Here is a 57,208-nt window from a genome sequence, read left to right as displayed (position 1 = left end):
TCCTGAAGAATATATCAGCAATGTGCTTGTAGGAAAATTGGGTACTAAAAAGATTGTTATCGGATATGACCATCATTTTGGAAAAGATCGCAAAGGCTCACTAGGCGATTTGGAACAATTTGCTTCGATATTTGATTATAGTGTGGACGAAATCCCAGAACAGGATATCAATGATATTGCCGTCTCTTCCACCCGAGTGCGTGAAGCACTCATTAAAGGTGATATCAAAACGGCCAACCTATATTTAGGTTATCCTTTTGAATTGACAGGAACTGTGATCCGAGGGGATCAAATCGGGCGTACCATTGGATTTCCGACAGCCAATCTACAGGTGCACGAACCTCATAAACTCATCCCTGCCTACGGTATTTATGCCGTTGAGGTCTATATATACAATCATATCCAAAACATCACTACAGGGGAGTATAAAGAAGAGAATCCTGTTTCAATTGCTAAAGGTATGGGATATATTGGCACAAGGCCTACGGTTGACGGAATGAATCGTGCGATTGAAATCAGTCTATTTGATTTTGATCAGGATATTTATGGCAAAACACTACGCGTCAAATTCCTTCACTTTATCCGCCACGATGAACGTTTTGACTCACTGGAGGAAATGAAAGCGCAGATCAAAGCAGATGAAATAGAAATAAGAAATCTTATTGCATAATATACCTTAAAAAAAAGAAAAGCGGGAATTCCCGCTTTTCTTTTTTTATTAATTACCCCTCACATTCTGATTGTACTAAAATACTTTTTTTCAGAAGTAGCCAAGCTAATTTTCAACGCGTTTCATGATACCTACAGCATTGCTGACGAGAACTAAACTAAGCTTTACCAATAAGTTTTTAAATTAACAGGGCTTCGATGCCAAGCCGGTAACTATCCAATCCGAAACCACAAATCACTCCCCTACAATTTTTAGCCAAGAAAGAGTGATGACGAAATTCCTCCCGTTGATGTACATTACTGATGTGAACTTCAATGACCGGTGTCTGAACGGCGGCAATAGCATCACCAATAGCAACAGAGGTATGCGTATATGCGCCAGCATTCATTACGATTCCATCGTACTCAAAGCCAACCTCGTGAATTTTATCAATTAATATCCCTTCGGAATTGCTCTGAAAATATTCCAGTTGAATCGTTGAAAAGCGTTTTTTCAATTCCTCGAAATAACTCAGGAAATCCTGACTTCCATAGATTGACTTTTCCCTAACACCCAATAGATTTAAATTTGGGCCATTTAACACAAGGATTTTTTTCATCCGTATTTAATAATTTAGACAATATTAGCGATTCGGTCCATGCCGGCTACCTTTGGTAGATGTAGCAGAACTTCAAAGGCTATAAAACAGTTTTATTAAACAAGAAACATCATAATTATACATTCCATATAAGGCTTGAATAATCATGATGTTTTCATAAGCTCAATAATGTGCTTCAAATATATAAAAACTTCCTATAAATCATTATAAATTGCTCTAAAGCTCGAACGAAGTCCAAATGTTACCACGCCCGATTTATTCACAATAGGTGTTTCATATTGTGCTTTCGCGTAGCGTTGCATATACCCCAGTTCTAAACGAAGATTATACTTAGGATTGAGTACATACGCTGCTTTCGCATCCGCATAATAGATATTATTCTTGATCCCTTGCGCGATATGGTTTCCATACATATTTGGAATAGTATTATACGATTGAAAAATATTTCCACCCATATTACTTCCATCAGGCAGATCCAATCCATTTTGCGTATACATTCCTTGTAAAGAAAAGTCCCATCTGTCCCAGGCATAGTTTATGAGACCAACCAATTCTCTAAAGTTAGCTCCTTTTGGATGCGCCAATGGCTCCGCGTTGTTACTATAATTAGAGAAAGATTTAAAGTGCGCGTAGGTATAAGGCCTAGCGGTATTATATTCCGCTAGGAAGTTTAGGTTTTTGACTCCAAACATGTCATAGCCTCTTAAGCCCAACTGTGCTCCCCATTTGTTATGTGCATAACCATTACCCGCAAAAAATTCTTTGGCTGTAAATTCGCCCAACAAAAACTGACCGTACACTGTCAAATTATAAGGTAATTTATACTTTGAAGTCGCCCCTAAAAACATCTTATCTGGCGATCTACTGTTGTTACTTTCTACAGGTCGTATAAAAATAATCGGACTTATGTAACTAAAATCAAACCCTCTCTTACCCCCCTCATCCTGAGCAGCCCAAACCACGGATTGGAAAAAACCAACAGACAACCGATTGGTTACATTCCAATCTAAATATTGAAATGCTCCCCACTTCTTACCATCTCCTAGGCGTCTATCTATGGTTCCCTCTACTGGATAAATTCCCGTTAGATCTTGTCTCGGATGCGTTGGATCATTCATATAAGCCCAGATGGAAGTATACTGTACATTCCCGATCGTACCGGTCAGTTTCAGATGCGCATAATTAGATGAAAAGTCAGAAAGCAACATCGAACGATATCCGTCTCCAATAAAATTCTTGTCGTAAGCGATGGTCGCTTGGATATATTTGTGGGCATCGTAGGTCATGCTTGCGGTCGCATACATCCAGTCCATTTTATTTTTCGACTGAAATTTGGTATTTCCCTGACCGGGAATTACTTTATTAGCCACGATATAATCGTCCAGATATTTTGGAAAAACCGCTTGGCTTTCAAATGCAGATGAGTTAAATGTGAATTTACTTCCCACATTCAGTCCTACCTGAAATCCCCTTCCGTTCATCCATGTCCGACGTTTGTCACCCTGCATATCTTTTCCGATATACATATCCGGCAAAAAGTCGGCATAGAACGTATAATCGTCTTTTTCTACTTGAACCAGATGTTCATTAAAGATTTTCCGCATGAACCAATTTGACGAAGAAACCGGTTTATTGGATTGTATCGAGTCAAATTTGGCCAGTAACAAAGAATCTTTGATGACAAATGGTTTAGCTGTTGTGTGCATTCTCGTCTCTGTAGAATACACAACATCGTTCATTTTCTGATAGAAATGATACGAATAAGGCTGACTTTTAATTTGCCCAAACCCTGCGAAGGAGGCACTTACCCCGATGCCAGCCAGCACAATTCGAAGTAAATTACTTTTTTTTGATATATTAAGCCCCATAAAATTATTTCAAAGATTATTTCTTCTAGCAAAATGCATTCCTAACTGCAAATTAACCGAATAAAAATGACTTTATTCACATTTGAAGTCAATATTATAATGCTAAATCGTATTTGCTGTTCGTTATATTCAAAAATATTTATATCTTGCATCTTAGTAAATAACCTTGTATAACAAAAAATCAGCCCTAATAAGCATGAAACGCAGAACATTTATCCAAAACGCAACCTTATTGACAGCAGGCGCATTTGCAAGCAAATTTTCTTTTGCTCAGGAACATTCTTTTCCTACCGTGCGTACGCCTAAAGAAAAACGACTTTTTTCCAGCAAAGTAGTCGAAGATGCAATCGCAGAATTTCAAAAAAATACAAAAAATAAGGAGTTAGCTTGGTTATTTAATAATTGCTTTCCGAATACATTGGACACCACAGTATTCCCTTATGTTCAGAATGGAAGAAACTATACCTATGTCATCACGGGAGATATTGACGCCATGTGGCTTCGTGACAGCAGTGCTCAGGTGTGGCCCTATCTTCCTTTCATGAAAAAAGATAAAAAATTACAGGATCTAATCGTTGGTTTAATTCAAAAACAGAGTAAATGCATTAACATCGATCCCTATGCCAATGCTTTTTACAATGATCCAACTAAAAAGGGAGAATGGTTTAGTGACCATACCAGCATGAAACCCGGAATCCATGAAAGGAAGTGGGAAATCGACTCGCTATGTTATCCGATTCGACTGGCTTATCATTATTGGAAAGAAACAAATGACAGTAGCCCATTTAACGAAGAATGGTTGGAAGCACAACATAAAATTTATCAGACTTTTGTTGAACAGCAACGTAAAGATAATTTAGGCCCTTATAAATTTGAACGGACAACATCCAGAGGATCTGACACCTTACAGATTGATGGCTATGGATATCCCGTCAACCCCGTGGGTTTGATCTGTTCAAGCTTTAGACCTTCGGATGATTCAACTATTTTCTCGTTTTTGATTCCTTCCAACTTATTTGCTATTGTTAGCTTGAGACAAGCTGCTGAAATTCTTAAAAAGGTTAAAAACGAGCAGTCACTTGCATCAAAAATGGAAGCGCTCGCCAAGGAAGTAGAAGCAGCCGTAAATAAATATGGAATTATCGATCACCCGACACTGGGAAAGATCTATGCTTTTGAAGTAGACGGTTATTCAAGTCACTTAATGATGGATGATGCCAATATCCCCAGTTTATTGGCTCTGCCTTATTTAGGCGCCGTCGACATCCATGATGAAGTCTATCAGCGCACACGTAATTTTGTGCTGTCTGAAAAGAACCCCTTCTTCTTTAAAGGTACCGCAGCCGAAGGCATTGGTGGTCCGCACATCGGTCGTGACATGATTTGGCCGATGTCCATTATTATGCGCGCACAGACGTCGACAAATGATGAGGAGATCCGCAACTGTATCAAAACGTTGGTGAGTACACACGGCGGAACAGGATTTATGCATGAATCCTTCCATAAAAACGATCCAAAAAAATTCACCAGACATTGGTTTGCCTGGACCAATACATTATTTGGCGAATTAATTTGGAAAATATATAAAGAGAAACCATCTTTGCTTCAGTAAAACTGAATCTTATAACGCAATGTTATAAGTGGATGTACTTATAGCATTGCGTTATGGATAATACTCTGACTTCTGGTCCTATTGGAATTTTCGACTCCGGCTATGGCGGCTTGTCGGTATTCAAGGAAATTCAACAGCTTTTGCCCCAATATGACTATATTTATTTAGGCGACAATGCACGTGTCCCCTACGGTACGCGCTCGTTTGAGACCGTATATACCTACACCAAACAATGTGTATTTAAACTATTTGATCTAGGCTGCAATCTCGTTATTTTAGCCTGTAATACTGCTTCGGCGAAGGCGTTACGAACAATCCAGCAAAACGATCTTCCACCGGGGAAAAAAGTTCTTGGCGTCATCAGGCCAACAACAGAAATCATCCATAATTATACGAAGACAAATAAAATCGGTATCCTTGCCACAACAGGAACTGTAAAATCAGAATCCTATAAAATAGAGGTCCATAAGTTCAATCCGGAAATTGAAGTATTTCAACACGACTGTCCTTTTTGGGTTCCTTTGGTTGAAAACAACGAAATTAATACGGAAGGAGCACACTATTTTGTTCAAAAGGATATCCATGAGCTATTGCAGCAATGTGATCAAATTGACACCATTGTTTTAGCATGTACACATTATCCACTACTATTGCCTGTCATCGAGAAATATGTCCCAAAAAATGTCAATATTATTTCCCAAGGGCCGATTGTTGCTAACAGCCTACAGGATTATCTGCACCGACATGTCGAAATAGAGGCGTGCTGTTCCAAAAACAGTCAATTGGCCTTCTACACTACGGATGACCCCAGGGATTTTGAAACCAAAGCAAAAATATTCTTTGGAAAAGAGGTGGATGCAAGCCATATCAGCGTTTAAAAATAAAAAGCGATGAATTTTTAAAACTATTGTCGTTTACTTTTCGTTATTCCTGATAAAGGAGCGTACAATGAAAAAGAATTTTATAACCATCGCATATAATCAGGAAACACAACATTGTGAATCCAAAGAGTTTTCAACTTTCCAGGAAAGCGCGGACTATTTTAAAACTTTTGAGACTTCTGCTCAGCCAAACTATGTTCCTGTATGCATCTACAATTTAAGCACCAGTGCAACATTAGAAGTGAGCGATTATTTTGTCAACAAAGAAAATGAGCTGCAAAAGATATTGACACACTGTTTGAATATGCCTTAGGCTAGACACCGACACAGTTAACGGAACGGGCGAAGTTTTTATCTTTCTCATTTTTAATGATGTTGTGATAAATGTCGATAAATTTATTACATGATATCAGAAAGCATTTCATTAATTTTTAATATCTTCAACTGAACAATAAGACAAAAAAATAAGTCATCAACAATGAAAACCAAACTGACAATAAGCCTTTTAACGATATCACTAGGCCTGACTGCCTGTAATTCCAATCATGCAAATTCAAATTCCGGTTCAGATAGCACATCAAATCCGGGTACGGATACAACAAGCTATCCTCCAGTAGAAACGCAAAAAGCAAATACGGATTACAAACCTGCTTTTGCCGGGCAAACCAGAATCGCAGGAGCGAAAACAACCTCCGCCTTTGAAGGCAAAGTTATTGCCGAAGGATTAAAGTCCCCCTGGGGCATTGCAGCGCTACCGGATGGTAGATTATTGATCACAGAAAAAGAAGGTGATATGCGTATCGCAGCCGCCGACGGGAAATTAAGCGAGCCAATTAAAGGTCTTCCTGCGGTGAATAGCAGCGGCCAGGGCGGATTGCTCGGATTGGGACTCGATCCGGATTTTACGACAAACCGAATGGTATATTGGGTATTTTCGGACAATACGCCTGCAGGAACATTAACGGCTGTTGCCAAAGGTAAGCTTTCTGCTGACGAGAAATCATTCGAGGACGCGAAGGTTATCTACCAGGCAACTCCAGCACATAAAGGCAACCTGCACTATGGTGGACGGATCGTATTTGATAAAGAAGGAAACATTATTTTTAGTACGGGCGAACGTTCTGATCTGGTCACCAGACCACTTGCTCAGGATTTGAATGCGGCTTTGGGTAAGATTTTACGCATTACAAAAGATGGACAACCCGCACCTGGCAATCCATTTATAGGAAAAGCAAATGCACGGCCAGAGATATACAGCTATGGACACCGTAATCCGCAGGGACTTGCGTTTCATCCTGAAACCGGCGATTTATGGGAAACTGAATTTGGCCCTCGCGGTGGAGATGAACTCAATAAGATCCAAGCTGGTAAAAATTATGGTTGGCCTACCATTACCTATGGAATAGAATATAAGGGCGATAAAGTTGGCGCAGGTATACAGCAAAAAGATGGGCTTGAGCAACCTATTTATTATTGGGACCCTGTCCTCTCCCCAAGCGGAATTACATTTTATACCGGACAGAACATCCCCGAATGGAAGAATAATCTTTTTATTTGCGGTCTGAGCAGTACCCATATCGCCCGGATTATCTTAAAAGACAATAAAGTGGTTGGCGAAGAGCGCTTGCTCGGCAGTGAAGGGCAACGATTCAGAGATATTACGCAAGGAAAGGATGGTGCATTATATGCCATTACTGATCTCGGCAGATTATATAAAATAGACAAAAAGTAAATTTAATAAAGATAAGTAGTCCCAATGTGGGGCTACTTATTAAGCTTTTGCGCCCTCTCCTCTCCTATTCTTCCAATTTTATTTTATCAGATATCGATATCAGCTGATCAGATCACGAAAGGCAATTTGGCATAAAGCTAAAGTTTGGCGTGATTATTGACAATATTTAGTCGAAACAATAAAATATTATATGGTAAAAAAAGAAAAAATGAAAAAATTATTAGAAATTAACCCCTTATCGTTCTATGTGACCAACTGGGGTTTTGTAAACAACACCGAACCAAAAAGAACGCGCAAAACTGGCCAACCTTCTCCAAAAAATTAGGCGTTCTTCTCTAAACATTTCAATCAAATTTATTAAAATCATCTGCTGATATCCTCCATACGGATATTAAGTAAGAGATTTATTCTTTTACTCCTACCGTAATTAGAGGATATCAAATTATGCAAAGTAAATTGCCAATAAAATAACAATAACGATACATGCTATCATAATGTATTTATTCAATTGGCTATTTTTCTCTCCTTCATCACTTTTATAGTGATAATCACGTTTGTTCGGCAAATTCATAAGTCTGTTTTTATTAATGATGAAGTTACGGACTTTTTTCCATATTATTCATGATGATAAGGTTCACCTTTCATAATAGAAAAAGCCCGATAAAGCTGTTCCGTAAAGAACAAACGGATCATTTGATGCGAAAAAGTCATCTTTGACAAAGACATTTTGGAATTTGCACGATCATAGATTTTTTGATCAAAACCATAAGGACCACCGATAATAAACACCATATGCTGTACACTATTGACCATCATTTTCTCCAAATATGCGGAAAAATCCAAGGAACGGAACTCCTTGCCAAATTCATCCAGTAAAATGACCATATCCTGCGGCTGCAATTGTTTTAAAATCAATCCAGCTTCCTTGTCCTTTTGCTGCTCCTCAGAGAGACTTTTGCTATTTTTAATATCCGGTATTACCGTGATTGTAAAGTTTACATAGAACTTTAGTCTTTTGATGTATTTGTCGATTCCTTCGATCAAGTATTTATCATCCGTTTTTCCAATACAAAGCAAGGTTATTTTCATAGTATCTAATAAGTTCCAAAGTTCCAATTTTATTTAAAATATCCGTAAACAAAAAGCTATAAAACAATAAACAATATTATTCGTTTAGTTATAGAACAATTATTTTCGCAATAATGCACAAAACCCAAATTTTTAGTATGAAAAAAATTAAATCGATCTTTCTTATTGCAGTATGTTTATTCGGCTTTCGAAGTTATAGTCAGCAAGCTCTTCCAGACACCAGTAAAATATGGACGATCAAAGGTGAAAATACCTTTTTGATTAACCAGAGTTCATTCTCCAATTGGGCTGCAGGTGGTGTCAATTCATTTTCCGGAAATCTCACCCTAAATTATGATTTCAATTATAAAAAAGATAAATGGTCTTGGGATAATAAAGTTTTAGCGGCCTACGGACTAACTTTCCAAAAAGAATCGGATTGGCGTAAAAATGATGATAGATTGGTATTGAACAGCTTACTGGGCCATCAAGCCTCGCAACATTGGTTATATACTTTTTTCCTAAATTTTAATACACAGTTTGCCGATGGATTTGATTATACAAAAACTCCGAAAGAACGTATATCAAGATTTCTGGCTCCGGCATATTTAAGCTTTGGACCCGGTTTTGCCTACAAAAAATCCGATAACCTGAGGTTCAATCTGTCCCCAGCAGCAGTAAGATTCGTGTTCGTCAGCGACACGCTTCTTTCGACACGATATGGTCTGGATCCGGGTAAAAAAGTGAGAACCGAGTTCGGTGCCTCTTTTGACGCATACTACAAAGTTAACCTGATGGAGAATGTTTCCTTTGAAAATATTTTAAAACTCTATTCAAATTACCTAGACAAGCCGCAGAATGTTGATATAGACTACACCGCAAATCTATTCATGAAGGTCAATAAGTTTATTACCGTAAACGCCGGCGTACAAATGATCTATGACGACAACACCGCCATTCCGATTATTGAAGAAGGAAAAGAAGTCGGAAAAAGAAACTCGGCATTGCAGATCAGACAAATTGTTGGAGCTGGAGTAACCTATAAATTTTAGTTGCAATAATCAATTCCACATCGAAAAAAGAACAAAAATGCATTGAATAGAACTAAAAAAAGCCGAAATGTACTATTTCGGCTTTCTCATTTATGGATACTCGTGTAAAATTACCTATTAAAATGGTGCATCGTCAGGCATATCGTTCATCCGTGAAGGCATGGTAATGCCACCACTAAAACCCGCTCCACCAAAGTCATCACCAAAATTTGGAGAAGGATTCAATGCAGATACAGAGAATGTGTCTGGCGCATCACCAAAACCATCTCCCCCACCCATTCCGGAAAACTCATCTTCAAGATCGACAAATTTAACAAATTTACCAACGAAACGAAGCGGCACGATCCCTGTTTCACCATTACGGTGCTTGGCAATAATAACTTCACCCACACCTGCCGTCGGACGCCCTTCCTCATCTTCTGTCAAACCATAATATTCTGGCCTGTATAAGAAAAGTACCATATCGGCATCCTGCTCAATAGACCCCGACTCACGCAAATCGGATAACATTGGCCGTTTACTATTTCCAGGTCTGGATTCCACTGCACGACTCAATTGCGACAAGGCCAAAACTGGAATATTCAACTCTTTTGCGACAGATTTCAGCGCACGGGAAATACTACCGATTTCTTGTTCCCGGTTTCCTCCGCCTTTGCCTTCTGCTTTACCGTGCATCAATTGCAAATAATCGACAATTACCATTTGAATATCATATTGTGCTTTTAGACGACGGCATTTTGCCCTAAATTCAAATACGTTCAGCGCAGGCGTATCATCAATGATAATTGGAGCGTCTGTCAGTCGCCCGATACGAGAGTGCAATTGCTGCCATTCGTGATCTGCCAGGTTACCTTTTTTTAGTTTTTCCTGTTCAATTTCAGTTTCCCCAGCGATCAGACGATTAACCAACTGAACCGATGACATCTCCAGCGAAAATACCGCAACAGCTTTACCGTGTTCGACCGCCGCATTTCGTGCGACAGACAATACAAATGCCGTTTTACCCATCGCTGGACGTGCAGCAATAATCACCAGATCCGAAGGCTGCCAGCCAGAAGTCATACGATCAAGCGCGGTTAGACCTGACGGCACACCGGTCAGACCGTCCGTGCGATCACGTAACATCTCAAGGTTCGAGATGGCTTCACGCATAATATCGTCCATCTTGCGGGAATCTCTTCTCAAGTTATTTTGTGCAATATCAAACAAGCTCTTTTCGGCATGGTCCAGGAGATCGAAAATATCGGAGGTCTCGTCGTAAGAGCTATTGATAATTTCAGTCGAAACTTTGATCAGTTCCCTTTGAATATATTTTTGAGAAATAATCCGTGCATGGTATTCAATATTAGCTGCTGAAACTACCCTGTCGGTCAGTTGCGTAATATAATAAGCTCCGCCAACCATTTCCAGCGCGCCCATTCTCCGTAACTCGGATGTAACCGTCAAAATATCAATCGGCGAGGTCTTTTGGAACAAACCAAATATCGCTTCAAAAATCTTCTGATGCGATTCCTTATAGAAAGACTCAGGTTTTAAAATATCAATAATCTCGCTCAGTGCATTTTTCTCAAGCATCAATGCGCCCAAAACAGCTTCTTCAAGATCTACTGCCTGTGGCGGTAGCTTCCCTAAGCCGCTTACCATGTTGTTTAATTTGGTACGGCGCTCACCATAATTACCTCTTTTGTTATTATCCGTATTATTCGCCTCAAAATTGCTCTCGTTCATCATGATATTATATCCGAAATATAGCTTCCCAGCTCTTAAATTTAAGATGGGATAACAAATGTATAAAAAATAAAATTCACCACGATGATGAATTACAAACAGCAGATTTAGTTGTTCAGCCATCAACTGTCAAAACGCTTTGAAGGACACAGTTTTACCACTCCACTTATTAACACAACCTGTGGAAAACATGTTGAAAATAAAAAACGCATCCTTAAAATCAATACATTAAAAAATGTTGATAACTTAAACCATTGTGAATAACCAAAATTCCCTAAATTCAAAATGATAGCATTTATTTCCCGTCAAAGACTGTCATAACATCTCCGTGACCAGACAGGAAAAATCTCCGCTTTAAATCGAAAAACAAATCCCATTTTAAGCATTAAAAATATACTTATATTGTATATTTGTAAAATGACGCACGACTCTTCAACATTAAAGCCCTATAAAGACGCCAACGATGGCAAGAAAAAACAGGTCGCGGATATGTTCAACAATATTTCCCATTCCTACGATTTCTTAAACCACTTCATGTCTTTGGGGATTGATATCATATGGCGCAAGAAAGCCATCAATGCCCTAAAATCCATCAAACCTCAACTGATGCTGGATGTTGCAACCGGAACAGGGGATTTTGCATTGGAGTCCATTAAAATATTGAATCCAAAAAAAATCATTGGGGTTGATATCTCGCAGGGTATGCTTGATGTCGCTAAAAAGAAAATCGCAAACAAAGGGTTGGAAAATCAATTTGAAGTACAATTAGGTGATTCGGAGAGGCTTAAATTTGATGACAATACTTTTGACGCCGTAACCGTTGCATTTGGTGTCCGTAATTTTGAGAACTTAGAAAAAGGACTGTCTGATATCTACCGAGTATTGAAACCGGGCGGTAAAGCCGTTATTTTGGAGTTTTCAAATCCAAAAAAATTCCCAATAAAACAACTCTATAATTTTTACTTCAAATATGTAACACCGACTATTGGAAAATTCTTTTCAAAAGATGCCAGTGCTTACGAATATTTACCGGAATCTGTTGCTCAGTTTCCCGATGGACAGAAATTTGTTGCTATAAATAAAAAGGCCGGCTTTGACCAAACGATTGTAAAACCCCAGACGTTCGGTATCTGTACAATTTATATCGCTACAAAATAAGTCAGTAACGATTCCTCGGCTACAATTTAGCATTAAAAGACGGTCAATATCGAGTTTTAATATTTCAACCAGTAACATATATGAGAAAGACAGTTTTCATCACAGGAGCAAGTTCAGGTATTGGCCAGGCCTGTGCTGAAGTATTGGCGAAGGAAGGCTACAATCTTTTACTTTGTGCACGCAGACTAAATCGTTTGGATGAATTGAAGGAAAAACTGAGCTCAACCTATCCCGATATCAAAATTCATACCTTTGAATTAGACGTCAGAGATTCAGAACAGGTCCAGAATCAAATAGATGGTTTGCCCTATGAATGGAAAAAAATCCATGTGTTGATTAATAATGCCGGACTTAGTCAAGGACTGGATCCTATTCAGGACGGCGATATCGGTGACTGGGACAGAATGATCGATACCAACGTCAAGGGCTTGCTTTATGTGAGCAAAGCAGCTATCCCACTAATGGATACTGAAAATGGGGCACATATTGTCAATTTAGGATCTATAGCCGGAAAAGAGGTTTATCCGAATGGGAATGTATACTGCGCGACAAAACATGCCGTCGACGCATTAACAAAAGCAATGCGTATCGACCTGCTTTCCAAGGGCATAAAAGTGAGTTCCATTGATCCCGGTATGGTCGAGACAGAGTTCTCCGAAGTGCGTTTTCATGGCGACAAGGAACGGGCAAAAAATGTCTATGCAGGCGTGCAGCCCCTAACCGGAACCGACATCGCTGAAACAATACTTTTTGTCATCACCAGACCAGCGCATGTGAATATCAACGATCTATTAATAATGCCCACGGCTCAGGCTACGGGCACGATTGTCAATCGAAAATAATTAAAACATCATGTCATTAGAAACACAAATAAATCAAGACATTAAAGCGGCAATGATCGCAAAAGACACAGCAACATTGCGTGGATTACGTGCCATTAAAGCGGCTATTCTTCTTGCTAAAACTGAAAAAGGCCATACTGAAGAGCTAAATCAGGAAGCTGAAATCAAAGTTTTACAAAAACTGGTAAAACAACGCCGTGAATCAGCTGAAATCTATAAGAATCAAAACCGTGAAGATCTTTATCAAATTGAGGTGGAAGAAGAAAAAGTGATCGAAGCTTACCTTCCTAAACAAATGAGCAAAGAGGAAGTAGAATCTGTTATCAAAGCAATCATCGCAGAGACCGGCGCGTCATCCATTAAGGAAATGGGAAAAGTAATGGGTGCTGCCAATCAAAAATTAGCCGGGCAAGCCGACGGGAAGACAATCTCTGAGGTCGTAAAAAGCCTATTGGCATAATCACCCCATTAAGATAACATCAATCGGGTTACCGACCCCACCAGTCGCTGCTATTGATAGGGTCGGTAACTTAACTTACCCCTCTTCATTAACCATCATGGATTATAATTGGAAACTTAAGAATTTTGACGAACTGACGAACCGGGAATTGTACCGCCTTTTGAAAATGCGTACGGAGGTTTTTGTACTGGAACAAGCGTGTTTATATCCCGAACTGGATGATAAAGATTATGTCTGCCTACATTTTTGGGCGGAAAAGGATGGGGAAATTGTAGCATATACCCGTTTGGTTCCGCCTGGAATTTCATACCCACAAGCTTCCATAGGGCGTGTAATTGTTGTGAAAGAGGCGCGAGGAACAGGCTTAAGCCAACTGCTGATGCGTAAATCCATCGAGGCTACTCTAGAAGCCTTCGGACCGCAGGATATTCAAATCGGTGCCCAATTTCACTTAAAGTCATTCTATGAGAAATTAGGGTTTGAACAAAATTCCGAACCTTATCCTGACTACGGGATTCTCCACATAGACATGACTAAATCAGTTCTTAAATAAATTATATTTATGAATCACATTGTAATCATTACCGCTGCATTATTAGGCGCTTTGGCCATTATATTAGGTGCATTTGGCGCACATGCATTCAAAAAAATTCTATCGGCTGAAAAGCTGGATTCGTTCGAAGTAGGTGTTAGATATCAAATGTATACAGCCATCACCCTATTGGTTCTCGGACTAAACCTATCCTTTGACTATCAGTCCGAGCGGGTAGCCTATTACCTAATTACCTCGGGCACATTATTGTTTTCAGGAAGTATTTATTTTCTTTCCTTTGCGGAGTATTGGAAAAAAAATCTGAAGTTTCTTGGTCCTATCACTCCTTTAGGAGGATTACTCATGATAATGGGCTGGATTGCAATTATCATTCGTTTTTTATAACTTTGCAACACATAGTGGCAATGATGTCTGCCTTGAACCGCCTTAATAAGCTGATGACGTCTACTTTTAGTATAAAAACAACAAATTTTATATAAGTAGACTTATGGCTATAAAAATTTCAAATCAAACACCGCGTAACAAGTTTTATTTTATTTCCAAATGGCTGATTATCTGCTGTATGGTAGGCTTTTGCGTTGGTTCAATCTGCGCATTCTTTCTTTTTTCGCTGAATTGGGTTACCGCATATAGAGAAAACAATTCCTGGATCATCTACGGATTACCTCTTGCGGGGCTGATCATTGCCTTATCCTATCAGCGCTGGGGTAATCCCTCTGGTAAAGGGAACAACCTGCTGATTGAAGAATACCTTTATCCGCAGCGCCGGATACCGCTCGTTATGGCACCTCTTGTGCTATTCGGAACTTTGCTCACCCATCTGTTTGGGGGATCAGCCGGACGTGAGGGAACGGCGGTCCAGATTGGCGGAGCAATAGCCGACCAACTCAACCGTTGGTTTAATTTCGACAAAACCGAACGTCGTATCCTGATATCTCTCGGTATTACAGCAGGTTTTGCGGCCGTCTTTGGCACCCCGCTTGCCGGAGCCGTATTTGGCCTTGAAGTCCTGCTTATTGGCAAAAAAAGATATTTTGGGTTGCTCCCCTGCTTTCTCACAGCCTATATCGCAAATTTTAGCTGTCAATTATGGCATGTACCGCACACACATTACCCAATACATGAAATGATCCCTGCGCTTTCTTTAAGCAATATTGGGTTTAGTTTGATTGCTGGAATTTTATTTGGCTTGGCAGCCTGGTTGTTCACCCTTACCGGAGACTTCTTCAGTGCTCAATTTAAAAAGATCAAATCTCCTCTACTCAGACCTATTATCGGCGGTATCATCATCGTGATTACGGTGGTATTGCTAAAAAGCACAAAATATATCGGCTTGGGTATTCCAATGATTCAGGAGGCTTTCAATAATCCCTCGGATTATTATGATTTCTTAATCAAATTGGTCTTAACCACTTTTACCCTTTCTGCCGGTTTTAAAGGCGGGGAAGTGACCCCATTATTTTTTATTGGGGCTACTCTTGGCAGTACACTCAGCGGCTTTATCCCACTCCCGCTTGGATTATTGGCTGCGATGGGCTTTGTTGCCGTATTCTCTGGCGCTACAAATACACCCTTAGCTTGCATTATTATGGGCTATGAACTTTTTGGCTTCCAGCCTGTTGTTTTTATAGCAATTGCTTGTATAGCCGCATTTATATTCTCCGGAAAAAAAGGAATTTATGTTGCCCAGAAAGGTGGAATTAAAGAAAAATTGTATCGAAAATTGAATTTGTAATTCAGTCCATAAAAAAAGCATAAAACCAAGCTGTGGCTTTATGCTTTTTTCTATATTTTTTTGAAAGGCTTACAACAATTTACCTTGCAAGAAGAATGCTGCAACGGTAAAATAAATAATCAATCCCGAAACGTCCACTAACGTTGCTACGAAGGGCGCTGATGCCGTGGCTGGATCCAATCCAAATCGACGCAAGATAAATGGAATAAATGAACCAGACAGCGTTCCCCACAACACGATAAACACCAAAGACACTGCTACTGTAAGACCTATGGCAATCCAATAAGGACCATAGTCATATAAACCAAGAAAATGCCAGGCCAATATCCTAAGAAAACCAATGGCACCTAATATACTGCCCAAAATCAATCCCGAAGAAACTTCTCTTTTCATGACATACCACCAATCCTTGAGTTTCAATTCACCCAAGGCCATGGCACGAATAATAAGTGACGCAGCCTGCGAGCCCGAATTTCCACCACTGGAAATAATCAAGGGAACAAACAGCGCCAATACAACGGCCTTCTCCAACTCCCCTTCAAAGAAACCCATGGCAGAAGCGGTAAGCATCTCACTGAAAAATAATATAATAAGCCATCCGGCCCGTTTTTGTACTAACTGAAGTAATGGCGTCTTTGTATAAGCCAGATCCAGTTCTTCCATCCCTCCAAATCGTTGGATATCTTCTGTATCACGGTCTTCGATCCGGTCCAGCACATCATCAAATGTCACAATCCCAACCAATACCCCGGCTTCAGTAACAATAGGTAAGGCACTTCGGTCGTATTTCTGGAAGATTTCGAAGGCCTCCTCCATGGGAGTTGAGGCTTTAATTGCTGCAAAATTATAGTCAATGAGATCCGAAATCTTTGTGGAACCATCAGACAGTAGTAATTGGCCAATCTTCAAATCATCAATTAAGACATTTTTTTCGTCAACAACATAGATGAAATTCAGCGTCTCGGCTTTTCTTCCAAAAACTTTAATATGCCGAAAAACATCATCCACCGTATAATAAGGGCGTACCTGCACGTACATTGGTGTCATTAATCGGGCGATACTATCCTCTTTATATCCGATCAGCTCCAGTGCCATCTGCTTTTCACGTTCGTTCAAGAGATTGATTAAATATTTGATCAGATCATCCGGTAGCTCAGAAAGCAACTCGTTTCGTGTATCCGGCTTCAGGTTATTCAGCAATTCGGACAATTCCTGCTCGGTCATTGATTTAATCAATGTGTATTGGACATCTACTTCCAAAAATGAAAAGATTTCCAATCTATCCTCTAAAGGATAGTCCATAAAATGTTGATGTTGCTCACCTTTAATTAGACGCGATATTTCTTCCGCAATATCGGCTGGGTGCAATGCTGAATTTTGTTCCATTGGAAGAATATTTTAATGGATTTAGCGCAAAAGTAGCTTATTTTGTATGATATCCAATCATCTACAAAAGTATTTTTTAAGACGGAAAGGCACCATTCTATCTAAAATAGGCTGCTGACCGCTTTGGATTTAATGTTAGGCTACGAAAACCATGCAGATTTTACAAAATCTTAAAAATTTATTAATCCGGGAGCAAGTTCCACAGCTTCCCTTTCCGGTCTGAATAATCGGGCTGTCAACGACCCTTCCAATTTTATTTCTCCTTGATTTACTTTTAACCAACTACCTTCCCGAAGTCCGATTACGGGTTGTGAATTAAATTGATGAAATTCCTGGATACGGGTTTCCCGTGTTTCTCCTTTATGGGTCGAATTCATGTCCGGATCCAGAAAATGTGGATTAATATTAAAAGGTAGAAATCCCAACGCGTCAAAACTCGGCGGATAAACAATAGGCATATCGTTTGTTGTACCAATGGTCAATCCGGTCAAATTAGATCCGGCGGAAGTACCTACATAAGGAGTTCCTTTGCTTACCTGTACGCGCAATTGATGTACAAGATCCAAATCATACAATGTCTTCAACAACAAGAATGTATTACCGCCACCGACAAAGATTGCTTTTGCTTCCTGAATGGCCTTTTTCTTGTTCTGAAACTCATGCAATCCGGTAACTTTTATATTTTGATCATCCAAAGCATCCTGAACCTTGGCCGTATACGCATCAAAAGATATTCCGGATGGTCTGGCAAAGGGAATAAACAGCAACTCATCGGAAGCGATAAATTTCACAAAATCTTCTTTAATGTAATCGAGAAATCCGCTGCCATGGACAGTACTTGTGCTTACGACCAATAATTTATAGATTGGATTGATCACCATATCTTACTTCTTAAAATTATATAAAAAAATGTACCTTTTACTTCGTTTGAAGCGAAGCCAAAGGTACATTTTTACTTTCTGATTCTTTATTTTTTATCAGCAGACTTTTTCTCCGAACTCAATCTTCTATTTTCTTGCAGCGCTTTATGTAAAAGATATTCGATCTGCCCGTTAACACTCCTAAACTCATCTGCAGCCCATTTTTCCAATGCTTTATACATTTGATCATCAAGCCGCAACATAAAGTTCTTTTTATCTGCCATTTCATTCAGTTTATTGGTACAAAGTACCGGTATTTACAATTGGTGTCGCGGCTTTTTCTCCACAAAGTACCACCATTAGATTGCTCACCATAGCCGCTTTTTTCTCGTTGTCCAGTTCAACAATATCTTTTTCGGACAGTTTCTTTAGTGCCATCTCAACCATACCTACAGCACCATCCACGATCTTTGAACGAGCAGCAACAATGGCAGCAGCTTGTTGTCGTTGTAGCATCGCACCGGCAATTTCGGATGCATAAGCCAGATGGCTGATTCTCGCCTCTTTAATAATCACCCCTGCAGGTGCAAGACGATCGGCGAGTTCCTGCTCAAGGATATGATTCACCGTATCCCCGCCTTCACGCAAAGTGATCTCCGCTCCCTCATCCTCCAGGTTATCATAAGGAAAACTTCCCGCCAGATGGCGTACCGCTGCTTCACTCTGCGTACGCACATAGGACGTATAATTACTGACATCATAAGCAGCTTTATAGGTATCCCCTACCTGCCATACGATAACAGCTCCGATCTCAATCGGATTTCCCATCTTATCGTTTACCTTTAATGTCTGCCCCTGGAGATTATCCGAACGTAAACTGATCTTGATTGTAGAATACAGCGGATTGACAAAAAACAACCCGTTCTCTTTTACAGTACCCACATATCGACCAAAGAAATTTAAAACACGTGAATGATTTGGATTAATAATCATTAATCCCTTTAGGATAAAAAATGTTCCGATCATCAGGATGACGCCAAGTACAACATAAAGCGAACTTTCATCGACGTTGGCAAATGAAAATATAGCAGCTATAAAAGAAGCTACCGCAATTAATAAGGCTAAATAGCCCGACATAGGTTTAATCAATTTCTCCATAATTTGTTAATATATATTTGATATCATTTTAATATCATAAATATAGCAAAAAATAATTCTTATTCCAAAGCCAAAATTTTTATTACTATTTTTGATTATGCTCAAAAGGTCCTTTTTACCACTTGTGAATGCCAATACCAAAACGCTTATCCTCGGATCTTTACCGGGTGACAGATCATTGGAGCAAAATGAATATTATGCACATCCACAAAATCGTTTCTGGAAAGTGATTAGACATTTATATAACAATCCCGATACGACGAGTTATGTTGACAGAGTGAACCTACTACTTGACAATGGTATTGGTTTATGGGATGTATGTGCGGAAGCATCCCGTCCGGGCAGTATGGATTTAGCCATCAAAGATGAAAGCCCCAATCCAATTATCGCACTCCTAGAGGCAAATCCGGGGATCAAACTCGTAGTCTTTAATGGGCAAAAAGCGTATAAATTATATACGAAGTATTTTGACGAAAAAGAGAACATCCGCTACCTATGCCTCCCCAGTACCAGTCCCGCAAATGCAAAAACAAACTTCGAACAACTCGTCACGCATTGGCGTACGATCATAAGTGATTAAATTACATAAATAAGGTTCGTTAATTCAGCGCTATTGCTTATTTTTGCGCTAAGATGTCAGATTTAAAATACAATCAACGAGGTGTATCCGCTGGAAAAGAGGATGTGCACAATGCGATAAAAAATATCGACAAGGGTCTGTTTCCCAAAGCATTCTGTAAAATCATTCCCGATATTTTGGGTGGAGATCAGGACTGGTGCAATATCATGCATGCTGATGGTGCTGGTACCAAGTCTTCTCTAGCCTATGTCTATTGGAAAGAAACTGGAGATATTTCGGTTTGGAAAGGTATTGCACAAGACGCTATCATTATGAATATAGACGATTTACTCTGTGTTGGAGCGATCGATAATATTCTACTTTCTTCGACAATCGGAAGAAACAAAAATCTTATTCCCGGAGAAGTTATTGCAGAAATCATCAATGGTACAGAAGAAATATTGGCTGAACTTCGTGATTTGGGTATCGGTATTTATTCTACGGGGGGCGAAACTGCTGACGTTGGTGATCTGGTACGCACAATTATAGTCGATAGTACAGTTACATGCCGGATGAAACGGGAGGATGTGATTTCAAATCACCGGATTAAAGGGGGTAACGTAATCGTAGGCTTGGCGTCCAATGGAAAAGCAAGTTATGAAAAAGCCTATAATGGCGGTATGGGCTCCAATGGCTTAACCTCAGCACGTCATGACGTCTTTAACAAAAAAGTAGCGGAAAAATATCCGGAGGCTTACGATCCGGCTGTCCCTTACGACCTTGTTTTTGCGGGGAGTCAGGATTTAACCAATGGCATCACAGTGGAAACAGGCGAAACAGTTACCGCGGGGAAACTCGTCCTTTCACCCACACGTACCTACGCTCCTGTCATCAAAAATATTTTAGATAAGTACCGTTCTCAGATTGACGGAATGGTGCATTGTTCAGGTGGAGCGCAGACTAAAGTGTTGCACTTTGTGGACAATGTACACGTCATTAAAGACAATCTTTTCCCAATTCCACCGCTCTTTGAATTGATACAGAAAGAATCCAATACTGAATGGAAGGAAATGTACAAAGTATTCAACATGGGGCACCGGATGGAATTGTATGTACCTGAAGCTATTGCCGCGGATATCATTGCCATTTCGGAGTCATTCGGAATTCCGGCACAAATTATCGGCCGTGTAGAAGATGCCGCTTCTAAAAAAGTAACGATTACATCTCCTTTTGGAGAATTTATTTACGAATAAAACAAGTGTGCACCAGTCTATGTGATAAAGATTGGTGCATTTATTCCTTTTGGTATCAATGAAAGAAAAACTTCTCGTGGGCTGGAAAGAGACCCTGGATTTACCTGAATTAGGAATATTTGGCATAGAAGCAAAAGTCGATACCGGCGCAGCTTCCTCGGTTTTGCACTGTAACTCCTATAAAATCGTCAATGAAGATGGTCAGGACTGGATCCATTGCGAACTCATTACCAATTTCGAAACAGAAGAAACCAACGTTTTAAAATTAAAGCTTTACAAATCAAAACTGGTCAAGAGTTCATTTGGTCAAGAGGAAAAGCGTTATTATATCCGAACTACAGCAAAACTTTACGACCAGGTTTTCAGTATCAAAATTTCATTTCGAAATCGTTCCAAAATGACTTACCCAATGCTTTTAGGAAAGAATTTTCTCTACCGAAGATTTTTGGTTGATGTTTCCAAAGAAAACCTCTCCTTGAAGTCCCCGTCAAAATAAAAACAAATAGCAAAGCTATTTTGTTATCTTAGCACAAAAATATATTCAATATACAAACCGTGAAAATTGCCGTATTATCGACAGTAAAGAGTTTATACTCAACTCGTCGTCTCGTAGAAGCTGCACAACAAAGGGGGCACGAATGTGTTGTCATAGACCACAGTAAGTGTTACGTTGGCATTCAACAAGATAAACCCAGTATTCATTACAAAGGACAGGATCTCAGTGGTATTGACGCGATTATTCCCCGAATAGGCGCTTCCGTCACCTTTTATGGTTCGGCTATTGTCAGACAATTTGAGGTGATGGATGTAATTTCCGCAAATCCAAGTCAAGCCATTACCAGGTCCAGAGATAAATTGAGATGTCTGCAGATCTTGTCAGGTGCTGGTATCGGCCTTCCGATTACGGGCTTTGCACGTACGGCGTCCGATGTTGACGATCTGATCAGTATGGTAGGTGGAGCCCCTTTGGTGATTAAACTATTGGAAGGTACACAAGGGATTGGTGTTGTTTTGGCAGAAACTAAGAAAGCGGCATCATCTGTTATAGAGGCTTTCTACGGCCTCGGAAACAATATTTTGATCCAAGAGTTTATCAAAGAGTCGAAAGGTTCCGACATCAGAGCTTTTGTAGTCGACGGCAAAGTTGTCGGGGCGATGAAACGTACGGCTAAAGAAGGTGAATTTCGGTCAAACATACACCGGGGTGGAACAGCGCAAGTAATACGCCTAAGCAAGGCAGAAAGAGAAACCGCTATTGCTGCCGCCGCACAATTGGGACTTACTGTATGTGGCGTGGATATGATTCCCTCGGACCGGGGCCCGTTAGTTCTCGAAGTAAATTCTTCCCCCGGATTGGAAGGCATAGAAAAGGCCACAAAAAAGGATATTGCTTCTGAAATCATCCAATACATCGAAAGACAATATGAATTGAAACAAGCACAAATGCCAAAAGTGGTCAAGAAGAAGAAAAAGAGAGAGAGCAAATTATAAAATTACCGAACAAAAAATTAAAAGGGTTGTCAATGGCTATTGACAACCCTTTTAATTTTTAAAGACGCTAGATTCAATGAAATAAAGATTTCCCAATACTTCCTAAATTCAGCTACCGTTGAGTCCAAATTTTACTTATCTTAGGCTAAATTATGAATTAATGAAAAGATTTAGCCATCTTCTATTAGCTTTCGTACTCGTACTGGCTGCATTTTCCTGGTCTTTTAGTCAAACGCCCATTCAAAAAACAGCGTCGCCAACTTGGCTCCGACCCATTACAAAAAAAGCCATAAAGCCAAATCTGGATGATATTAGCGATGGATATTACTATGAGTTAATCGAAAATCAAATAAACTTAGCTGCACAAACAAAATATTATAGGGACATAAAAGTATTGTTTGATCAAAGTGGGATCGAAAACCTGGGACAGGTTCAGGTAACCTTTGATCCGCATTTCCAAAAACTTCAATTACATGAATTGAAGATCATTCGTAACGGGAAAAATATTGACTTGCTGCCACAGGCAAAATTCAATCTCCTTGCATCCGAAACAGAGCTTTCGAGGTCTATCTACAACGGAAGTCAGATGGCCCATTATGTCCTGGAAGATTTGCGTAAAGACGATAAGATCGTATTTGCCTATTCAATTATAGGTACAAATCCCGTATTTGAACATAAATTTTTCGACACCTATTACTTACAGGGATATGAACCTACTGGTTTGGTCCATCTCAATTACATTGTACCTAACGGTCGCAAACTTCAATTCAAAAGTTTTAACGGTGCACCTGAAGTACAGCAACAATCCCTGGGAAATGCAACAAATTTCTTTTGGGAGCTCACTGAGAACAAAACAGTTCAATTCGAAAACTATAGTCCGGCCTGGTACAGTCCCTTAAAATATATCCAATGTTCAGAATTCAACACCTGGCAGGACGTTGACCAATGGAACCGCAGGATTAATCCCATACCACAGATAGTCCCTTCAAGTACACTTCAAACTTTCGTCAATCAACTATGGAAAGAGTCAAATGGGCAGCCCTATAACTACCTAAAAAAGGCCTGTGACTTTGTACAAAACGAAATACGTTATATGGGTATTGAGATGGGAGAATATTCACACCGGGCGAATGTTCCGGAAAAAGTATTTTCGCAGCGCTATGGCGATTGTAAGGATAAATCCATGCTGCTGGCAACAATACTCAAAAATAAGAACATCGACGCAGGACTGGTATTAGCCAATACTTATAAAGACCGAGGACTGCAGGAAGAGCTCCCCTCGCCTTATGCTTTCAACCACATGGTTGTTGAAGTTAATATCGGAGGACGTTACCAATATATTGATCCGACCATAACCAATCAGGGCGGAGATATCAAAAACAGATATTTCCCCGCTTATGGAAAAGTGCTCTCGACCCTGGGAAACGGAAAGCTTGCCGATGTACCGCAGCATATTGTGGGAAATATTAAAGTCAAGGAAACGTTGACGCTGGAAGGCAAATTCGAAGCTACCCTTGATGTTAAAACAGTCTATTTCGGAAATGAGGCGGACAATATGCGTACTTATTTTCAAGGTAGTGCCAAAAACGATATACAGAAGCAATACTTGGAGTATTATGCGAAAACCTATCCCAAAATCAATAAAATTGGCCATATACAATTCAAAGATGATATTGAGAACAATCGCGTGGAGATCACCGAAAAATACAAAATTAAAAACATCGGAAAAGCAGAAAACGGATCTTCCAAAAAGTATATTTCCTTGCTGGGCACAAATATAAACGACAAGTTACCCGAAATTATGGAGGATCGTATTGCCCCATTAGGCCTTCCGTTCCCTATGGATATCGAATATGAGATCGGCGTCGTTAACAAAGGAAAGAATACATTTGGCAGTCATAAAGACAATAGCTATTTTGACCGTAACGCCTATGTATTCGGAAAGACATTGGAAATAAAGCCAGATAGTATCAAGATTGCTTATACCTTAGGTTTTCACGAACCTTATGTTGAACAAAAAGATCTGCAACAGTATTATACAGATTTTGCCGATCGTGAGAATATCTTTTTCAATGGTTTTTATCTGGACGCGGACGGATATGTAACAGATGGGATAACTAACCTGGGTAAACCGACATCAGCAAAGGAGATAAATTGGTTCACCCTGATCCTATTCATTGTCCTGGTGCCAGTCATCATCTGGTATATTGTTAAAAAGTACAATAAGAGCAAACCTTTTTTCATCAAACCCTATGATGAAATTTACCACGATCAAATCGGTGGGTGGATGATCGTACTGCTTATCGTACTATTTATAAATATATTGACCCTATCAGGTATATTTTTCTTTCAACAGTCCTTTTTTAATTTAAATACTTGGCAAGCGGCAGATCAGTTAGAAGGTGTTTCGCCCATTTTATACAAAATTCTGTTGCTATCGGAAATAATCGGTAATGTATTGATACTGGCTGGTTTGATTTATAGCTGTATCTTACTGATCAAGAAAAGGGACATTTTCGCACAGACTTTCTTTATGGTTGCACTATTTATGGCCATATTCTGTACCATTGATGGAATTGCATCCTATTTTATGTTTAAAAGTTATTTAGATAAAATAGATGGTCCCCTCGTACACTACAAAGATACTATAAAAGCGATTTTCTTTTTTTGCATTTGGGGAAGCTATGTGTATAACTCTGATCGCATCAAAGGTACCTGTCTTCGGACATATCAGAATGATGACAGTATTCAAAGGGCTGCGACAACACATCCCTTTGATCAAGATTTTCTAAAGCCGTATCCTATATCGAAACAAAATTCGGACGATACAGCAGCGGAATTTAATTCTCCGGATAACAAAATAGATCCTGCACATCCCGAGGACCATTAAGACAACACATAGCTATACTATTTTTCCACCTTCATAACCATATTGTCAGCACCTTCAGTAGAGACTTTTGCTTTTCCGGATTTGTTCTTAGTTGACTTGTAGTGAACGTGATTTTTGATACCTTCAATTTGAACGGTTTCGAGAGAGCCAATATTAACCATATTGTCCGCACCCTCTATTGTCACCGTTGATACATCATGACCTGTCACAGTATTCCCTTTGCCTTCAATAATTAATTTGCCGACATTCCCGTGTATCACTACCTTGTTATCAGCACCTTCAATTTGAATTGTCTCACCACCTTTAGCTTCGATGGTACGGGTATTCCCTACCCCCTCAATTGAAATAACTTTTCCTTGTTGATCGAAAACAGTGTTTAACGAAGTGCGAGATCCAGGCCCTTTAGCCATCACCATCCCGCCCAATAAAAGGAGTGAAAATCCAAATGCGATCGTTCTTATTTTCATAATTGTATGTTTATAAATCACTGTACAAAAATCAAACCTAATCAAACAAAAAAAGCCAATTAGGAGCTAACGTTTAATCATTTCAGCTGACAACGAGATAGACGATGTCTTTCAAGCATAGAATCCGGGCAATTGCTTTATATAGACTGGCGGATATCGTCCAAAAAAACAGACAGCGTCCAAACGGCTGACAACAAAAAAAGGAGCCTTTTGGGCTCCTTTAATATCTCTAACAAATTGACAGCGGATTAAAAACTCTATTTTACTGCGTCTACAACTGCTTTGAAAGCTTCTGGGTTATTTAAAGCTAAATCAGCTAAAACCTTACGGTTCAAACCAATGTTTTTAGCGTTTAATTTACCGATCAATTGGGAATAAGAAATTCCGTGTTGACGAGCTCCAGCGTTGATACGTTGAATCCATAAAGCTCTAAACTCGCGTTTTTTGGTTTTACGATCGCGGTAAGCGTATTGTAAACCTTTTTCTACTGTATTTTTAGCAATAGTATAAACTTTGCTACGTGATCCAAAGTAACCTTTTGCAAGGCCTAGGATTTTTTTGCGTCTTCTTCTTGAAGCTACTGCGTTAACCGAACGTGGCATATTTTTAAAATTAGTTTGGTAAAAGGTGCCATGTATTTCAATGAACTTACGACCCTGTACCCGGTTAAAAAATTATTATTAAATAAAATCGAATAAAACTTATTTACCGATAGCAAGCATACGTTTAACGTTGCCCATATCGCCATCAGATACATAACTTGTTTGTGTTAAGTTACGTTTACGTTTTGTGCTCTTTTTTGTCAAGATATGGCTTTTGAAAGCGTTTTTTCTTGCAATTTTACCTGTTCCAGTCAATTTGAAACGTTTCTTTGCGCTGGAATTGGTTTTAACTTTTGGCATAATACTTATAAATTTTATATCAATCTGTTAGAATTCTTATTATTTTTTAGGAGCCTTTGGAGCTACTGTTAAAAACATACGTTTTCCTTCTAATTTTGGTAAAAGCTCTACTTTACCGTAATCTTCCAGTGCCTGAGCGAAGCGTAACAACAAGATCTCACCTTGATCTTTGTGTACGATAGCACGGCCTTTGAAGTGTACGTACGCACGTACTTTTTCACCACTTTCAAGAAACTTAATCGCATGTTTCAATTTGAAATCAAAATCATGTTCACCAGAGTTAGGTCCGAAACGAATTTCTTTGATAACAGTCTGTTTTGCATTAGCTTTGATTTCCTTTTGTTTCTTCTTCTGTTCGTAAACAAACTTACTGTAGTCGATAATCTTACAAACCGGCGGTACAGCATTTGGCGAAATCTCCACTAAATCAAGTTCCAACTCATCAGCCAACTCTAACGCTTTGCGTGTAGGGTAAACTCCTTGTTCCACATTATCTCCTACCAAACGTACTTCAGGTACCTTGATTAGCTCATTAATGCGGTGATCTGGTTCTTTCTTTCTCATTGGTGGTCTTGGACCACCGGGTCTTTTTAATGCCAAATGTTTAAAAATTAAACGGTTATTTCCTTAATTAATATATCTCTAAATTCGTCAGCAGTCATAGTTCCTAATTCTACTGAGCCATGTTTACGTACAGAAACTGTGCCATTTTCCACCTCTTTTTCCCCTACAATCAACATATAAGGAAGCTTTTTCACCTCGGCGTCTCTGATTTTTCTGCCCACCTTCTCGTCACGTAAGTCTATCAGTCCGCGAATATCGGAATTATTTAGCGAATTCAAAACATTTTGCGCATATTCTTCGTATTTTTCTGACACTGGCAAGACGATAAATTGCTCAGGCGCAAGCCATAACGGAAATTGTCCCGCACAGTGTTCGATCAATACGGCTACAAAACGTTCCAACGATCCAAATGGGGCACGGTGAATCATTACTGGGCGATGTTTCATATTATCACTGCCAGTATACTCTAATTCAAAACGTTCCGGTAAGTTATAGTCCACCTGAATAGTACCCAACTGCCATTTACGTCCCAACGCATCTTTCACCATGAAATCAAGTTTCGGACCATAGAAAGCAGCTTCACCATATTCAACGACAGTTGGTAAGCCTTTTTCTTCGGCAGCCTCAATAATCGCAGATTCAGCTAAAGCCCAATTTTCATCGGTACCGATATATTTAGTACGGTTTTCAGGATCACGCAACGACACCTGTGCAGTGTAGTCATTAAATCCTAAAGCACCAAATACATAAAGAACCAGATCGATTACTTTCTTAAACTCATCTTTTACCTGATCCGGGCGGCAAAACAAGTGCGCATCATCTTGTGTAAATCCACGTACACGTGTTAACCCATGCAACTCCCCCGATTGCTCATAACGATATACTGTACCAAATTCGGCAAAACGAACCGGTAAATCTTTATACGAACGCGGCTTTACCTTATAGATCTCACAGTGATGTGGACAGTTCATCGGTTTCAACAAAAACTCTTCACCTTCGATAGGTGTTTTGATCGGCTGAAAGGAATCCGCACCATATTTCTCATAGTGACCAGAAGTCACATACAGTTGTTTATGTCCGATATGTGGCGTTACGACAGGCTCATACCCCGATTTCAACTGTGCTTTTTGCAAGAAATCAATCAGTTTTTGACGTAATGCAGCTCCTTTTGGCAACCATAAAGGCAATCCAGCACCCACCTTTTCAGAAAATGCAAAAAGCTCCAGCTCTTTACCTAATTTGCGGTGGTCGCGTTTCTTTGCTTCTTCAATGAATTTTAAATATTCGGCAAGCTCCGATGCTTTCGGAAAAGTTACACCATAAATACGTGTTAACTGTTTCCGGGATTCATCACCCCGCCAATATGCACCGGCAACATTGGTCAGTTTTATGGCTTTGATAAATCCAGTATTCGGAATATGTGGTCCACGACATAAATCAGTAAACTCACCTTGGGTATAAAAAGTAATCTTTCCATCTTCCAGATCCTTAATCAGATCCAGCTTATACTCATCCCCTTTTTCGGTAAAATAGGCTAAAGCATCCGATTTAGAAACGGCTTTACGTTCAAAGGTTTCTTTGCGTTTGGCGAGTTCTAACATTTTGTCCTCGATAGCCTTAAAGTCATCCGAAGAAAATTCGCGATCACCAAAATCAACATCGTAGTAAAAACCCGTTTCGATTGCCGGTCCAATACCGAATTTAATTCCCGGATACAAAGTTTCCAGTGCCTCAGCTAGTAAGTGAGCCGAAGAATGCCAAAAAGTAGATTTTCCTTTTGTATCATTCCAGGTCAACAACTTCACGCTAGCATCTTCTTCAATAGCACGGGCAGAATCCCATACTTCACCGTTCACCTCAGCAGCAAGAACATTTCTGGCTAGCCCTTCAGAAATTGACAAAGCAATTTCTGCTGCAGTGATTCCTTTTTGATATTCCCTAACGGAACCATCAGGTAGTGTAATTTTAATCATTTACAACTATGATCTTTATATTGTTAAAAAATAGAAAACACAAAACAACATGTACAATTATGTTATTACACTTATGTTTTCAATAAATAAATTGTGAAACAAATTTAGCAAAATTTCTGGTAATAAACAGTTTTTTTATGATCTCTTGTCCGTTTTTCAGCAATCCTCCGTCTGGTAACACCGGACTCAGAAAAGAAAACAAAAAGCAGCGCTTCCACAAAATACACCAAAATCACCGCTCAATTTTCAACCCTATAAAAATGACATGAATTCCACTGAAAACAACAGTTTAAATTGAGCATGTCATTAATATTTACTACTTTTGCAGACTCAAATTTTAACTATGTCGAATCAAGTACCAGAAGACGGAACACGATTACCTTTGATGGAAGAGTTCTACACCATCCAAGGGGAAGGTTACCACACCGGGACTGCTGCTTATTTCATCAGATTGGGTGGTTGTGATGTGGGCTGCCATTGGTGCGATGTAAAAGAAAGCTGGGATGCATCTATCCATCCGCTTACAGCGGCAGATTCAATTATTGAAAATGCCAAGAAATATCCCGCTAAAACAGTTGTTATTACAGGTGGAGAGCCGCTAATCTATAATTTGGATTACCTCACTAAGGGGCTGCATGCTGCCGGAATAAAAACTTTTATCGAAACATCCGGAGCATATCCGCTAAGTGGAGAATGGGATTGGATCTGCCTGTCTCCAAAAAAATTCAAGGCCCCAAGAAAAGATGTGCTCGATGCTGCAGGTGAGCTCAAAGTGATCGTTTTCAATAAAAGTGATTTTGCCTGGGGAGAAGAATATGCTCAATTAGTTGGACCAAATTGCAGATTATACCTTCAGCCGGAATGGTCCAAATCCAAAGAAATGACCCCGTCCATTATTGACTATGTCAAGGAAAATCCAAAATGGGATATCTCCCTACAGACACACAAATTTCTAAATATTCCGTAACCAGAATATAAAAATAATCAAAGCAAAAAAGCACTCAATCTACTTCGATTGAATGCTTTTTTTTATGTTAACTTATACTTAGTATTCTATTCAACAAAACCTAAATCACTTTACATATTCCTTTATAAACGTATCAAGTTCAAGTGTTTTGGTCTCCTCCCCTTCTTTATCCCTCACCAAAACATTACCGGTACTATCTACATCTAAGAATAATAAACTAGGATTAATAATAATTTTCCCATTCTCATCCAACAAACCTATTTTCCCATCTTCAGAGAACATCAAATAATTATTTAAAAACTTGCTTATGTTCTCCTTTTTATCCAGTAAAACCTTTCCTTCTTGCGTAACGAGTCCAAAATTTCCATCTTTCTGAAAAATAGCCAATCTTTCCGTCGCCGGAGTGAGCCAATCAAACCCGTCTTTATTTACTTTGTTACCCTTTTTATCCAGCAACCAAAAGTAGTTATCCTTATCTGAAACGATGGCGGTCTGCTCATTAAAATAAGCCAGGGAAAAAAGCGAACATGGCAGCACTTCCTGCCCCGCTGTGCTCTTTATCCCATAATATTCATCGTTCGTTTCCTTATCTTTCACCATGATCCATTTAAGCGACTTGTCCAATGGAAAAGTATCTTCAAATAAACTTACATCTCCGTCTCCCTCTAAAGGGCCATCACCAGAAATATCAACAACTTTAACATCCTGAGGCAATCGGAAATTTTTTGTACCGGACACGTTAGCCACTTTAGTTGTCTCGAAACCTAGATCAGCATTTGCACCTAACGACAATTTTAGCACAGCCCCCGGAAGATCATTGACAAACGAAAAAGCGGTCATATAATAGGTTGGTACCGCTTCCGAATACCAAACGATGGCTTCAGCCGAATCTGCTTGATTTTTGATGAATAATTTTGCTTTTTTACAGGTTACTCCAGCTACATTTTCAATCTCACCTAGATCTTGCATCCATACATAAGGACCTTCGGATTCTTTCAATCTATTGCTCACAACTTTATAGGGTGGGTGATAAGATTCCGCCGTGACAATATCGTCACCTGCCGAAAAAGAATATGTCTTTGCCAATTTTCTATTCAAAATAGCATGTTCCTTTTGATTAATCACAGCAGAAGAATAATCGGCGTCGGCTAAGATCTCAACATTCTTATAAGCCATCTTTCCTTTTAAAAAAGGCTCATAAAACTCTTTCGCAAATTCAGGAATCTCATTTTCAAATTTTTCAGGAGAAATCTCCCCTTTAAACACCAACTCCATCTGCCATTGCTTATCCTGCCCATGTACTATAGGGATGGACAAGCCGAACAACAACGCTACTTTGAATAAATTCTGCATAAGAATGATAAATATGTAGCTAAATAACAAAAGATAGACCAAAAAGCCTATCCTTCCTATATATTTTTTATTTATTTGTTTTTTATTCCGCTATTTTTTGCAAAAGGGGATAAAAAAGAAATACACCTTGATGAAATGAAAACTATAATAATACCGTTTGCCTGGTTTTCACAGCTTCATCGCAAGCGAGCGCGATGCGTAAACTATTGATCGCGTCTTCCATGGAAGAAGACAGGTCAAGATCCGCTATGATCGCCTGCCGAAAGAAGCGTTGCTCCCTGTTACACAATTCCTGATGATCGGGTTCATCAGACAAGTTTATCCATTCATCTTCTTTGGTAAATTCATTATCCGCATCTAAATCCGCATAATGAACTCTCAAACGCTCTGTTTGTGTATGCGCTGCGACCGAATCCGATTTGCCTTCGTCACTAGCTTTGTCTGCAACAATAGACACCGATCCCCTTGGGCCGAAAACGTCTTTTACAAAAAATGCATTTTGGCTCACCATAGGGCCCCATCCCGCTTCATACCAACCGACAGAGCCGTCCTCAAAATGCAACTGGAGCTGACCATAATTATAGTTCCACGCCGGAATATCGTCAGTAAGTCGGGCACCTATCGCCGAAACACGTACCGGTTTAACACCCGCCATCTGACACATCACATCAATGTAGTGAACACCACAGTCAACAATTGGACTCAGACTTGACATCAGATTGCGATGAACATTCCACATGTAACCATGGCTTTGTTGATTGAGGTTCATCCGCATGACCAAAGGTTTTCCCAAAGTCTTTGCGACCTCTATAAACTTAATCCACGAAGGGTGGTAACGCAGAATATATCCCACCACTAGTTTTTTACCATATTTTATGGCAGCATTCACGACTTCTTCAGCTGAGGTTACATCCTCCGCCAAGGGCTTCTCAATGAAAACATGAGCGCCTGATTCGAAAGCCTTAATCGCGTAGTCCCTATGGGTATCCGGATAAGTCGCAATACAGACAGCATCGGGTTTTGTTTGTTCCAATGCGGACTCGTAGGATTCAAACAACGGATATTCGGAACCTAATTCCGCATTAAGTTTACTTTTGCTATCTCCTCTAGCAACCAGACCAACGATTTCAAACCCTTCTAGATCATGATAAGCTTTGGCATGAGAAGCCCCCATATTACCACAGCCCACCACCAATATTCTAATAACTTGCATCAATTATTCGTTTAAACAAATTTCTATTTTATTTTCTTAATCCATCCAATGCAAAAGCAGAGCCTGCACCCAGCACCGCACCAGCCAGCACATCCGTAGGATAATGTACCCCCAAATACATTCTGGAATAGCCAACACTAGAAGCCCAGAGTAATGAAGGAGCTACAACATACCATTTTGAATAGGCGCGGGATAATGCGGAAGCTGTCGCAAATGCTGATGACGTGTGCCCGGAAGGGAAAGAATAGCCACTGGCTGTGCGAACAGATATAAAGTTTGGATATTTTTTAAATGGTCGGCTCCGTTTGATCAAATGTTTTATTCCCACATTAACTAATGCCGTTACAGCGGTACTACTCGCTACGTAAAGTGCGTTTTGACGCATGGCTTTGTCGTTATTAACAGCTCCTGCAACTAATAAGCCTACGGGTACAGCCACCTGCACATAGTTATTGATATCAGAAAGCACTTTAAAAGTCTGTGTCTGAGGCTCGGTCCTTGTTTCGGCAATAGACTCCAAAATACGGATATCTAATGTAGAAGCTGGCTTTTCCTGAGCCAGGGTAAAACCGGACAGACAGGTCATCCAGCTTACTAAAATAAATGCTATTCTTTTCATCTATACAGATTCTTTATTATACTTTACTTCATTTAACACAGTAAAACTATGCATGGCACTATAACTATTGAAGTCGTCATACCGCGGATGCTTACGCTCCCTTACCCAGATCGGCCGATAGGCAATGGAAACTTAAAAAGACTTCATTTGTTAAAAATAAGGAATTTTCTAAGAGTTATCAGTCTATGTTTCAAACTTTATAGAAAACAGGCATAAATTTTAGCGATTTAAACCGTCACAGCCCGGATCTTTAAACTTTTTAAAATGATATTTTTGTATTTCCCATTAATTTACTATAAATTTGCTATCAGTTATTAATACAAACATGGTCTATACCTACGTACATCATTTTCATTTGCATCATCGCCATAGCGGCGATATGTTAATTTAATGTGTTCTTACGTAGAATACCTTCCCTCTTGTTTGATTTCTTATTATTAATAATTTACTGCTAACATTTATAAAGCGTTGAAAAATCTTAAAATTGCTATCCAAAAATCGGGTAGGTTAAACGAAAAATCTGTTCAATTACTGAAAAACTGTGGTTTAGATTTCGAAAACTACAAAAGTTCCTTAATTACTACTGTGGGCAACTTCCCTCTGGAAATATTATTTCTCAGAGATGATGATATTCCGGGTTATGTCGAACAAGGAATAGCTGACCTTGGTATTGTAGGTGAAAATATCATTGATGAAACCGAATCAAAAGTAGAATATATTAAACGCCTTGGCTTCGGAAAATGCACCTTAAAACTAGCGATACCGAAAGATAGTTCCATTCAGGACATCAAAGACCTTAACGGCAAAGCAATCGCCACCTCTTATCCCAATATTCTCAAAAATTTTCTTGACGATTACAAAATCAACGCAGATATACGATTGATATCCGGATCTGTTGAAATTTCACCCGGTCTGGGGCTTAGCGACGCAATATGTGATATTGTTTCCACAGGCGGAACATTGAAAAGTAATGGTTTAAAACCTTTTGCAGATGTCAAAAATTCGGAAGCAATTTTAGTGGGACGAAAAGGACTCGAAGGAAACGAAATCCTGGCCGAACTAGTTCAACGCATTGAATCAGTTCTGCTTGCCAAGGAAACCAAATATGTGGTATTGAATGTAGAGAAGAAAAACCTTCCCGCAATCACTTCACTACTACATGGTGTAAAAAGTCCAACCGTAGTTCCATTGGCTGAAGAAGGCTGGGTAGCCGTGCACACCGTTATTACGGAGGATGATTTTTGGGATAAGATCAACAAATTAAAAGCTGAAGGTGCACAGGGTATCGTTGTGATGCCGATCGAAAAAATCATTCTTTAAACTTGAACGATTCTGACGACCATGTTAAAAAAATATGATTACCACTCTTTAAAAGAAGAGGAACGGCAACAGCTGGTTACCCGGAATACAGACCCGAACAACGCAATTCAGGATGTCGTCCAGGATATTATTCAGCAGGTACGCATACAAGGTGACACTGTACTCCGTGAGTATGCCGAAAAATTTGACAAAGTACAGCTTAACAAACTCTTTTTGGATACGGATGACATAGATGACCTAGCGGCAACAATACAGCGCGACCAACAGCGCGCTTTGGAAATCGCATTCCAGAATATCCACCGGTTCCATAGCACGCAGCTTAAAAGAGAACGCACCGTCGAGACAATGCCGGGCGTAAAATGCTGGCGGGAAATACGTCCGATTGAAAAAGTAGGCCTGTATATCCCCGGGGGGTCTGCAGTATTGCCGAGCACATTATTGATGCTGGGTATCCCGGCTCGCATCGCGGGATGTAAGGAAATCGTAGTTTGTTCACCGCCACAATCCAATGGAAAGATTAATGGATTTGTCGCTTATTGTTTGAAGTTGCTCAATATTAAGCGGATCTACCTTGTTGGTGGCGCACAGGCGGTAGCAGCCATGGCGTTCGGTACGCAATCTATTCCGAAAGTCGACAAAATCTTTGGTCCGGGCAATCAATTTGTCACCAAGGCAAAGTCAATCATACAAGGATTAACGAATGTTAGCATAGATATGCCTGCCGGTCCATCTGAGGTACTTGTCATCGCTGACGAATCTGCCAACCCTGCATTTGTGGCGGCGGATCTTCTCGCGCAAGCAGAGCACGGAGCAGACAGTCAGGCCGTATTAGTTGCGACTTCCACGGCTATGGTAGATGCCGTTAATACGCAACTCGAGATACAATTAACTGTTTTGCCCCGCAAGGAACTTGCCTCAAGAGCAATCGAAAACTCCTATGCTGTCACAGTTGGTAACCTCCAGGAGGCCATTCAGTTTTCAAATGAATATGCTCCGGAGCACCTTATCCTTGAAACGGATCAATGGGAATCCCTGACACGTCATATCAGCAATGCAGGTTCGGTCTTCTTAGGACACCTTACCCCAGAAAGCGCCGGTGATTACGCATCAGGCACAAACCATACGTTGCCAACTTCTGGATATGCCCGGTCCTATTCTGGAGTTTCCGTGGATTCTTTTGTTAAAAAAATAACATTTCAGCACATCAATGAGACCGGACTTCAACAAATCGGATCTACGGTCGAAATACTTGCCGAGCTCGAAGGATTACAAGCACATAAAAATGCCATTTCCATTCGGAACAAACAGGTATAATTAGCGAAACTGAAAGCACAAAAAAAAGGGCTGTACACAAGTACAGCCCCTTTTTTTGTGCCTCAATCCAAGACAAAATCCAGCGAAAAATTACCTTCCGAATGTGTCATAATTATCTGTCGCATACTTCTCAAATCTCGTGAGAAGAGCAATATTATCTTTTTCCAACGGACTCAGATCCGCGCTGACATCTTTCGAAACCGGCACGTACCAATCTACCGGATCAAAGAACTGACGAATAGAAGGTTTAGTAAATGCATAACCATGCCGGGCAAAAATCGTATTTCGGATAATCTCCAGATCTAATTTTTTTAAATTTTTCAAGTCTTTCTCAGCCAATTTTTGTTTAGAGGCATTTATACTGAATACTGCCGGGGATGCAGAACGATAATATTCCATCACATAGGTATAAGTCGAATCACCGTCTTGATCTGTCGCTTCTTTCTTTTTCGAATTGATCCAATCGACCAAAGTTCCATATTCTTCATCTTGATTATTTAACATCAGATTGGGATTATAGGCAAATTGTTTCTTTAATAACTTGAAATTTCTTTTTTTAATCTTCACGCTCTGATCATAGGCCACCCAGCTACCGATCAATGTATCATCTCTCAGTTTTATTTCAAAACGACCATCTGATTTTTTGTCCCCGGGTTCATCTAACAGTAGCTGAATGGCATTCCCCTCGCCCTCAAGTTTCCCTGTCAACGAACGTAGATTCCCTTTGACCACATTCTGCCCAAAAACATTCCCTTTAGCTGTAATTTTTTTTATGGTCAAGTTTATTTTTGGATTATAATCTGTATTTGGAAGGCCCGCTCCATCTTCAAGTAAATTTTCATCAATCACAAAATCGCCCACCCAATTGCCATAAAGCTCCTGATGCGCTTCACGCTCGATAACAACGGAATCTTTTGCTTTGGGCTCAACGGCCTTCTTATTTGTTCTATCCTTACAACCGATCAGGGCAGAAAGCGCTAACAATAAATAAATATTCCTTTTCATTTTGTTATAATTTGTTTTATTAAAAAAATAAGTTCATGCCATTTATAAGCCTTGGAGACCATAATGGTTTCGTAAATTATGATTTTTTCGATAAATAATAAACTCTACAAGTAATAAATTAGGAACCCAGCCCAACCAGGCAATAATCTGATAAAGATCCATCGGATTTGGATGAAAGAGATAGACTAGAATCACCTTCCAAAAGCGCAATGTAATTGCTGAACAGGTCAGGGCAAAGCTCCGCAGCATAAAATCATGGTGAAGATTAATTTTTCTCTGAACTGCCAGGCGCACTGCCTGCCATGTAAAATAGAACCATCCCAGTGCGAGCAACTCAAATGAAATGATTGCAAATACCCCACCGTTGGCGACAGAGCCAATCAAGGCACCAGAAGGTGCTGCAAATCCCAAAATACTGACGACATACATATAGCCGATCGTCCGATGTAATCGGGGGCGCTTCTTCAGTAAGCCTAAATTAAATTGAGTAAAACCAGCGGGCAAAGCAAGGATTGCTGTACAGACATGGGTATAAAAAGCATACTTATACCACCAAAGCTCCTCAATTTCAGTTTGTTTGATCATTAGAAAATTTGCATCTAATGCAAAACTTTGGTAGCGCCAAGTAATTTCCGCCATCAACGTACAGCTGTAAGCAAAAATCAAAATCCAAAATCCATTCAATATCGAAATTTGGGCTTTTTTTTTCATGACGAGTTTATTTATTTACTTCGAATTGCTTCGACAGGATCCAACCGGGAGGCCATTAAAGCCGGAACTATCCCTGATATTAGGCCAATAAACGTCGAAAGAGAAACCGTAAGAATCACCATCTTTAAGCTGACGACAATGGCCACACCAGTAGCCAATTGAACGATAAAAGCCAGAAAATAGACAACGACAAGACCAATCCCGCCCCCTAGTAAACAAAGCACGATAGACTCAATGAGAAACTGCGATAAGATGAAGAAGTTTTTAGCTCCCAATGCTTTTTGGATTCCAATAATATGTGTTCGTTCCTTAACGCTGACAAACATGATATTCGCGATACCAAAACCACCAACTAAAATAGAAAAAATACCAATGGAAAACCCAGCAAGATTGATGATACCAAAAAGCTGATCCAAAGCGCCCGTAATCATCGTTGTCTGGTTAATGGAAAAGTTTTCTTCACGTTGCGGGGCAATGCGACGGATCGAACGCATCAATGTTTTTGCCTCACTTTCCGCCTCCGCCAAGGTATAATTCGACTTGATCACCATGGCTATACTCGGCGAGAAATTATCATAATTGACAAGATTACGGGCCAATTCAAAAGGAATAAAAGCCGTATCATCAGGCGATGTATTGATTAATACACCATTACCTTCTTTTTTTAACACGCCGATAACCTGAATCTTCCTGCCCAACATACTGATATACTTCCCTACGGGCTCCTGATTTGGAAAAAGGCCCTCCGCGATGTTGGCTCCTAATACCGTAACAAGAGCTCCACTTCTGGATTCACTTTCGGCAAAATATCGACCGTCAACAATATTTAAGTTCTGGATATATAGATTTTCATAGGTAGCAGCATTGACAGAAGAACCTTGGGCCGAATTGTTCTTATATTTAATCGTCGTATTACCGATATTGATCATATATGCCATATACTCGGCTGTTGTCATACGACTTCTTAAATCTTGGTAATTATTATAGGTAGGTTCGGGCCTATTCAAATATTTCCACCAGGGATAATTGGGCCCTCCATCCCAGGGCCATTTTTCGATATAAAGCGTCTTACTGCCGATCTTCTTGACAGATTCCTCAATATTATTTCGTAAGGTATCTACCGCTGAAAACACACCTATAATGGTAAAAATACCGATAGTCACGCCCAGCAAGGAAAGCAAGGTACGTGTACGGTTGTCCTTTAATGCCGAAAACGCAAACTGACAACTTTCCAATATCAATCGAAGGAATAACATAATTGTATTCTAAAATACAATATAGTTTTGATTTAATGTCAAAATCAATAAAAATATATGCATAAATTAGAAATAAGGCCTTTTGATACCCAAAAAAGTTATAACTTTGTATGCTTTTTGCAACCTAGTATTTAGTGCACTGTAATGCACTGAAAGGCAGACATTAATATATATATCATTAAAGATGAAGTTATCTCAATTTAAATTCAACTTACCAGAATCATTACTTGCTTCTGAACCTTCTGAAAATCGTGACGAATCGCGTTTGATGGTCTTACATCGGGATACTGGTAAAATTGAACACAAAATTTTCAAAGATGTATTGGACTATTTTGACGATAAAGACGTCATGATATTAAACAATACAAAAGTTTTTCCAGCGCGCCTATATGGTAATAAAGAAAAAACTGGAGCTACGATTGAAGTTTTCTTGTTACGCGAATTGAACAACGAGCTTCGTCTTTGGGATGTATTGGTTGATCCCGCACGTAAAATCCGTGTCGGCAACAAATTGTATTTCGGCGAGGATGACTTATTGGTCGCGGAGGTTGTTGACAATACGACTTCACGTGGACGTACAATCAGATTCCTATTCGAGGGCACCGACGAAGAATTCCGTCGCAACATCGAAATTTTGGGTGAAACGCCACTTCCTAAATATATCAAGCGTAAAGCAACTCCAGAGGACAAATTCCGTTACCAAACTATTTATGCCAAAAATGAAGGCGCCGTTGCTGCACCTACAGCCGGTCTTCACTTTTCCCGTGAATTAATGAAGCGTTTGGAACTTAAAGGTGTGGATTTCGCCGAAGTCACATTACATGTGGGTCTTGGCACATTCCGTACTGTTGAAGTGGAAGATTTGACTAAACATAAAATGGATTCGGAGCAATTTATTATTACGGATGAAGCTGCAAAAGTAGTGAACAGAGCAATTGACAATAAACGTCGCGTATGTGCTGTTGGAACGACATCCATGCGTGCGATTGAATCCTCTGTGTCCGCAGATCATCACTTAAAGGCTGCTTCAGATTGGACAAGTAAGTTTATCTATCCTCCTTACGATTTCAGCATTGCAAATTCAATGATTACCAATTTCCATACACCGGAATCTACGTTATTGGTAATGATCGCAGCATTCGCGGGATATGAGAACGTAATGAATGCCTATGAGGTTGCTGTAAAAGAAAAATACAGATTCTACAGCTACGGCGATGCGATGTTGATCATCTAATCAAGTAGATTAAAAAATATCTTGAAACGTGGGTAGCTTGTAAACTATCCACGTTTTTTTAAATAAAAACACGCAATATCTGTCTATGAATTTTGTCATTATCGTTGCCGCCGGAACCGGGAGTCGTATGAACAGCGACTTGCCGAAACAGTTTCTAGATTTAAACGGTGTACCGGTGATTATGCATACCATCGACCATTTTCATCAGTCACCAGTGATTTCGGAGATTATCTTGGTCATCAGCAAAGAAATGGAGCAATTCTGGACAGATTTATGTCTAAAACAGCATTATCGTACGCCAGTTCATTTGGCTTTCGGCGGTGATACCCGTTTCGCGAGTGTAAAAAATGGTCTTGAATATATCCAGAAAAATTTCGAATTAGCAGCAAATGATTATATTGCCGTTCATGATGGTGCCCGTCCCATTGTCTCCAGCTCTTTAATTGCCCGGGCATTCCGGGGGGCATACGAACATCAAGCCATTGTCTTAGCGCAAAAAAGTATTGAATCAGTCCGGACCGGCAACAGCACATCAAATAATGCTGTTGATCGAAATCAGGTTTGGCTGGTACAGACCCCTCAGGTATTCCAGGCAGAATTGCTAACACGAGCTTACTGCCAAAAAGAGGATCCTTTATTTACGGATGATGCCTCAGTGGTTGAAAAACTGGGCAATCGCATTGCTATTGTTGAGGGCGATGCTAAAAATATTAAAATCACCTATCCACAAGATCTACAAATTGCCCAATTTTATTTAAACCTGATTAAAAAGTGAATTGATTATGCGTTACCCCGAATGACGCGCAACAGCACGACAATAATTGCAATGACCAAAAGGATGTGGATAATGTTATTTCCGGCTGCATAACCTCCAAAAAAACTAATCGCCCAGATGATCACTAAAATAACGGCGATGATGTACAGTAAGTTTCCCATTTCTTTATAATTTAATACCTTATTCTGTTTTATATAGGTATAACAATAAGAAATGCACTAAAGTTTTATATTAAATGGATTCGTCAAGATTGATCTGCAAACGATCGTAAGCGAGGTATATATTGGGTGGTAGTTCTTCCGACACCTCCTTATGTAAGCCCATTCGATGCCCAATATGTGTAAAATAGGTCTTATCGGCATTAATATCCTCTGCAAATGTTATCGCCTCCTGCAGGGTTAGATGGGAAATATGGGATTCTTTTTGCAGTGCATTAACGACCAGAATTTTTACACCTTTCAGTAGCTTCCTGGTTTCTTCAGAGATAAATTTCGCATCGGTAATGTAGGCAAAATCATCTATCCTAAATCCAAGCACAGGCATTTTATAATGCAATACCTCGAAAGGCATAATCTCTTTTCCAAATAGAAATAATGGCTCCCCTGCTTTTATTTCTTCCAAATCCAATCGCGGTGCTCCGGGATATTTAATTTCAGTAAAGGCGTAGTAAAATTCACGTTTTAGGGCTTCATGAAGAGCTTCTGTCCCATAAATAGCAATAGAAGAATGCTGCTGATAATTAAACGCCCGTACATCATCCAGCCCAGCTATATGATCTTTGTGCGGGTGTGTCATCAATACGGCATCCAGATGCAGTACTTTTTCACGCAACATCTGATAACGAAAATCAGGGCCGGTATCGACCACAAGCGTATGATCATTATATTCAATAAGAATAGAAGAACGTAATCGCTTATCATATTTGTCCTGAGATTGACAGACCTGACATTGGCACGCAATAACGGGTACCCCTTGTGATGTTCCGGTTCCTAAAAATGTAATTCTCAAACTATTGTCTTTGATTTCAATACCTCTTCATAAATCGGGGAAAGTTTTTCAGAAATAACCTCTGAATCAATTTCCACCTCCAATAAAATATTCCATAAGGACTGGATTTTTATCTCCAGATTAGAAAACTTATTCACGACTACAACCTTTGTCGCCTGCAACATGCAGGCACCAGTGCGGAATGAACCTTTTTCATACCTTACTTTAAAGCCCTGCTCTTTAAAAAACTCCTCTATCTTTGTTAAACTACTCTGTGTAAACGGCAACAAAATCTCTCCTTCTTTTTAGTTTTTTTCTCAGTATTCCAAACTTAGATAAATTTGCCTTTATATACAAATAAATTCACTTACACACATTTGTCAGGTATTTGAAATGTGATTTCAAAAACCGCTATAGCAGGGGATATTTTCGTTATTTTCGGGTATCAATCAACTAGTTTAAGAAGCTCGTTCCCAAAGGTGTCCCAGCTATATTTTTTCTTTTCGTCTAATATGTTTGTCCGGAATTGAGCTTCCTTATCGTAATGATAGAAAGATACGATTCCATTGACGATACTGCTCACATTGGGCTCAACTACATAACCTACGCTGCCGTCCTGTACCAGTTCAGGCAAGCCGCCTACATTGCTTACAATCATGGGTAAATCAAAGTGATAGGCAACCTGCGTAATTCCACTTTGTGTAGCAGTTCGATAAGGCAATACAACACAGTCAGCAGCCGAGAAATACCGACCGACCTCCTGATTGGGAATAAAATCAGTATGCATGTAAATCACATCCTTCAAATGATATTTTTTGATAAGTGCCAAATAAGGTGTCGGGTCTCCGTAAAACTCCCCTGCCAATAACAATTTGATATTTAGTTCCCGGACCCGGGCATCCGCTAAGGCTTCCAGTAATAGATCCAGACCCTTATATTGTCGAATAAACCCAAAAAATAGAATAACACGGTCCCCCTGTTGAATATTGAGCAACTTGCGGGATTCAGCTTTACTCATGTGAAGACCATAATTATCATATAAAGGATGAGGTGTATAAACAGCTGGCATCCGCGGACTCAACATCTTTAAGTCAGCCAGTACACTTTTGCTCATGGTGACACAGGCATCCACAGATTTCAAAAAATAGCGGATCAAAAATTTATCTCCAAAACGCTGCTCATGCGGAATAATGTTATCCGCAATACATACGATCTTGGTGTATTTATTTTTTCGCACCTGCCGTTGAATTGTACCTAAGCAGGGACCAAAAAACGGCATCCAAAAACGGACGATAAGTAGATCATATCGAGCCTCCCGCAGTTCCCTTCCTATCCTAAACCAGTTCAAAGGGTTGATCGAATTAACTTTCGTTTTAATATTCAGACCGGGTGGCGCCGGTTCATCGGAGAATTGGGATTTGCCCGGAAACAGAAAATTGGGATATTGTAACGTGAATGAGTAAATATCCACCTCATGCCCCAATTCTTGAAAGTGAGATGCCAGTCGTTCGTTAAAAGATGCGATCCCTCCTCCCCTTAAAGGGTATGCGGACCCCAGAATCACAATGCGCATAGAAATTAAATGACTTTTTCGATTTGATACTCGTTCCGGTCCGAACTACTTCTCGAAACCAGCTCGGCCAAAAATCCTGTCAAAAACAATTGGGTACCTAAAATAATCGCCGTCAGCGCAAAGAAAAATAATGGTTGATCGGTTATATCCCTAAAGGGTGTTCCATTAGCTATACTCATCAATTTGTGGCAGATCAAATAGATTGAAATAAATAAACCTGCAAGGAAACTTATAACCCCCATAACGCCAAAAAAATGCATCGGCCGTTTGGAAAATTTTCCGACAAAGAATATTGACAGCAAGTCTAAAAATCCTTTAACAAAGCGTCCCGGTCCAAATTTTGTTGTACCGTATTTACGTGGATAATGTTGAACAATTTGTTCCTGAATATTCGTAAATCCAGCCCATTTTGCAATAACGGGAATATAGCGGTGCATTTCTCCGTAGACTTCGATATTCTTAATCACTTCCTTCTTATAAGCTTTGAGACCGCAGTTAAAATCATGTAGATTATGAATACCTGACATGGATCTGGTCACCCCATTGAATAGTTTGGTCGGAATTGTCTTTGTCAATGGATCGTAACGCTTTTGTTTCCAACCCGAGACCAGATCGGCTCCCTTATTCATAATTCGGTCGTATAACTCCGGAATTTCATCGGGGCTATCCTGCAAATCTGCATCCATAGTGATGACCACATCGCCCTGGGCTGCAGCAAATCCAACATTTAAAGCAGCGGATTTACCATAGTTACGTCTGAATTTAATGGCTGAAATATTGCCATTTTGTGCTTTCAATTCTTCAATGATCTTCCAAGAATTATCCTTGCTCCCATCATCGACCAAAATTATTTCGTAAGAGAAGTGATTAGCCGTCATAACCCGGTCGATCCAGGCCGTCAATTCGGGCAAAGATTCTTCTTCATTAAATAATGGGACAACAACAGAAATATCCATGTGAATGTTAATCATGCTAAAAATGTACTATTTTAATACAAACAAAGGTATTACTTTTCTCAGCAATACCTTATGCACTATATTTTATTTTATAAAAATCTACTTGACAGGCTGAGCGAATACTGGTTTTTCTTTTTTTGAAAGCGCAGACAATAGCAATGCAAACACAAATTGAAACAACAATGTAATGGCCAAACCTTTAAAGATCTGACCCAAGGTTATCTTTCCGATCTCGTCCACCTGCTTTTCCAATTCGGCAATTTTCGAATCAATGACTTCATCAGGAACATTATTCTTTTCCATATACTCAATGGTCACATTAATGGTGTGCGTCACAACCTGTTCCTGCAGTGTAGGATTGACAAAATTAACATAAACCTGTGTTCCGATTGTTGAAATAATTGTCGAAATAGCCAACATCATAAAAATGGATTTAAGTGCGATGGAAAAACTCCAATAACCTCCATTGGCTTTTCTAAGAGAAAAGGAAAACAATGCAGATATAATAACAAATATACCCGTATTGACAATAAATGACATAGACATAACTCCCCAGAAGGAAGTCAGATCCTTAACAACGAACAAGACGATCAGACCAAGAACAAAAGAAATAACGCCCAGAATGACGCCATAGATAATACTCTTTTTCTTGTCAATTACCGCGTCAAATCCGGCATTGCTGGGGTTAATTGAATCTGTCATAATTAGTTATTATAATAAGTACTAAGAACCTTATAAAGAGCCAAATCAAATGCTTTATTGTTCGATACCGCAACGTATTCTTCAAACTGTTGATCACTTGGTTTCAACTCACTAAAGAAACTCATTATGGGATAGAACAGTTCATATACCTCACTTCGAGGATTAACTCCCTTAGCGACTTTGGCTATTTCTGCATACGGGCTATCCACTAGAATCTGATTCGCAATGATATCCTCATAGATTTCATGTTCATCCTGAAACTCATCTTCATCAACCAATAAAAACTCTTTTAAGAAATCATCCAGTTCGGGTTCAATCTCGTCATCTTTACACTCACCTAAATATAGAAAAATATTCAATAATTCAGTTCCACGATCTATGGTCTCGTCTTCAATAGCTTCCCATTCTTCAGAATCCAGGTAGTCATCTTCCAGCTTGAGCACATCATTAGAAAAGAAATTCATCAATAGTAAGTCAACATAGACTTCACGAAGTTCATCAAACAACGGATAATCGTCAAAAGACTGATCCAGAAGTTCCAATTTCTCCAGATAGGTAGCTTCAGTATTGAATACTTGAATGACTTTCGTCAGAAATTCTGGGGCCGTTTCAATCCCGTCAACTTTTCCATAATTTAAAATACCTGCTTCAACAGCAGCTTTTATGTTTGCTTCCATGGTTTAATCGTTTTTAATGATTTGATTATTATTGATGACCAATTCGACAGCCCCTTTTAGTGTCTGTCCGAATAATGGGGAATTTTTTGATTTGGATTTATTTGTCTTTTCATCGAAATTCCAGGATTTTGCAGGGTCAAACAACACAAGATTCGCCATAGCTCCTGCTTTAATTTGCGGGACAGCTAGGCCCAGAATTTGTCTTGGTCTAACAGCTAGGCTATGTACAATTTGCTCCTCGTTTAATCCGGCACGAATTAACAAAGGTAATACAGTTTGCAATCCTATAATACCATTTTTTGCAATATGAAATTCCACATTTTTAAATTCTATTTCCTGTGGGGTATGCTGTGAAACCACGGCGTCTATGACACCATCCTTTAAACCTTTTATCAGCGCTTTCGCGTCGGCTTTGGTTCTTAATGGCGGGCTCACTTTATAGTTACTGTCAAAACCGATAATATCCTCATCTGTAAATACCAATTGATGTGCTGCCACGTCACAAGTAACCCGAAGGCCTTTCGCTTTCGCTTTTTTAATTAGATCTACGGCTTCGGGCGTACTGATCGACGCAAAGTGGATCGGGGCTTCCGTATATTCCGCGAGATATAGATCACGGGAAACCATCAAGGATTCTGCAAGATTGGGAATTCCTTTCATTCCCAAATAAGTGCTCATTGTACCCTCATTCATTTTATTGCCACCCGCCATGGACTCATCTTCGGCATGCGAAAAAATCAGTCCTTCAAATCCTTTTGCATACAACAAAGCCCTACTCATCAGCCCAGCTTGTTGCACCCCCCTATTTCCATCACTGAAAGCAACAGCACCATTCTGTTTCATATCATAGAGCTCGGCCATTTCCTTACCTTCCCGCTTCTTACTAATTGCGCCAATGGGATGTATATCCACAATATTTCCTTTTGCAGCATTGACCACAAGTGCCACCTCGGACCGGCTTTGGATGGCAGGCTCGGTATTGGGCATTACGGCCACGGCAGTGAAACCGCCGGCAGCAGCAGCAGCCGTTCCCGTCCGGATATCTTCTTTGGTCTCTAAACCCGGTTCCCCAAAATTGGCATGTAAATCGAAAAATCCAGGCGATAAAATCTTACCCGTTCCATCGATGGTCTCTACGGTTTTATCAGCTACTTTGATGGTGTTTCCAATCTGTGCAATCTTTCCTTTTTCGATAAGTACATCAACAGTCTGCTGATGATATTCGTTACCCGGTAAAATTACTTTAACAGAAGTAATCAATAAGCTTTTCATATATGAATGTGATTGAAATTAATAGGATGCAAATTGTATGTTGAAGCTTGTAGCGTATTCTTTAGCAACAAACAAAAAACGAATTTATCACTATAAATTGTATAGCCATAAACAGATTTTTCGCGTGATGCTTTTGATTGCTTCATTTCGAGAAACAAAGTTACAAAATACAATTTTATTATAGAACACTAAAAATAGATTTCAGTGAACATTCATTAGGAATTTTCTCCCCATTGATAATGCTTAAAATCAAATCCGGCTAAACTCAAAATCCGATCGACCACTGTCTCCGCCAACTCCTCCAAAGTTTTTGGTAAGCTATAGAAAGACGGAGAAGCCGGACAAATGATTCCGCCTGCTTCGGTAACCAGTTTCATATTCTGAATATGAATAATACTTAATGGTGTCTCACGTGTAACTAAAATAAGCTTCCTTCTTTCCTTTAACATAACATCCGCCGCACGGGTAGTAAGATCTGAAGAAATCCCATAGGCTATTCTGGACAAGGTTCCCATAGAACAAGGACAGACAATCATGGTATCAAAACGCGCTGAACCCGATGCAAAAGGGGCAAAAAAATCATTTTTATCATAGAATTTGAAAGGCACGTCCTGGTAACTCTCATCCCCCAATTCAGCCCGCCATACATCCTTCGCATTATTTGACATCACAATACCCACCTCAGCTAGCTGAGATTTTAGCGAATTCAGTTTTTCCAGCAGTAACTTCGCATATATAGAGCCGCTCGCTCCTGTAATAGCAACAACAATCTTTCTTTTGGACATTTCTTTTAAATATAAAAACAAAGCTATAAAAAAAGGGTCGAAGTGAGAAACACTCGACCCTACATCTACCTATGAAAAACATGCCCTTGGGAGGGGCTTAACAAAAGTACATCTACTTTTTAATTTTCAAAAATATTAAATGAATTACTACACATTTGTGTATATAAATTTTAAAAAAACACCTCTTTTAGCCCTGATCCCATCCAAATTATTGCCCCGATTTATATCCCTTACAATTTTTAAGGATTTTATGACAGCTTGATTTCGCAAATAAATTCGTTACTCAAACAGTTATTTTCATTAATAAAACCTATTTTAGTAGGAGAGTTATGCAATTACATTTGAAAATGAACCTTTCTGTTTTAGAACAATATATTGAAGAAGGCAAAAGTCACGACATTGATCTGCTATTGATTGGAAACCCTGAATTATTACAAGAGACGACCAGTCATGGAATTTCACCGTTGTTATTGGCATGTTACTACAATAAACCGCAAATTATCCGGATACTTCTTCAACATACCAAAACAATGACCATCCATGAGGCCTGTGCAGCGGGATTAACAGCATATGTGGAGGCGATTATCCAACAGGCTCCATCGGTCGTCAATGAGTGGTCTTCACATGGTTTTACACCTTTGTTACTGGCAACTTATTTCAACAGAGTTGACATTGTCCGTCTATTGTTGTCCAAAAAGGTAAATCCTAATATAGCCAGCAGAAACGAACAACTCTGCTACCCCCTGCATATTGCAGCTTCAAATAATAATGAGGAAATCGGCAAAATGCTCATTGAAGCCGATGCCGATGTCAATGCGATTCAGGCTACAGGTGAGACTGCTTTACATTTTGCTGCGCAACACGGGAATATTGACTTCATTGTTACCTTGCTCGAATTTGGTGCCGATACAAAAATTTTCAACCTCGCAGGATTCAGCCCAGCGGACTTCGCTTTGGAAAAAGGATATAAGGAAATCGCCGAAATACTCGCGAATTAACCACTTCGCAAAATTTCGGCACCAATCCGACAATGAAGGCACTGTCTCTTATCGCAGTACATTTTCTTCAATTGCAATATCGCCTGGCTTTGGGCCGCATTTTCGGCATGCCAGTCAAATTCTCCAAACCGCTTTATGATCGCGTTTTTCTCAACAGGAAGCGTTTCCAAAAAATCAATGGCCTTGTCAATATACCGCTCTATCCCATAATATTTGCCATAAGCGAAAAGAAATAACACCACAACATTAACAATGAGAATATCAATGGTATCTGCCCCTATTCTTCCAGAATGCGCCGTACACCCCTTACCTTTCGGTAAAACACGAGATTTCCAGTACTCACTTAACTGTTCAATACGAAACAATGAACGTGCATCCTCTAAATTTTCCAGATCTAAGATCATTGAAAAACTTAATGACTTATCCGTAAATAAGGCGACCAACTGTGCTATCCGAAGTTCAGGAAAATTATAAGGTCGCATCCGCAACTTTTTCCACACAGCGCTCATGACCTCCATTCCATGAGCAACCTGTTGATAAACAAACTCATTATAGAGCAACTTAACATGTTCATCATGCGCATTACCGGACAAGAAACCAGCTACTCCAAAAAAAATTGCTTCGATCTTCAAGGTATCCGAACGATACTTTTTCAATAATGATATAGGTAGTTTTTCTCCGAGTTCATGAAATGCCTCTGCATTCACTTTCAATCCCATACACCTACATATCCAGATCCAAAATACCTTTTCCCAATCATTGTCATTATCAGCCAATAGACTAAAGATCGTTTGAACTTTCATCTCCAGCCGCTCATAAGATAAAGCGCCCAACCACATTGTCTTTTTTAGTACATCAACTGAACTTAGCTGCGACTGACAAGGAATCCAGTTTGTCGTATTCATCATTGTCGAATACTTATCAAGCAAATGCTGATTGACGTACACCGAAAGCAACATTGTTGGGATAACACTCCCATCACTCCGGTATATGACTTTATCATTTACCCAGACAACATGAAGTATAACATTATTATAAGCTGCATCATCCCGATGATGGTGCCTATCCCAATCCGATGAACGAACATGGAGTTCAATATTTCCATACCATTCTTTGTCTCCAAGTAAGATATGAGACATTAAAAAATCTGGTCCTGCATTCAGGTTATGCTGACCAAAGTTCATCAAAATCAACGGCTCTCCGTCCGTGGACCGCAATCCTATTGTATTGAATAGCCGTAGTTTCCAGATAAACTGCATTAAGTTTTCTGTCATCACCATAAGTGTATACTAAGAAATTAAACTAACCGGCTATGATCTGTAATTTCTTAAATATACAATTTTATCTGCTATTTCACATAAACCATCAGCAAGTCATTGGAGATCATCCGTTTTTCCAAAATCCGTCCATTCAACTTTGGGGCGGAAACACCGCTATGCAATTCTCTCTCCGATTGAAACACGCGCGCTTCATCCCAAAGACCAGCATCAATAAATGTTTGCAAGGTCTTCGCTCCCCCTTCAATGATAATGGACTGCACATCCATTAGGTACAATTGATAAAGGATACTTTGTGGTAAATACAGACCATAATTTTCAAGTTCAATATATTTAATATGTCCTTGCCAATCTGTTTTTTTTGCGTTAAACACAATGGTATCGGCTTTTTCATCAAAAATATTATTTTCAGGAGAAATGGTCAGATCCCGATCTATCAACACACGGATTGGATTTTTACCTTTCCAATGCCTAACAGTCAAACTCGGATTATCCAGTTGAGCAGTATGGGTTCCGACTAAAATTGCATCCTCTTCGGCGCGCCAACGATGGGCCAGTTGCCGGCTTGCGGTATTACTGATCCACACCTGCTTATCCTGCTGACCTATCAATCCATCTTTAGATTGTGCCCATTTTAAAATAACATACGGTCGGTGTTGGCCGATTCGTGTAAAAAAACGGCGATTGAGCCAGATTGCTTCCTTCTCCAAAAGCCCAATTTCAATCTCAATACCTGCCGCTCTCAATATTTCAACACCTTTACCATTGACTTTCGCATAGGGATCCAGACAAGCGACAAAAACCTTCGATGGTTTTAAATCGGCGATCATATTGGCGCAGGGAGGTGTTTTACCATAGTGTGCACAAGGCTCAAGACTCACATAAAATGTACTTGCAGCCAGTAATTCCTTTGCCGTATCACCATACCGCTCCAGCACCTGACTTACAGCATTAACTTCAGCATGGGGACCTCCGTAAGGAGAAGTGTACCCCTCTCCTATAATTTTGTCATCATGAACGATAACTGCACCCACCATGGGGTTTGGACTTACAGACCCTGCTCCTAGCTGAGCGAGATCCAAGCAGCGTTGCATATATTGCCTGTGCATATTCATAATGCAAATCTATGAAAATCGTACCTTTGAAGCATGAGAATACTTCAAGATTTCGAATTATCGTTTCAACATGAATTAAAGTCCATATATGGCAGTGACGAAATAAAATCCATATTTCTACTTGTAGTCGAAGAATTATTGGATATAAAAAGAATAACATATCCTTTTAAAAAGGATGATATCGTCTGTGAAAACGATGCTCTTCGTTTCCGGAGAATTCTTCAGGATCTCAAAAAAAGCAGACCAATCCAATATATTTTAAATAAAGCAGATTTTTACGGCGAGCTTTTCGAGGTGAATGAATCGGTCCTGATCCCGAGACAGGAGACGGAGGAACTCGTTGATCTTATTATAAAAACACATGCGACCTCATCTCATCTAAAGGTTATTGATGTCGGCACCGGTTCAGGTTGCATCCCAATTATTTTATCAAAATACTTAAATCAGGCGCAGGTAACCACGGTAGACATCTCTAAAGAAGCAATCCATATCGCCAGAAAAAATGCGCAAAGCTTGGGAGAACCCGTTCATTTCATCAATGCTGATATTTTAGAATGGGATTACATTTTTTCAGATCAGCAATACGATATTATCGTTTCGAACCCGCCTTACATCACACCAAATGAAAAACAGCAAATGCAGCAAAATGTATTGGCGTATGAACCAGAACTCGCTTTATTCGTTGAGGAGAGTGCACCGCTGATCTTTTATGATGTCATTTCATCCTTTGCCTTAAAACATTTGACACCAAACGGAGACCTTTATTTTGAAATTAATCAATATTTGGGACCGGAAACCAAGGATCTCATCGAAAAAAAGGGCTTCCGGCAAGTACAGCTCATCAACGATATCAATGGTGCCAACCGGATAATCCATGCAAAGAAAAGTATCTAGAAAAAATAATCTTTTTATTTACTAGACAGTTAACATCGGTTAACCAAATTTTAGAACCAATTATTTGGAGCATATCGAAAGAAATTCTACCTTTGCATCACTTTCAAAAACAGAAAGGATTCCGTAGCTCAGCTGGTAGAGCAATACACTTTTAATGTATGGGTCCTGGGTTCGAATCCCAGCGGGATCACAAAAGGCGTTAATTTTAGCGCCTTTTTTCTTTTCACCCTGAAAATCAATGGTTTCTACAAATAATAATAATAATAATATCTTGTATCATATCGAACCATATAAAATGGAGCCCCTTTCAGTGCCCCATTTTAGTATGTAAATTGGGGCACCATTTTTTAAACGATCTGATTCTGTGCAGTTGGATTAAAGGATTGGAAATTAATTCCGGCCATGTGCTGGAGCGTTTTTTCACTTTAAAACGTGTGTTAGATGAACAATCAGAAAGTAAACATTCTATTTTGGCTAAAAAAGTCAAAAAAAAACGAGCGATGGAACCGCCCCCTTGTATGCGAGAATTACCATCGGCGGTGAAGAGGAGCCGATATCACTCGGCATTAAAATTAAACCAGAATATTGGGATACCGAACTAAAACGGGATACCGAACCAAGCGCTACGGCCAGGGAAAACAATCTTAAGATTGCAAAGGCAGACCTGGATCTGGATACGCATTTAAAAATCTTACGGAGTCAGTATGAGAAGATAACCCCGCTCATACTAAAAAACGCATATTTAGGTCTCCCTCTTAATTTCAATGGCCAAGTAAACACTTTGCAGGATTTGAAAATTCCTTCCCTTCTTGAAGTGTTCGAGGATTTTATAAACCGGTTCAAAAAATTTGTAAAAAAAGGTGAGCGTTCCTATGAAACATTGAAACATTGGCACTCAGCTGAAAAAAAGATAAAAGCCTTTCTCAAATTCCAATATAAAACTGAAGACTTTGCTCTGGAGAATATCAAGTATTCCTTCGCTGAAAAATTCTTCGATTACATGACTCTTGAATTGGAAAAGCCAATCAGCGATGTCACTGCAAAAGGGTATGTAAAAAAACTAAAGCAGATACTTGAGAATTGTGCAAATCACAATTATATCACAAACAACCCAATAAAAGCCTTTGTATGCTATGGCAATGAAAAGGAAATAGAGCCTCTCGAATTTGACCAGATTAATGCTATACAAAGAAAAAAAATCTCATTAAATCGATTGGGAGAAGTAAGGGGTGTAAAAAACAATGTACTTATCTTATATTAGAAAAGCAACAGATAGCCCGAGGAATTAAATTTGATTTCTGATGGCCTCTTCCAATTCTTGCAGTCGCTTAATATACCGCTCAAACCAGAGATTGCCGGCATTGGCTCCTGCAGAAGCAAGATGGAATTCTATAAACCTGGGGATGTCATGAATTACAGAATATCCGTTTTGATATTCCTTTATTAAAATAGGCGGTTCTTTAAAGAAGGTTTCGAGTCGTGAAACTTCACTTTTCCATTCTTGTAAAGTCATAAAATTAATTTTGATTAGATCACTTATTAACCCATATCTCAGAGAAAAAGCACGCCAAGTGTCATTTGCTAATTCAGAAATACTTATGAAAGATTCTTATCGAGCTATGCCTTCTGTTATTGGTAATGGATCGTTCAAAGGAGAAGTACGATCTTCCATCTCAACCAACGGTAATTGCAAATTTGTTGTAGTGTCAGCTTCCTCAAATGCTGTCGCACTCGAAACAATATTAAATTTCAAATTGCTATTTCTAAGTAAAACAATCTCTCCCCCTATTGCCGAACATAATAATAGGTTAGCATCCTGCGATCTTGTTAATGAGTTACAAAGTGAACCGCAGCATTTGATCGATTCAATAATTTTTCCTGTTCTCTGATCAATACAATTTATATAGCCATTATAATACGGTACGATCAGTGTGGATGACGATATCAAAAAATCATTATTATAAGTTATACCCCTGGTATTACCCCAGGGTTCAGGAATATTTAAGCCTTCATCGTCCGTAAATTCGTTAATAAAATCCAGCGAAGGGAATTTATTAACCTGGTAACTAAAAGGTGGAAACCCGCCCGTCGTGACAAATTCCTCGCCACTCTCAGAAAAACTACATGCGCTTGGAGCAAATAATGTGGCTATATATTTCCGGTAAAGCTTTACGGAGTTATCCTTAATTTCGAAAAAACGTATACTTCCGGTATCTTCTGATTCTGTTATTTGTGCTGCAATTATTTGCTCACTCGGATGAACAACTATGTTCTTCGTATACACCTCACATAAAGCATCGGTATTATCCAGCCTGACTAGAGAATTCAGATGATAAAATTCAATTTGGGATGAGCCAGCGTTTGCCGCGATCAAAAGGTTTTTTGAAGCAATAGCCTTGATGCAAGAGTAGCCTCTTAAGTGTGGCGCCAAATTGTTTTGTGCCACGTCCCCGCATGTTCGTGAAACAGTTTTCGTATTAATATTCCATTCAATATTCCTTGTACCATTTAAAGCAAACCAAACGTAGTCTTCTGTAGAAAAACAGGCATCCAAAATAACAAAATCAAATTGCTGGTAGTAAGATAGAATTAATTGGTCGTCTACAATATTAATAATTGCAAACTCACGAGAGTTATCAAATAACACAAGGGCTGTACTGCCACTTGCGTTGATTAAAGATTTTGAAATTTTACGCTTCAGATCTATTTTATTTACTATCTGCATTTGTGGTTATTTTTTTAAGCGCTTATGGATTTTGTAAAAGAGGCCAGATTCCCGCTGGTGACTTTTCAAAATTCGCATCGGATATTCTCATGCGTTCCAATATAATATTTGATTAAATGGGGCATCAGAAAGTTGTATCAAAAAAACCAATGTAGGTAAGATCATTGAATTTCTTTTCAGGTTCGTTTACCTTCAAATTGGTATCTGTATAGAAAAAAAAGGCATTAGCTTCCGTAATTCCTGTTGCAATACATGCTTCTTTAACGATTTCCGGTGAGCTAATGTCTTCCATTTCCGCCAACAATTCGCCAATTTCCAGCAGTGCTTCGCCTGCATAATAAATGAAAAGAAAATCTTCATTGAAACTGTACTCCTTTTTCAAATCTTTACTAAACTGGCTTAGCTCTACTTCGGAAGGATTTTTTTCTTTGCCAGTCGAATCGAAAAGAAAAGCCTTTGACTGATCAAAATATTTGTCAAACTCACTTTGTTTTTTTCTCGTAAACCCAACCCATATATGGGCTTTTGACATTCTAGACATAGACCTTTTTATTTGTTTAGTTATTCATTTTTTCTCGTATAAACTATTCATTATAAAAATAATAAACGTTATTCCAGCGTTTGGGAATCCAGTTATTCTTGACCATTACAGAATCTTCAGTTATGTAAAACTTCATTATAACCGGCCTGGAGGTTTCTATTTTAATATCATCAGCTGCTTGGAGATCAATGACCCTTCCGGAGGAATCCGTTCCGGATATCTCAAAAGAGATATGCTTGTCAGTGAGCATATCGAATAGTTTTTCCACTTCGATAAGCTCATCCTCAGAGTTGGTAGCAGTGGTAATTTTATTCCATAAATAATCTATTTTTTTCATGTCAGTCCTGGATGAGTTGCACGACTGCAGACATGTTATAATAACGGACAAAAAAGATACCCTTTTCCACTGGTTCATGAGACTTTTTTTTAATAAAGTTTATAATTGTGTCTACCATAACATCAGGGTAAATCTAATGAATTTTGAAGTTATTAAAAAGATTAAAACTTCACAGAAGGCATAAATTCGGTCATTTACGCTGAGTGTCCAAATAAAATCAATGCTCGATTTTATATAATATTACATAAATAAATTAGGCATGATGAAGATTTTTGCGGATTTTGATTTTTTTTGTACAAATAAGTTCTTTAAATCAGTACAAATCAGGTCAAAAAAAAATGGTACCCCTTTCAGGACCCCTCATTTGATAGACCTTATACAAGATATTATAAATTAACGCATTACCCTTATGGGTTCGAATCCCAGCGGGATCACAGAGGAAAAGCTAATCGCAAGATTGGCTTTTCTTGTTTAAACGGGCTCAAATCTACAAAATGAGATTTATAGACATGGGGGTATATTCGGCCAACTTTTGGGCAGAACGGTACTTTTTGTTGCCGATTTTGACACCTAATAACCAAAATCAGAAGAAAATCTAGGCCTACACCCAATTAAAAGGCTATTTTAATGGTAAGCAAACACTTACCGTTGCTAAGGAGAGATGAACAAAACGTCCTTAGCATTTGTTCATCTCTCCTCAACATTTCACCAAATGTCCTCAGCATTTCACCAAACGTCCTCAGCATTTCACCAAACGTCCTCAACATTTCACCAAACGTCCTTGGCATTTGATCGATCGTCCTCAGCATTCGAGCGATCGTCCTTAGCATTTGATCAATCATCCTCAGCATTCGAGCGATCGTCCTTAGCATTTGATCAATCGTCCTCAGCATTTGATCAATCGTCCTCAGCATTTGATCAATCGTCCTTGGCATTTGATCGATCGTCCTTAGCATTTGATCAATCGTCCTTGGCATTTGATCAATCGTCCTTGGCATTTGACCAAATATCCTCAAGGATAACTTGTTTTTGATATCATTTATACTAATGATCAGCGTATATCCGTTGCTTTTGATCTTAAAAGAATGAATGGAGAATTCGAATACTTAACCGATAAACGAGATACGCATGGCGATAATATA

General features: G+C 39.4%; 60 protein-coding genes, 1 tRNA gene, 1 pseudogene and 1 riboswitch (1 of these 63 cut by a window edge). Of the genes and pseudogenes, 27 read left to right on the top strand and 35 right to left on the bottom strand.

Translation table 11 applies throughout. From position 1 onward, the window contains the following. Nucleotides 1-670, top strand: partial view of a bifunctional riboflavin kinase/FAD synthetase gene (locus D7322_RS03960; protein WP_121121534.1) — the 3' portion only. The gene continues 305 nt to the left of window position 1, outside the view; only the last 670 of its 975 coding nucleotides appear in the window; its start codon lies beyond the left edge, outside the window; its stop codon occupies nt 668-670. 178 nt (nt 671-848) lie between these two features. Here the strand turns inward: D7322_RS03960 and aroQ are convergent, their stop codons facing one another. Both aroQ and D7322_RS03950 read right to left on the bottom strand, forming a co-directional pair. Further along, the gene (aroQ, locus tag D7322_RS03955) at nt 849-1,268 is read right to left on the bottom strand and encodes a type II 3-dehydroquinate dehydratase (RefSeq protein ID WP_121121532.1); all 420 of its coding nucleotides are present in this window, start codon (nt 1,266-1,268) and stop codon (nt 849-851) included. Nucleotides 1,269-1,462: 194 nt separating this feature from the next. Beyond that, nucleotides 1,463-3,136 carry a gliding motility protein RemB gene (locus D7322_RS03950; protein ID WP_245971245.1) on the bottom strand — a complete coding sequence of 558 codons (1,674 nt, stop codon included), beginning with the start codon at nt 3,134-3,136 and terminating at the stop codon, nt 1,463-1,465. 196 nt (nt 3,137-3,332) lie between these two features. On the opposite strand from D7322_RS03950, the gene D7322_RS03945 reads away from it, so the two are divergent. The 4 genes from D7322_RS03945 to D7322_RS03930 all read left to right on the top strand — a co-directional run bounded on the left by D7322_RS03945 (nt 3,333) and on the right by D7322_RS03930 (nt 7,361). Further along, on the top strand, nt 3,333-4,748 hold the full coding sequence (locus tag D7322_RS03945) for a glycoside hydrolase family 125 protein (RefSeq protein ID WP_121121530.1): 1,416 nt from the start codon (nt 3,333-3,335) through the stop codon (nt 4,746-4,748). 53 nt (nt 4,749-4,801) lie between these two features. Then, a complete protein-coding gene (gene murI, locus D7322_RS03940; RefSeq protein ID WP_121121528.1) occupies nt 4,802-5,626 on the top strand; it encodes a glutamate racemase in 825 nt (274 codons plus the stop codon). A gap of 70 nt (nt 5,627-5,696) precedes the next feature. Beyond that, nucleotides 5,697-5,942, top strand: coding sequence for a hypothetical protein (locus D7322_RS03935; RefSeq protein WP_121121526.1), 246 nt, complete (start codon nt 5,697-5,699; stop codon nt 5,940-5,942). Nucleotides 5,943-6,107: 165 nt separating this feature from the next. Next, nucleotides 6,108-7,361 carry a PQQ-dependent sugar dehydrogenase gene (locus tag D7322_RS03930; protein ID WP_121121524.1) on the top strand — a complete coding sequence of 418 codons (1,254 nt, stop codon included), beginning with the start codon at nt 6,108-6,110 and terminating at the stop codon, nt 7,359-7,361. 442 nt (nt 7,362-7,803) lie between these two features. On the opposite strand, the gene D7322_RS29070 is transcribed toward D7322_RS03930, so the two are convergent. Next, nucleotides 7,804-7,932 (bottom strand): hypothetical protein, encoded by a 129-nt coding sequence (locus D7322_RS29070; protein ID WP_262507815.1) that lies wholly within the window; start codon nt 7,930-7,932, stop codon nt 7,804-7,806. A gap of 44 nt (nt 7,933-7,976) precedes the next feature. Beyond that, nucleotides 7,977-8,450: a 23S rRNA (pseudouridine(1915)-N(3))-methyltransferase RlmH gene (gene rlmH / locus D7322_RS03925; RefSeq protein WP_121121523.1), complete on the bottom strand. Its 474-nt coding sequence runs from the start codon at nt 8,448-8,450 to the stop codon at nt 7,977-7,979. Nucleotides 8,451-8,587: 137 nt separating this feature from the next. Between rlmH and D7322_RS03920 the strand changes: the two genes are divergently transcribed. Further along, the gene (locus tag D7322_RS03920) at nt 8,588-9,481 is read left to right on the top strand and encodes a DUF3078 domain-containing protein (RefSeq protein ID WP_121121521.1); all 894 of its coding nucleotides are present in this window, start codon (nt 8,588-8,590) and stop codon (nt 9,479-9,481) included. 117 nt (nt 9,482-9,598) lie between these two features. On the opposite strand, the gene dnaB is transcribed toward D7322_RS03920, so the two are convergent. Further along, nucleotides 9,599-11,212, bottom strand: a complete 1,614-nt coding sequence (gene dnaB, locus D7322_RS03915; RefSeq protein WP_121121563.1) for a replicative DNA helicase — start codon at nt 11,210-11,212, stop codon at nt 9,599-9,601. Nucleotides 11,213-11,626: 414 nt separating this feature from the next. Between dnaB and ubiE the strand changes: the two genes are divergently transcribed. The 6 genes from ubiE to D7322_RS03885 all read left to right on the top strand — a co-directional run bounded on the left by ubiE (nt 11,627) and on the right by D7322_RS03885 (nt 15,957). Further along, nucleotides 11,627-12,367 (top strand): bifunctional demethylmenaquinone methyltransferase/2-methoxy-6-polyprenyl-1,4-benzoquinol methylase UbiE, encoded by a 741-nt coding sequence (gene ubiE, locus D7322_RS03910; RefSeq protein ID WP_121121519.1) that lies wholly within the window; start codon nt 11,627-11,629, stop codon nt 12,365-12,367. 80 nt (nt 12,368-12,447) lie between these two features. Beyond that, nucleotides 12,448-13,209, top strand: a complete 762-nt coding sequence (locus D7322_RS03905) for an SDR family oxidoreductase (protein WP_121121517.1) — start codon at nt 12,448-12,450, stop codon at nt 13,207-13,209. Nucleotides 13,210-13,219: 10 nt separating this feature from the next. Further along, entirely contained in the window at nt 13,220-13,669 is a 450-nt protein-coding gene (locus tag D7322_RS03900; protein ID WP_121121515.1) for a GatB/YqeY domain-containing protein, read from the top strand. A 97-nt stretch (nt 13,670-13,766) separates the two neighbouring features. Beyond that, nucleotides 13,767-14,222: a GNAT family N-acetyltransferase gene (locus tag D7322_RS03895; protein WP_183078595.1), complete on the top strand. Its 456-nt coding sequence runs from the start codon at nt 13,767-13,769 to the stop codon at nt 14,220-14,222. A gap of 9 nt (nt 14,223-14,231) precedes the next feature. Continuing rightward, nucleotides 14,232-14,606, top strand: a complete 375-nt coding sequence (locus D7322_RS03890) for a DUF423 domain-containing protein (protein WP_121121511.1) — start codon at nt 14,232-14,234, stop codon at nt 14,604-14,606. A 7-nt stretch (nt 14,607-14,613) separates the two neighbouring features. Next, nucleotides 14,614-14,676: riboswitch (Fluoride riboswitch) on the top strand. A gap of 33 nt (nt 14,677-14,709) precedes the next feature. Continuing rightward, a complete protein-coding gene (locus tag D7322_RS03885) occupies nt 14,710-15,957 on the top strand; it encodes a chloride channel protein (RefSeq protein ID WP_121121509.1) in 1,248 nt (415 codons plus the stop codon). A 69-nt stretch (nt 15,958-16,026) separates the two neighbouring features. Here D7322_RS03885 and mgtE read toward each other — a convergent pair whose 3' ends face one another. The 4 genes from mgtE to D7322_RS03865 all read right to left on the bottom strand — a co-directional run bounded on the left by mgtE (nt 16,027) and on the right by D7322_RS03865 (nt 19,361). Further along, entirely contained in the window at nt 16,027-17,343 is a 1,317-nt protein-coding gene (gene mgtE / locus D7322_RS03880; RefSeq protein WP_121121507.1) for a magnesium transporter, read from the bottom strand. 170 nt (nt 17,344-17,513) lie between these two features. Beyond that, the gene (gene pepE / locus D7322_RS03875) at nt 17,514-18,224 is read right to left on the bottom strand and encodes a dipeptidase PepE (protein WP_121121505.1); all 711 of its coding nucleotides are present in this window, start codon (nt 18,222-18,224) and stop codon (nt 17,514-17,516) included. Nucleotides 18,225-18,310: 86 nt separating this feature from the next. After that, a complete protein-coding gene (locus tag D7322_RS03870) occupies nt 18,311-18,487 on the bottom strand; it encodes a ribbon-helix-helix domain-containing protein (RefSeq protein WP_121121503.1) in 177 nt (58 codons plus the stop codon). 10 nt (nt 18,488-18,497) lie between these two features. Further along, nucleotides 18,498-19,361, bottom strand: coding sequence for an SPFH domain-containing protein (locus D7322_RS03865; RefSeq protein ID WP_104382566.1), 864 nt, complete (start codon nt 19,359-19,361; stop codon nt 18,498-18,500). A gap of 97 nt (nt 19,362-19,458) precedes the next feature. Here D7322_RS03865 and D7322_RS03860 point away from each other — a divergent pair, with 97 nt between their 5' ends. From D7322_RS03860 to D7322_RS03840, 5 genes are all read left to right on the top strand, one after another. Continuing rightward, on the top strand, nt 19,459-19,941 hold the full coding sequence (locus D7322_RS03860; protein ID WP_121121501.1) for a DNA-deoxyinosine glycosylase: 483 nt from the start codon (nt 19,459-19,461) through the stop codon (nt 19,939-19,941). Between the two features lie 53 nt (nt 19,942-19,994). After that, the gene (locus D7322_RS03855) at nt 19,995-21,173 is read left to right on the top strand and encodes an AIR synthase related protein (protein WP_121121499.1); all 1,179 of its coding nucleotides are present in this window, start codon (nt 19,995-19,997) and stop codon (nt 21,171-21,173) included. A gap of 58 nt (nt 21,174-21,231) precedes the next feature. Next, on the top strand, nt 21,232-21,669 hold the full coding sequence (locus D7322_RS03850; protein ID WP_121121497.1) for an ATP-dependent zinc protease family protein: 438 nt from the start codon (nt 21,232-21,234) through the stop codon (nt 21,667-21,669). A gap of 59 nt (nt 21,670-21,728) precedes the next feature. Next, nucleotides 21,729-22,664: a 30S ribosomal protein S6--L-glutamate ligase gene (rimK, locus tag D7322_RS03845; protein WP_108632262.1), complete on the top strand. Its 936-nt coding sequence runs from the start codon at nt 21,729-21,731 to the stop codon at nt 22,662-22,664. A gap of 160 nt (nt 22,665-22,824) precedes the next feature. Then, nucleotides 22,825-25,554, top strand: a complete 2,730-nt coding sequence (locus D7322_RS03840) for a DUF3857 domain-containing protein (protein ID WP_121121494.1) — start codon at nt 22,825-22,827, stop codon at nt 25,552-25,554. A 17-nt stretch (nt 25,555-25,571) separates the two neighbouring features. On the opposite strand, the gene D7322_RS03835 is transcribed toward D7322_RS03840, so the two are convergent. From D7322_RS03835 to thrS, 5 genes are all read right to left on the bottom strand, one after another. Then, nucleotides 25,572-26,021: a DUF3060 domain-containing protein gene (locus D7322_RS03835; RefSeq protein WP_121121492.1), complete on the bottom strand. Its 450-nt coding sequence runs from the start codon at nt 26,019-26,021 to the stop codon at nt 25,572-25,574. Between the two features lie 257 nt (nt 26,022-26,278). Further along, nucleotides 26,279-26,623: a 50S ribosomal protein L20 gene (gene rplT, locus D7322_RS03830; protein WP_046674462.1), complete on the bottom strand. Its 345-nt coding sequence runs from the start codon at nt 26,621-26,623 to the stop codon at nt 26,279-26,281. A gap of 99 nt (nt 26,624-26,722) precedes the next feature. After that, nucleotides 26,723-26,923: a 50S ribosomal protein L35 gene (gene rpmI / locus D7322_RS03825; protein ID WP_002993964.1), complete on the bottom strand. Its 201-nt coding sequence runs from the start codon at nt 26,921-26,923 to the stop codon at nt 26,723-26,725. Between the two features lie 39 nt (nt 26,924-26,962). Continuing rightward, complete coding sequence (infC, locus tag D7322_RS03820) at nt 26,963-27,523, bottom strand: translation initiation factor IF-3 (protein WP_077435368.1); 561 nt, start codon at nt 27,521-27,523, stop codon at nt 26,963-26,965. A gap of 11 nt (nt 27,524-27,534) precedes the next feature. Next, the gene (thrS, locus tag D7322_RS03815; protein ID WP_121121490.1) at nt 27,535-29,460 is read right to left on the bottom strand and encodes a threonine--tRNA ligase; all 1,926 of its coding nucleotides are present in this window, start codon (nt 29,458-29,460) and stop codon (nt 27,535-27,537) included. Between the two features lie 343 nt (nt 29,461-29,803). Between thrS and D7322_RS03810 the strand changes: the two genes are divergently transcribed. Beyond that, the gene (locus D7322_RS03810; RefSeq protein WP_121121488.1) at nt 29,804-30,427 is read left to right on the top strand and encodes a 7-carboxy-7-deazaguanine synthase QueE; all 624 of its coding nucleotides are present in this window, start codon (nt 29,804-29,806) and stop codon (nt 30,425-30,427) included. A 105-nt stretch (nt 30,428-30,532) separates the two neighbouring features. On the opposite strand, the gene D7322_RS03805 is transcribed toward D7322_RS03810, so the two are convergent. From D7322_RS03805 to D7322_RS03795, 3 genes are all read right to left on the bottom strand, one after another. Further along, entirely contained in the window at nt 30,533-31,780 is a 1,248-nt protein-coding gene (locus D7322_RS03805; protein WP_121121486.1) for a hypothetical protein, read from the bottom strand. Nucleotides 31,781-31,922: 142 nt separating this feature from the next. After that, entirely contained in the window at nt 31,923-32,993 is a 1,071-nt protein-coding gene (locus D7322_RS03800) for a Gfo/Idh/MocA family protein (RefSeq protein ID WP_121121485.1), read from the bottom strand. Between the two features lie 28 nt (nt 32,994-33,021). After that, nucleotides 33,022-33,612 (bottom strand): phosphatase PAP2 family protein, encoded by a 591-nt coding sequence (locus tag D7322_RS03795; RefSeq protein WP_121121483.1) that lies wholly within the window; start codon nt 33,610-33,612, stop codon nt 33,022-33,024. 468 nt (nt 33,613-34,080) lie between these two features. On the opposite strand from D7322_RS03795, the gene hisG reads away from it, so the two are divergent. Further along, a complete protein-coding gene (gene hisG, locus D7322_RS03790; RefSeq protein WP_121121481.1) occupies nt 34,081-34,932 on the top strand; it encodes an ATP phosphoribosyltransferase in 852 nt (283 codons plus the stop codon). Between the two features lie 21 nt (nt 34,933-34,953). After that, a complete protein-coding gene (gene hisD / locus D7322_RS03785) occupies nt 34,954-36,246 on the top strand; it encodes a histidinol dehydrogenase (protein ID WP_121121478.1) in 1,293 nt (430 codons plus the stop codon). A 90-nt stretch (nt 36,247-36,336) separates the two neighbouring features. Here hisD and D7322_RS03780 read toward each other — a convergent pair whose 3' ends face one another. Genes D7322_RS03780 through D7322_RS03770 form a run of 3 tightly spaced genes read right to left on the bottom strand, consistent with a single transcriptional unit; the run spans nt 36,337 to nt 39,218 of the window. Beyond that, nucleotides 36,337-37,251 (bottom strand): YARHG domain-containing protein, encoded by a 915-nt coding sequence (locus D7322_RS03780; protein WP_121121476.1) that lies wholly within the window; start codon nt 37,249-37,251, stop codon nt 36,337-36,339. Nucleotides 37,252-37,293: 42 nt separating this feature from the next. Further along, entirely contained in the window at nt 37,294-37,962 is a 669-nt protein-coding gene (locus D7322_RS03775) for a DUF2306 domain-containing protein (RefSeq protein ID WP_220700012.1), read from the bottom strand. An 11-nt stretch (nt 37,963-37,973) separates the two neighbouring features. Continuing rightward, the gene (locus D7322_RS03770) at nt 37,974-39,218 is read right to left on the bottom strand and encodes an ABC transporter permease (protein ID WP_183078594.1); all 1,245 of its coding nucleotides are present in this window, start codon (nt 39,216-39,218) and stop codon (nt 37,974-37,976) included. A 184-nt stretch (nt 39,219-39,402) separates the two neighbouring features. Here D7322_RS03770 and queA point away from each other — a divergent pair, with 184 nt between their 5' ends. Then, on the top strand, nt 39,403-40,452 hold the full coding sequence (gene queA, locus D7322_RS03765) for a tRNA preQ1(34) S-adenosylmethionine ribosyltransferase-isomerase QueA (RefSeq protein ID WP_121121472.1): 1,050 nt from the start codon (nt 39,403-39,405) through the stop codon (nt 40,450-40,452). 85 nt (nt 40,453-40,537) lie between these two features. Next, nucleotides 40,538-41,227 carry a 2-C-methyl-D-erythritol 4-phosphate cytidylyltransferase gene (locus tag D7322_RS03760; RefSeq protein ID WP_121121470.1) on the top strand — a complete coding sequence of 230 codons (690 nt, stop codon included), beginning with the start codon at nt 40,538-40,540 and terminating at the stop codon, nt 41,225-41,227. Between the two features lie 5 nt (nt 41,228-41,232). On the opposite strand, the gene D7322_RS03755 is transcribed toward D7322_RS03760, so the two are convergent. From D7322_RS03755 to D7322_RS03715, 9 genes are all read right to left on the bottom strand, one after another. Then, complete coding sequence (locus D7322_RS03755) at nt 41,233-41,388, bottom strand: lmo0937 family membrane protein (RefSeq protein WP_104382583.1); 156 nt, start codon at nt 41,386-41,388, stop codon at nt 41,233-41,235. Between the two features lie 70 nt (nt 41,389-41,458). Further along, nucleotides 41,459-42,235 carry an MBL fold metallo-hydrolase gene (locus tag D7322_RS03750; RefSeq protein ID WP_121121468.1) on the bottom strand — a complete coding sequence of 259 codons (777 nt, stop codon included), beginning with the start codon at nt 42,233-42,235 and terminating at the stop codon, nt 41,459-41,461. Continuing rightward, nucleotides 42,232-42,501: a hypothetical protein gene (locus D7322_RS03745; protein ID WP_245971244.1), complete on the bottom strand. Its 270-nt coding sequence runs from the start codon at nt 42,499-42,501 to the stop codon at nt 42,232-42,234. Before D7322_RS03745 ends, D7322_RS03750 begins: the two co-directional genes overlap by 4 nt. 158 nt (nt 42,502-42,659) lie before the next feature. After that, nucleotides 42,660-43,787 (bottom strand): glycosyltransferase, encoded by a 1,128-nt coding sequence (locus D7322_RS03740; protein WP_121121464.1) that lies wholly within the window; start codon nt 43,785-43,787, stop codon nt 42,660-42,662. 5 nt (nt 43,788-43,792) lie between these two features. Then, a complete protein-coding gene (locus D7322_RS03735) occupies nt 43,793-44,743 on the bottom strand; it encodes a glycosyltransferase family 2 protein (RefSeq protein WP_121121559.1) in 951 nt (316 codons plus the stop codon). Between the two features lie 99 nt (nt 44,744-44,842). Next, a complete protein-coding gene (locus D7322_RS03730) occupies nt 44,843-45,445 on the bottom strand; it encodes a DUF4199 domain-containing protein (protein WP_121121462.1) in 603 nt (200 codons plus the stop codon). 2 nt (nt 45,446-45,447) lie between these two features. Continuing rightward, nucleotides 45,448-46,122, bottom strand: a complete 675-nt coding sequence (locus D7322_RS03725) for a hypothetical protein (protein WP_121121460.1) — start codon at nt 46,120-46,122, stop codon at nt 45,448-45,450. Nucleotides 46,123-46,125: 3 nt separating this feature from the next. Beyond that, nucleotides 46,126-47,394, bottom strand: a complete 1,269-nt coding sequence (locus D7322_RS03720) for a dihydroorotase (RefSeq protein WP_121121458.1) — start codon at nt 47,392-47,394, stop codon at nt 46,126-46,128. Between the two features lie 215 nt (nt 47,395-47,609). Beyond that, complete coding sequence (locus D7322_RS03715) at nt 47,610-48,179, bottom strand: UbiX family flavin prenyltransferase (RefSeq protein WP_121121456.1); 570 nt, start codon at nt 48,177-48,179, stop codon at nt 47,610-47,612. 329 nt (nt 48,180-48,508) lie between these two features. Here D7322_RS03715 and D7322_RS03710 point away from each other — a divergent pair, with 329 nt between their 5' ends. After that, the gene (locus D7322_RS03710) at nt 48,509-49,177 is read left to right on the top strand and encodes an ankyrin repeat domain-containing protein (protein ID WP_245971243.1); all 669 of its coding nucleotides are present in this window, start codon (nt 48,509-48,511) and stop codon (nt 49,175-49,177) included. Here D7322_RS03710 and D7322_RS03705 read toward each other — a convergent pair. After that, nucleotides 49,174-50,451: a DUF2851 family protein gene (locus D7322_RS03705; protein WP_183078593.1), complete on the bottom strand. Its 1,278-nt coding sequence runs from the start codon at nt 50,449-50,451 to the stop codon at nt 49,174-49,176. The two genes, D7322_RS03710 and D7322_RS03705, sit on opposite strands and share 4 nt — an antisense overlap. 74 nt (nt 50,452-50,525) lie before the next feature. Continuing rightward, nucleotides 50,526-51,569 (bottom strand): bifunctional diaminohydroxyphosphoribosylaminopyrimidine deaminase/5-amino-6-(5-phosphoribosylamino)uracil reductase RibD, encoded by a 1,044-nt coding sequence (ribD, locus tag D7322_RS03700; protein WP_121121452.1) that lies wholly within the window; start codon nt 51,567-51,569, stop codon nt 50,526-50,528. 33 nt (nt 51,570-51,602) lie between these two features. Between ribD and prmC the strand changes: the two genes are divergently transcribed. From prmC to D7322_RS28875, 4 genes and pseudogenes are all read left to right on the top strand, one after another. Beyond that, complete coding sequence (gene prmC / locus D7322_RS03695; RefSeq protein WP_121121450.1) at nt 51,603-52,463, top strand: peptide chain release factor N(5)-glutamine methyltransferase; 861 nt, start codon at nt 51,603-51,605, stop codon at nt 52,461-52,463. Between the two features lie 117 nt (nt 52,464-52,580). After that, nucleotides 52,581-52,653: transfer RNA gene (locus tag D7322_RS03690), tRNA-Lys, on the top strand. Between the two features lie 306 nt (nt 52,654-52,959). Next, a pseudogene (locus tag D7322_RS29215) lies at nt 52,960-53,169 on the top strand (Arm DNA-binding domain-containing protein); the annotation flags it as partial. An 84-nt stretch (nt 53,170-53,253) separates the two neighbouring features. Beyond that, nucleotides 53,254-53,724: a phage integrase SAM-like domain-containing protein gene (locus D7322_RS28875; RefSeq protein ID WP_245971242.1), complete on the top strand. Its 471-nt coding sequence runs from the start codon at nt 53,254-53,256 to the stop codon at nt 53,722-53,724. Nucleotides 53,725-53,748: 24 nt separating this feature from the next. On the opposite strand, the gene D7322_RS03680 is transcribed toward D7322_RS28875, so the two are convergent. The 4 genes from D7322_RS03680 to D7322_RS03665 form a co-directional block, all read right to left on the bottom strand. Beyond that, a complete protein-coding gene (locus D7322_RS03680) occupies nt 53,749-53,976 on the bottom strand; it encodes a DUF6965 family protein (RefSeq protein WP_121121447.1) in 228 nt (75 codons plus the stop codon). Nucleotides 53,977-54,072: 96 nt separating this feature from the next. Continuing rightward, nucleotides 54,073-55,188 carry a hypothetical protein gene (locus D7322_RS03675; protein WP_121121445.1) on the bottom strand — a complete coding sequence of 372 codons (1,116 nt, stop codon included), beginning with the start codon at nt 55,186-55,188 and terminating at the stop codon, nt 54,073-54,075. A gap of 124 nt (nt 55,189-55,312) precedes the next feature. Beyond that, on the bottom strand, nt 55,313-55,729 hold the full coding sequence (locus D7322_RS03670) for an immunity 22 family protein (protein WP_121121443.1): 417 nt from the start codon (nt 55,727-55,729) through the stop codon (nt 55,313-55,315). A gap of 43 nt (nt 55,730-55,772) precedes the next feature. Next, a complete protein-coding gene (locus D7322_RS03665; protein ID WP_121121441.1) occupies nt 55,773-56,066 on the bottom strand; it encodes a hypothetical protein in 294 nt (97 codons plus the stop codon). Nucleotides 56,067-57,208 lie beyond the last annotated feature (1,142 nt).

The organism is Sphingobacterium puteale (assembly GCF_003627955.1).
Classification (GTDB): domain Bacteria; phylum Bacteroidota; class Bacteroidia; order Sphingobacteriales; family Sphingobacteriaceae; genus Sphingobacterium; species Sphingobacterium puteale.
The sequence above is the reverse complement of the archived record's forward strand: the minus strand, read 5'-3'. Positions and strand labels throughout refer to the sequence as shown.

What these genes read in the sequence shown, in the direction of transcription:
- aroQ (WP_121121532.1), bottom strand. Translation starts at nt 1,268, where the DNA reads ATGAAAAAAATCCTTGTGTTAAATGGCCCAAATTTAAATCTATTGGGT.
- D7322_RS03950 (WP_245971245.1), bottom strand. Translation starts at nt 3,136, where the DNA reads ATGGGGCTTAATATATCAAAAAAAAGTAATTTACTTCGAATTGTGCTG.
- D7322_RS03945 (WP_121121530.1), top strand. Translation starts at nt 3,333, where the DNA reads ATGAAACGCAGAACATTTATCCAAAACGCAACCTTATTGACAGCAGGC.
- murI (WP_121121528.1), top strand. Translation starts at nt 4,802, where the DNA reads ATGGATAATACTCTGACTTCTGGTCCTATTGGAATTTTCGACTCCGGC.
- D7322_RS03935 (WP_121121526.1), top strand. Translation starts at nt 5,697, where the DNA reads ATGAAAAAGAATTTTATAACCATCGCATATAATCAGGAAACACAACAT.
- D7322_RS03930 (WP_121121524.1), top strand. Translation starts at nt 6,108, where the DNA reads ATGAAAACCAAACTGACAATAAGCCTTTTAACGATATCACTAGGCCTG.
- D7322_RS29070 (WP_262507815.1), bottom strand. Translation starts at nt 7,932, where the DNA reads ATGAATTTGCCGAACAAACGTGATTATCACTATAAAAGTGATGAAGGA.
- rlmH (WP_121121523.1), bottom strand. Translation starts at nt 8,450, where the DNA reads ATGAAAATAACCTTGCTTTGTATTGGAAAAACGGATGATAAATACTTG.
- D7322_RS03920 (WP_121121521.1), top strand. Translation starts at nt 8,588, where the DNA reads ATGAAAAAAATTAAATCGATCTTTCTTATTGCAGTATGTTTATTCGGC.
- dnaB (WP_121121563.1), bottom strand. Translation starts at nt 11,212, where the DNA reads ATGATGAACGAGAGCAATTTTGAGGCGAATAATACGGATAATAACAAA.
- ubiE (WP_121121519.1), top strand. Translation starts at nt 11,627, where the DNA reads ATGACGCACGACTCTTCAACATTAAAGCCCTATAAAGACGCCAACGAT.
- D7322_RS03905 (WP_121121517.1), top strand. Translation starts at nt 12,448, where the DNA reads ATGAGAAAGACAGTTTTCATCACAGGAGCAAGTTCAGGTATTGGCCAG.
- D7322_RS03900 (WP_121121515.1), top strand. Translation starts at nt 13,220, where the DNA reads ATGTCATTAGAAACACAAATAAATCAAGACATTAAAGCGGCAATGATC.
- D7322_RS03895 (WP_183078595.1), top strand. Translation starts at nt 13,767, where the DNA reads ATGGATTATAATTGGAAACTTAAGAATTTTGACGAACTGACGAACCGG.
- D7322_RS03890 (WP_121121511.1), top strand. Translation starts at nt 14,232, where the DNA reads ATGAATCACATTGTAATCATTACCGCTGCATTATTAGGCGCTTTGGCC.
- D7322_RS03885 (WP_121121509.1), top strand. Translation starts at nt 14,710, where the DNA reads ATGGCTATAAAAATTTCAAATCAAACACCGCGTAACAAGTTTTATTTT.
- mgtE (WP_121121507.1), bottom strand. Translation starts at nt 17,343, where the DNA reads ATGGAACAAAATTCAGCATTGCACCCAGCCGATATTGCGGAAGAAATA.
- pepE (WP_121121505.1), bottom strand. Translation starts at nt 18,224, where the DNA reads ATGGTGATCAATCCAATCTATAAATTATTGGTCGTAAGCACAAGTACT.
- D7322_RS03870 (WP_121121503.1), bottom strand. Translation starts at nt 18,487, where the DNA reads ATGGCAGATAAAAAGAACTTTATGTTGCGGCTTGATGATCAAATGTAT.
- D7322_RS03865 (WP_104382566.1), bottom strand. Translation starts at nt 19,361, where the DNA reads ATGGAGAAATTGATTAAACCTATGTCGGGCTATTTAGCCTTATTAATT.
- D7322_RS03860 (WP_121121501.1), top strand. Translation starts at nt 19,459, where the DNA reads ATGCTCAAAAGGTCCTTTTTACCACTTGTGAATGCCAATACCAAAACG.
- D7322_RS03855 (WP_121121499.1), top strand. Translation starts at nt 19,995, where the DNA reads ATGTCAGATTTAAAATACAATCAACGAGGTGTATCCGCTGGAAAAGAG.
- D7322_RS03850 (WP_121121497.1), top strand. Translation starts at nt 21,232, where the DNA reads ATGAAAGAAAAACTTCTCGTGGGCTGGAAAGAGACCCTGGATTTACCT.
- D7322_RS03840 (WP_121121494.1), top strand. Translation starts at nt 22,825, where the DNA reads ATGAAAAGATTTAGCCATCTTCTATTAGCTTTCGTACTCGTACTGGCT.
- D7322_RS03835 (WP_121121492.1), bottom strand. Translation starts at nt 26,021, where the DNA reads ATGAAAATAAGAACGATCGCATTTGGATTTTCACTCCTTTTATTGGGC.
- rplT (WP_046674462.1), bottom strand. Translation starts at nt 26,623, where the DNA reads ATGCCACGTTCGGTTAACGCAGTAGCTTCAAGAAGAAGACGCAAAAAA.
- rpmI (WP_002993964.1), bottom strand. Translation starts at nt 26,923, where the DNA reads ATGCCAAAAGTTAAAACCAATTCCAGCGCAAAGAAACGTTTCAAATTG.
- thrS (WP_121121490.1), bottom strand. Translation starts at nt 29,460, where the DNA reads ATGATTAAAATTACACTACCTGATGGTTCCGTTAGGGAATATCAAAAA.
- D7322_RS03810 (WP_121121488.1), top strand. Translation starts at nt 29,804, where the DNA reads ATGTCGAATCAAGTACCAGAAGACGGAACACGATTACCTTTGATGGAA.
- D7322_RS03805 (WP_121121486.1), bottom strand. Translation starts at nt 31,780, where the DNA reads ATGCAGAATTTATTCAAAGTAGCGTTGTTGTTCGGCTTGTCCATCCCT.
- D7322_RS03800 (WP_121121485.1), bottom strand. Translation starts at nt 32,993, where the DNA reads ATGCAAGTTATTAGAATATTGGTGGTGGGCTGTGGTAATATGGGGGCT.
- D7322_RS03795 (WP_121121483.1), bottom strand. Translation starts at nt 33,612, where the DNA reads ATGAAAAGAATAGCATTTATTTTAGTAAGCTGGATGACCTGTCTGTCC.
- hisD (WP_121121478.1), top strand. Translation starts at nt 34,954, where the DNA reads ATGTTAAAAAAATATGATTACCACTCTTTAAAAGAAGAGGAACGGCAA.
- D7322_RS03780 (WP_121121476.1), bottom strand. Translation starts at nt 37,251, where the DNA reads ATGAAAAGGAATATTTATTTATTGTTAGCGCTTTCTGCCCTGATCGGT.
- D7322_RS03775 (WP_220700012.1), bottom strand. Translation starts at nt 37,962, where the DNA reads ATGAAAAAAAAAGCCCAAATTTCGATATTGAATGGATTTTGGATTTTG.
- D7322_RS03770 (WP_183078594.1), bottom strand. Translation starts at nt 39,218, where the DNA reads ATGTTATTCCTTCGATTGATATTGGAAAGTTGTCAGTTTGCGTTTTCG.
- queA (WP_121121472.1), top strand. Translation starts at nt 39,403, where the DNA reads ATGAAGTTATCTCAATTTAAATTCAACTTACCAGAATCATTACTTGCT.
- D7322_RS03760 (WP_121121470.1), top strand. Translation starts at nt 40,538, where the DNA reads ATGAATTTTGTCATTATCGTTGCCGCCGGAACCGGGAGTCGTATGAAC.
- D7322_RS03755 (WP_104382583.1), bottom strand. Translation starts at nt 41,388, where the DNA reads ATGGGAAACTTACTGTACATCATCGCCGTTATTTTAGTGATCATCTGG.
- D7322_RS03740 (WP_121121464.1), bottom strand. Translation starts at nt 43,787, where the DNA reads ATGCGCATTGTGATTCTGGGGTCCGCATACCCTTTAAGGGGAGGAGGG.
- D7322_RS03735 (WP_121121559.1), bottom strand. Translation starts at nt 44,743, where the DNA reads ATGGATATTTCTGTTGTTGTCCCATTATTTAATGAAGAAGAATCTTTG.
- D7322_RS03730 (WP_121121462.1), bottom strand. Translation starts at nt 45,445, where the DNA reads ATGACAGATTCAATTAACCCCAGCAATGCCGGATTTGACGCGGTAATT.
- D7322_RS03725 (WP_121121460.1), bottom strand. Translation starts at nt 46,122, where the DNA reads ATGGAAGCAAACATAAAAGCTGCTGTTGAAGCAGGTATTTTAAATTAT.
- D7322_RS03720 (WP_121121458.1), bottom strand. Translation starts at nt 47,394, where the DNA reads ATGAAAAGCTTATTGATTACTTCTGTTAAAGTAATTTTACCGGGTAAC.
- D7322_RS03715 (WP_121121456.1), bottom strand. Translation starts at nt 48,179, where the DNA reads ATGTCCAAAAGAAAGATTGTTGTTGCTATTACAGGAGCGAGCGGCTCT.
- D7322_RS03710 (WP_245971243.1), top strand. Translation starts at nt 48,509, where the DNA reads ATGCAATTACATTTGAAAATGAACCTTTCTGTTTTAGAACAATATATT.
- D7322_RS03705 (WP_183078593.1), bottom strand. Translation starts at nt 50,451, where the DNA reads ATGACAGAAAACTTAATGCAGTTTATCTGGAAACTACGGCTATTCAAT.
- ribD (WP_121121452.1), bottom strand. Translation starts at nt 51,569, where the DNA reads ATGAATATGCACAGGCAATATATGCAACGCTGCTTGGATCTCGCTCAG.
- prmC (WP_121121450.1), top strand. Translation starts at nt 51,603, where the DNA reads ATGAGAATACTTCAAGATTTCGAATTATCGTTTCAACATGAATTAAAG.
- D7322_RS03680 (WP_121121447.1), bottom strand. Translation starts at nt 53,976, where the DNA reads ATGACTTTACAAGAATGGAAAAGTGAAGTTTCACGACTCGAAACCTTC.
- D7322_RS03675 (WP_121121445.1), bottom strand. Translation starts at nt 55,188, where the DNA reads ATGCAGATAGTAAATAAAATAGATCTGAAGCGTAAAATTTCAAAATCT.
- D7322_RS03670 (WP_121121443.1), bottom strand. Translation starts at nt 55,729, where the DNA reads ATGTCTAGAATGTCAAAAGCCCATATATGGGTTGGGTTTACGAGAAAA.
- D7322_RS03665 (WP_121121441.1), bottom strand. Translation starts at nt 56,066, where the DNA reads ATGAAAAAAATAGATTATTTATGGAATAAAATTACCACTGCTACCAAC.